The sequence below is a fragment of the Vibrio sp. S12_S33 genome (assembly GCF_963889785.1).
Lineage (GTDB): Bacteria > Pseudomonadota > Gammaproteobacteria > Enterobacterales > Vibrionaceae > Vibrio > Vibrio aestuarianus.
Map to the genome: position 1 here is coordinate 1 of NZ_CAWPQZ010000030.1, position 47,721 is coordinate 47,721.

The window sequence follows — 47,721 nt, forward strand, 5'->3', positions numbered from 1 at the left end:
GTACAACTGACGTAACTGGTGATATCTCTCTACCAGAAGGCGTAGAAATGGTAATGCCTGGTGACAACATCCAAATGGTTGTTGAGCTAATCTCTCCAATCGCGATGGACGAAGGTCTACGTTTCGCTATCCGCGAAGGTGGCCGTACAGTTGGTGCTGGTGTTGTTGCTAAAGTTATCGCTTAATTGCTGATTTAGCCGTTTAAATACGAATAGTATTTGACTAACGACTACCAAAAAGGGCATCATTTGATGCCCTTTTTCTGCGCTAAAATTGGTCATTGTCGATTTGTTGGTCGATAAAGCCAGTGCAAAGGATTTAAGATAGAGAAGTCTTTATCTTGATGAGTATGTATAGGTAACCTTTACCTGTGCTATGGATTTGCCCTGCAACAGCGGGGTTGTTGTCGTCTATATTAAGACTTGTAACAGGTTGGTTTATGAAAGCAAACAATGCTGAAACTCCTGATAGCTCAAGTGCAGCAGACACATTTAAGTGGATTGTCACTTTTGCTCTGTTAGCTGCCGCTGTTGTGGGTAATTACCTGTATGGTGAAATGTCTGTAGTGCTCCGTGCTGCAGGTGTGGTTGTGTTAATTATTGCAGCACTCGGTGTTGCAGCAACAACCACAAAAGGAAAAGCTGCGATTGTGTTTGCACGCGAATCTCGTATGGAAGTTCGCAAAGTGGTATGGCCTACACGCCAAGAAACCATGCAAACCACATTTATCGTTTTAGCTGTAAGTATCGTAATGGCTCTAGTACTGTGGGGCATTGACGGCATTATGGTTCGTCTTGTTGCATTTGTAACTGGGGTATAGAGGGTTTAATACATGAGTGAAGCTCCTAAAAAACGCTGGTATGTAGTTCAAGCCTTCTCTGGATTTGAAGGTCGCGTAGCTCAATCGCTTCGTGAGCATATTAAAATGCACGCGATGGAAGAGTTCTTCGGTGAAGTTCTTGTACCAACGGAAGAAGTCGTTGAAATGCGCGCTGGCCAACGCCGTAAGAGTGAGCGCAAGTTCTTTCCAGGTTATGTACTAGTCCAAATGCTGATGAATGATGAATCATGGCACTTAGTACGTAGCGTTCCTCGTGTAATGGGTTTCATTGGTGGAACCTCAGATCGTCCTGCACCAATCACTGATAAAGAAGCTGATGCTATTCTTAATCGTTTAGAGAAAGCAAGTGAAGCGCCTCGTCCTAAGACGATGTTTGAAGCGGGTGAGGTGGTTCGTGTTAACGAAGGTCCATTTGCTGATTTCAACGGAACAGTTGAAGAAGTGGATTACGAGAAGAGCCGCATTAAAGTATCGGTATCGATCTTTGGTCGTGCGACACCAGTAGAACTTGAGTTTGGTCAAGTTGATAAACTTGATTAAAAAAACACCTTTTAGGGTTGTTTAGGGTGTGAAATGTGATTATAATTTCGCGCCTTTTTACAGGTCTTTATGACAAAACCGGGGAGCTGATCGGTTGATTAGCGTCTGAACCCAAATTTAGGAAATATCATGGCTAAGAAAGTTGAAGCTTATATCAAGTTGCAAGTTGCAGCTGGTATGGCAAACCCAAGTCCACCAGTTGGTCCTGCTCTAGGTCAACACGGTGTTAACATCATGGAATTCTGTAAAGCGTTTAACGCGAAAACAGAATCAATGGAGAAAGGTCTACCTACTCCAGTTGTTATCACAGTATACAGCGATCGTTCTTTCACGTTCGTAACTAAGACTCCACCTGCTGCAGTTCTTCTTAAGAAAGCGGCTGGTCTTAAGTCTGGTTCTGGTCGTCCAAACACTGAAAAAGTGGGTACGATCACTGATGCTCAAATCCAAGAAATCGCAGAAACTAAAGCTGCAGATATGACTGGTGCTGACATTGAAGCGATGAAACGTTCTATTGCGGGTACTGCTCGTTCAATGGGCCTAGTGGTAGAGGGTTAAGATCATGGCAAAACTAACTAAGCGCATGCGCACTATTCGTGAAAAAGTAGACGCAACTAAAGAATACGAAATCAACGAAGCAGTAGCACTTCTTAAAGAACTAGCTACAGCTAAATTCGTTGAGTCTGTGGACGTTGCTGTAAACTTAGGTATCGATGCTCGTAAATCTGACCAAAACGTACGTGGTGCAACTGTACTACCTCATGGTACTGGTCGTGACATCCGCGTTGCAGTGTTCACTCAAGGTGCAAACGCTGAAGCTGCTAAAGAAGCAGGCGCAGATCTAGTGGGTATGGAAGATCTAGCTGAGCTAGTGAAAAAAGGCGAAATGAACTTCGACGTAGTGGTTGCTTCTCCAGATGCAATGCGCGTTGTTGGTCAACTAGGTACTATCCTAGGTCCACGCGGTCTAATGCCAAACCCTAAAGTTGGTACTGTAACTCCTAACGTTGCTGAAGCTGTTAAGAATGCTAAAGCTGGTCAGGTTCGTTACCGTAACGACAAAAACGGCATCATCCACACTACCATTGGTAAAGTGTCTTTCGATGCCAACCAACTACAAGAGAACTTAGAAGCTCTACTAGTTGCGCTTAAGAAAGCAAAACCGTCTTCAGCGAAAGGTACTTTCCTGAAGAAAGTTAGCATCTCTACTACAATGGGTGCTGGCGTTGCTGTTGATCAGAATACTCTGAACACTCAAGCATAATAATACATTTGATTAGGCGCAGAATTTGTGTATAATTCTGCGCCTAATATTTGTGGTTGGGGCTGAACTTTAGTTCTTAGAATTATGACCCAGTCTCCGTCCAAGACCGTAGGCGCTGTTTGTCTTTTTAGATAAATAACTTAATCGTACCTACGTAGATGGTGCCCGAACTGACAGAAAGCAGAATTTATTTTTAATAGATAATCTTTCTTCTGGGACTGCACCGAAATAACTCTCACTGTTGTGATAATAGTGAGTGGTGTAACGACAACCAGGAGTAAATCCAAGATGGCTTTAAACCTTCAAGACAAAAAAGCAATTGTTGCTGAAGTCAACGAAGCTGCCAGTGGTGCACTTTCTGCAGTTGTTGCTGACTCTCGTGGCGTTCAAGTAGGCGCGATGACTTCTCTACGTAAACAAGCTCGTGAAGCGGGTGTTTACATGAGAGTTGTTCGTAATACTCTAGCTCGTCGCGCAGTAGAAGGCACAGACTACGAATGTCTACAAGACGTATTCGTTGGTCCTACTTTGATTGCATTCTCTAACGAGCACCCAGGTGCTGCAGCGCGTCTTTTCAAAGATTTCGCTAAAGAGAACAAGAACTTTGAAATCAAAGCAGCTGCATTTGAAGGCGCAATTACTGACGCTGAACTACTAGCGACACTACCAACTTACGACGAAGCTATTGCACGCCTAATGATGTGCATGAAAGAAGCTTCTGCAGGCAAGCTGGTACGTACTATCGCTGCTATCCGCGATCAAAAAGAAGAAGCTGCGGCTTAAGCCTTGCTTTTTACTGGTTGCAAAATAAACTTATTGTTGACTTAAAAGAGAATTGTTATGTCTATTACTAACGAGCAAATCCTAGACGCAGTTGCAGAAATGTCTGTAATGCAAGTTGTTGAGCTTATCGAAGCTATGGAAGAAAAATTCGGTGTTTCTGCTGCAGCGGCAGTAGTTTCAGGCGGCGCAGCAGCAGCAGCTGTTGAAGAGCAAACTGAATTCGACGTAATCCTAACTGCTGCTGGCGCAAACAAAGTTGCTGTAATCAAAGCAGTACGTGGCGCGACTGGCCTAGGTCTTAAAGAAGCTAAAGGTCTTGTAGACTCAGCTCCTGCAGCGCTAAAAGAAGGCGTTGAGAAAGCTGAAGCTGAAGCTCTTAAAGCTCAGCTAGAAGAAGCAGGCGCTTCTGTTGAAATCAAGTAATTATTACTTGATTTCTTAGCCGTGAGGCTAATGGCTGGTGGTTTATTGACCACCGGCCTTTTTGCGCTGTAGGGTATAGGCGAATTTTCCCGCTGTTTAAACGCTTATATTCGTGCAAAAACACACACAACCATTTTTTAGGTTATGTGTTTACTACATTAAACAGCTGTTAGTCACTGTCCCATCACCTTTTATTTAATACTAGGCGGACAGTTTGGGTCACTTATCAGCGAGCTGAGGAACCCCATGGTTTACTCTTATACCGAGAAAAAGCGCATCCGTAAGGACTTTGGTACTCGTCCACAAGTGTTGGACATTCCATACCTGCTATCGATCCAGCTCGATTCGTTCGACAAGTTTATCGAACAGGATCCTGAAGGACAATACGGTCTTGAGGCTGCTTTTCGTTCTGTATTTCCTATTCAGAGCTATAACGGCAATTCTGAGCTGCAATACGTTAGCTATCGTCTTGGTGAGCCAGTTTTTGACGTTAAAGAATGTCAAATTCGTGGTGTAACTTATTCAAAACCACTACGCGTAAAATTACGTCTAGTGATCTTTGATAAAGACGCGCCAGCAGGTACTGTAAAAGATATTAAAGAACAAGAAGTCTACATGGGTGAAATTCCACTCATGACAGACAATGGTACCTTCGTAATTAATGGTACCGAGAGGGTTATCGTATCCCAGCTGCACCGAAGCCCAGGCGTATTCTTCGACAGCGATAAGGGTAAAACTCACTCATCAGGTAAAGTTCTTTATAACGCACGTGTTATTCCTTACCGTGGTTCATGGTTAGATTTTGAGTTCGATCCAAAAGATAACCTGTACGTACGTATCGACCGTCGTCGTAAATTACCTGCATCTATTATTCTTCGTGCACTTGGCAAATCGACAGAAGAAATCTTGGATCTATTCTTCGAGAAAGTGAACTTTGAAGTTAAAGACAAAACACTACTAATGGCGTTGGTTCCTGAACGTCTACGTGGTGAAACTGCGTCTTTTGACATTGAAGCAAATGGTACGGTTTACGTTGAGCAAGGTCGCCGTGTAACGGCTCGCCATATCCGCCAACTAGAAAAAGATGGTGTTGAGTTTATTGATGTACCTGTTGAGTACATCGTCGGCAAAGTTGCTTCTAAAGATTACATCAATGAAGCGACTGGCGAGATTATCGTTGCAGCAAACCAAGAAATTAGCTTGGAAGCATTAGCGAACCTTTCACAAGCGGGCTATAAGCAACTAGAAGTTCTATTTACGAACGATCTAGATCATGGTCCATTTATATCAGAGACGCTACGTATCGACAGCACTGTTGATCGTATCTCTGCGCTTGTAGAAATCTATCGCATGATGCGCCCTGGTGAGCCACCAACAAAAGAAGCAGCTGAATCGCTGTTTGAAAGCCTATTCTTCTCAGAAGAACGCTATGATCTATCAACGGTAGGTCGTATGAAGTTCAACAGCTCTATTGAGCGTGAAGATGCAGGTGAGCAAGGTACGCTTGACGAGACTGATATCATTGAAGTGATGAAGAAGTTGATCGCAATCCGTAACGGTATTGGCGAAGTGGACGATATCGACCACCTTGGCAACCGTCGTATCCGCTCTGTTGGTGAAATGGCTGAAAACCAATTCCGCGTAGGTCTTGTACGTGTTGAACGTGCAGTTAAAGAGCGCCTAAGCCTTGGCGATCTTGATGCTATCATGCCTCAAGATTTGATCAATGCTAAGCCTATTTCTGCGGCGGTTAAAGAATTCTTCGGTTCTTCACAGCTATCTCAGTTTATGGACCAGAACAACCCGCTTTCAGAAGTAACGCACAAGCGTCGTATTTCTGCATTGGGTCCTGGCGGTCTAACTCGTGAGCGTGCTGGCTTTGAGGTACGTGACGTACACGTAACTCACTACGGTCGTCTATGTCCGATCGAAACGCCAGAAGGTCCGAACATCGGTCTAATTAACTCACTATCTGCATTTGCACGTTGTAATGAGTACGGTTTCCTTGAGACGCCATACCGTCGTGTTGTTGATGGTGTTGTGACTGATGAAGTTGATTACTTATCAGCTATCCAAGAAGGTCAATTTGTTATCGCGCAGGCAAACGCTATTCTTACAGAAGAAGGTACGTTTGCAGATGAGCTGATCACAGCTCGTCAAAAAGGTGAATCTGGTCTTCACCCTCGTGAACATGTTGACTACATGGACGTTGCTACCAACCAAGTAGTATCTATCGCAGCTTCGCTTATCCCGTTCCTAGAACACGATGATGCGAACCGTGCATTGATGGGTGCGAACATGCAACGTCAAGCGGTTCCAACTTTACGCGCTGAGAAGCCGTTGGTTGGTACTGGTATCGAACGTAACGTAGCAGTTGACTCTGGTGTAACTGCGGTTGCTAAACGTGGCGGTATGGTGCAGTCAGTTGATGCATCTCGTATCGTTGTTAAAGTTAATGAAGATGAACTTGTACCTGGTGAAGCGGGTATCGACATCTACAACCTAACTAAATACACACGTTCGAACCAAAATACATGTATTAACCAACGCCCTACTGTGATGCCAGGTGAACCTGTTGCTCGCGGTGACGTACTTGCTGATGGTCCTTCAACAGACCTTGGTGAGCTAGCGCTTGGCCAAAACATGCGTATCGCATTCATGCCTTGGAATGGTTATAACTTCGAAGACTCGATCTTAGTATCTGAGCGCGTAGTTCAAGAAGACCGTTTCACGACAATTCACATTCAAGAACTATCTTGTGTGGCTCGTGATACTAAGCTGGGTTCTGAAGAGATCACAGCGGATATTCCAAACGTAGGTGAATCTGCTCTGTCTAAGTTAGATGAGTCAGGTATCGTTTACATTGGTGCTGAAGTTAAGGGTGGCGACATCCTAGTAGGTAAAGTAACTCCGAAAGGCGAAACTCAACTTACTCCAGAAGAGAAGCTACTACGTGCTATCTTCGGTGAAAAAGCCTCTGATGTTAAAGATACATCACTACGTGTACCAAACTCTGTTTCAGGTACCATCATTGACGTTCAAGTTTTCACTCGCGATGGCGTAGAGAAAGACAAGCGTGCGCTTGAAATTGAACACATGCAGCTAAAAGAAGCGAAGAAAGACCTTACTGAAGAGTTCCAAATCTTTGAAGGTGGTCTACTTGCTCGTGTGAAAGCTGTATTGCTAAACGGTGGTTACTCTGAAGCTAAGCTTGATTCGATCGATCGTAAGAAATGGCTAGAGCAAACGTTAGAAGACGACGAGCTACAATCTCAACTTGAACAGCTTGCTGAACAATGGGATGAGCTAAAAGCTGACTTCGATAAGAAGTTTGAAGCGAAACGTCGCAAAATCACTCAAGGTGATGATCTAGCGCCTGGCGTTCTGAAGATTGTTAAAGTTTACCTAGCGGTTAAACGTCGTATCCAGCCTGGTGATAAGATGGCAGGTCGTCACGGTAACAAGGGTGTAATCTCTAAGATCAACCCTGTTGAAGACATGCCTTACGATGAAAACGGTCAGCCGGTTGATATCGTACTAAACCCACTGGGTGTACCTTCACGTATGAACATCGGTCAGATCCTAGAAGTACACTTAGGTTTGGCTGCAAAAGGCATCGGTGACAAGATCAACCAAATGGTTAAGGAACAACAAGAGCTGGCTAAGTTCCGTGAGTTCCTACAGAAGGTTTATGATCTCGGTGATACTCGTCAGAAAGTTGATATTGCAACATTGTCTGATGATGAAGTTCGTACGCTAGTTGGCAACCTACGTGGTGGTTTACCAATTGCAACGCCAGTATTTGATGGTGCTTCAGAAGCATCAATCAAAGAACTATTGAGCCTCGGTGATCTACCAACTTCTGGTCAGCTTACCTTGTTTGATGGTCGTACTGGTGATGCGTTTGAGCGTCCTGTAACCGTTGGTTACATGTACATGCTTAAACTGAACCACCTTGTTGACGATAAGATGCACGCTCGTTCAACTGGTTCGTACAGCCTAGTAACTCAGCAACCACTTGGTGGTAAAGCTCAGTTCGGTGGTCAGCGTTTCGGTGAGATGGAAGTATGGGCACTAGAAGCATACGGTGCTGCTTACACGTTACAAGAAATGCTAACCGTTAAGTCAGATGACGTTAACGGTCGTACGAAGATGTATAAAAACATCGTCGATGGTGACCATAGCATGGAGCCTGGCATGCCAGAGTCTTTCAACGTATTGCTGAAAGAAATCCGCTCGCTAGGTATCAACATCGAGCTAGAAGACGAAGAGTAATCTTGACGGTAAACCCTCTGGATTATCCTGGTAGAAAGGCGCTCGCCGAGCGCCTTTTAACTCCTTACAGGAGCTGATTGTGAAAGACTTATTAAACTTTCTAAAAGCACAGCATAAGACCGAAGAATTTGATGCAATCAAAATCGGTCTATCTTCACCAGACATGATTCGTTCATGGTCTTTTGGTGAAGTTAAAAAACCTGAAACGATCAACTATCGTACGTTCAAGCCTGAACGTGATGGTCTTTTCTGTGCGCGTATCTTTGGTCCAGTAAAAGACTATGAATGTCTTTGTGGCAAATATAAGCGTTTGAAACACCGTGGTGTGATCTGTGAGAAGTGTGGCGTTGAAGTTACACAAACTAAAGTTCGTCGTGACCGTATGGGCCACATCGAGCTTGCATCACCAGTGGCTCACATCTGGTTCCTAAAATCGTTACCATCTCGTATCGGTTTACTAATGGATATCCCACTACGTGATATCGAACGTGTTCTTTACTTCGAAATGTATGTAGTAACTGAACCGGGTATGACAGATCTGGAAAAGAGTCAGATGCTTACTGAAGAAGAGTATCTAGACCGTCTAGAAGAGTGGGGCGACGAGTTTACTGCGAAAATGGGTGCAGAAGCGATCAAAGACCTTCTTGGTTCTATGGATCTTGCAGCCGAAGTAGAAATGATGCGTGAAGAGTTAGAAACGACTAACTCAGAAACTAAACGCAAAAAACTGACGAAGCGTCTGAAGCTTGTTGAAGCGTTTATCAGCTCAGGTAATAACCCTGAGTGGATGATCCTAACAGTGCTTCCGGTTCTTCCGCCAGATCTACGTCCTCTAGTACCGCTAGATGGCGGTCGCTTTGCGACATCTGATCTGAACGATCTATACCGTCGCGTGATCAACCGTAACAACCGTTTGAAGCGTCTTCTAGAGCTAGCAGCTCCGGACATCATCGTACGTAACGAGAAACGTATGCTGCAAGAGTCTGTTGATGCGCTACTAGATAACGGTCGTCGTGGTCGTGCGATCACCGGTTCTAACAAGCGTCCTCTGAAATCTCTTGCTGATATGATCAAGGGTAAACAAGGTCGTTTCCGTCAGAACCTACTAGGTAAGCGTGTAGACTACTCTGGCCGTTCTGTAATCACAGTAGGTCCAACACTACGTCTGCATCAGTGTGGTCTTCCTAAGAAGATGGCACTTGAGCTATTCAAACCATTTATTTACAGCAAGCTAGAAACTCGTGGCATGGCGACGACAATCAAAGCGGCTAAGAAAATGGTCGAGCGCGAAGAAGCGGTTGTTTGGGATATCCTAGACGAAGTGATCCGTGAGCACCCTGTACTGCTTAACCGTGCACCAACACTTCACCGTCTTGGTATCCAAGCGTTTGAACCAGTACTTATCGAAGGTAAAGCGATTCAGCTACACCCACTTGTGTGTGCGGCGTATAACGCGGACTTCGATGGTGACCAAATGGCGGTTCACGTGCCTCTAACTTTAGAAGCACAGCTTGAAGCTCGTACCCTAATGATGTCGACAAATAACATTCTGTCGCCAGCGTCAGGTGATCCGATCATCGTACCTTCTCAGGACGTTGTATTGGGTCTGTACTACATGACTCGCGAAATGATCAACGCGAAAGGTGAAGGTATGTACCTTGCTGGCCCTAAAGAGGCTGAAAAGGCATACCGTACTAAGACAGCGGCGCTACATGCACGCGTTAAAGTACGTATCACTGAAACTGTTGTTGATGAAGACGGTCACAGCACGACAGAAACTAAGATGGTCGATACGACTGTTGGTCGTGCAATGCTATGGCAAATCGTGCCTAAAGGCCTGCCTTATAGCATCGTGAACCAAAAGCTAGGCAAAAAGCAGATCTCTAACCTATTGAACGAAGCTTACCGTAAGCTTGGTTTGAAAGACACAGTCATATTTGCTGACCAAATTATGTATACCGGTTTTGCTTACGCTGCTCTTTCTGGTGTATCAGTTGGTATCGACGATATGGTTGTACCAGCGGCTAAATACACGGAAATTGCTGAAGCAGAAGAAGAAGTACGTGAAATCCAAGAGCAATTCCAATCAGGTCTTGTGACTGCGGGTGAGCGCTACAACAAAGTTATCGATATCTGGGCGTCTACCAACGACCGTGTTGCTAAAGCGATGATGGATAACCTATCTTCTGAAACAGTGATCAACCGTGACGGTGAAGAAGAGAAACAAGAGTCGTTTAACAGCATCTATATGATGGCTGACTCGGGCGCTCGTGGTTCTGCAGCACAGATTCGTCAGCTAGCGGGTATGCGTGGTCTGATGGCTCGTCCAGATGGCTCGATCATCGAAACGCCGATCACTGCGAACTTTAAAGAAGGTCTGAACGTACTACAGTACTTTATCTCAACGCACGGTGCTCGTAAGGGTCTTGCGGATACAGCACTTAAGACAGCGAACTCAGGTTACCTGACTCGTCGTCTAGTAGACGTAGCACAAGACGTTGTTGTAACTGAACATGACTGTGGCACTCATGAGGGTGTCGACATGATGCCTCATATCGAGGGTGGTGATGTTAAAGTAGCACTAACTGAACTTGCTCTAGGTCGTGTAGTTGCTGAAGATGTACTAAAACCTGGCACAGAAGAAGTTCTGATCCCACGTAATACTCTGATTGATGAGAAGTGGTGTCAGATCATGGAAGAGAACTCAGTTGACAGCATGCGCGTACGCTCAGTTGTTACTTGTGACTCTGACTTCGGTTGTTGTGCTCAGTGTTACGGTCGTGACCTAGCTCGTGGTCACCTAGTGAACCAAGGTGAAGCAGTTGGTGTTATCGCGGCTCAATCTATCGGTGAACCTGGTACACAGCTAACGATGCGTACGTTCCACATCGGTGGTGCAGCATCGACGGCAGCCGCAGAGAACAGCATTCAAGCTAAGAACAACGGTTCTGTTAAGCTTCACAACGCTAAGTTCGTAATTAACAAAGATAAGAAACTGGTTATCACGTCTCGTGCATCAGAATTGACTATCATTGACGAATTTGGTCGTACTAAAGAGAAGCACAAACTGCCTTACGGTTCTATCTTGAGCAAAGGTGATAACGATGCAGTTGAAGCTGGTCAAACAGTGGCTAACTGGGAAGCGCACACATTGCCAATCATCACTGAAGTGGCAGGTCGCATCCAATTCGTTGACATGATCGATGGTGTAACGGTTTCTCGCCAGACAGATGACCTTACAGGTCTATCTTCAAGTGAAGTAACTGAAGCGGCCGCTCGTCCAGCTGCAGGTAAAGATATGCGTCCAGCTATCAAACTTGTGGATGAGAAAGGTAACGATGTAATGATCCCTGGTACTGATATGCCAGCTCAATACTTCCTACCAGGTAAAGCGATCGTTAACATTGAAGATGGCAGTGAAGTAGGCATTGGTGACACACTAGCGCGTATTCCACAAAAATCTAGCGGTAACCGAGATATCACGGGTGGTCTACCTCGCGTAGCTGACTTGTTTGAAGCTCGTAAACCGAAAGAGCCTGCTATTCTTGCGGAACACACAGGTACTGTGTCATTCGGTAAAGAAACGAAAGGTAAACGTCGTCTCATCATCACTCGTGAGGGTGGCGAAGCTTATGAAGAAATGATTCCTAAGCACCGTCAGCTAAACGTGTTTGAAGGTGAGAAGATCGAACGTGGTGATGTTATCGCCGATGGTCCAGAGACTCCGCACGATATCCTACGTCTACGTGGTATTCATGCAGTTACTTCTTACATCGCCAACGAAGTTCAAGAAGTTTACCGTCTACAAGGCGTTAAGATTAACGATAAGCACATTGAGACTATCGTTCGTCAAATGCTGCGTAAGTGTACGATTACACACGCTGGTGACTCTGAGTTCCTAGTGGGTGAGCAAGTTGAATACTCAAACGTTAAGATTGCAAACCGTAACCTAGAAGCAGACGGCAAACAGCCAGCTCGTTTCGAGCGTGAGCTATTAGGTATTACGAAAGCATCGCTAGCGACTGAATCGTTCATCTCTGCTGCATCGTTCCAAGAGACAACTCGCGTGCTAACAGAAGCGGCAGTTTCTGGTAAGCGTGATGATCTTCGTGGTCTGAAAGAAAACGTAATTGTGGGTCGTCTGATTCCTGCAGGTACTGGTTTCGCATACCACCAAGAGCGTCAAGCTAAGCGTGCTGCTCAACTAGAAGGTCCGTCTGCTGAACAAGCAACTGATAATCTAGCAGCATTGCTAAACGCAGGCTTTTCTTCAGAAGAATAAGTAGTCTAACGAGCAATCGTAAAGCGTTATGATAAAGGCACCTTCGGGTGCCTTTTGAGTTTTTGCTAGATAGGTTGAGCCGAGAAAGTAAAAAGGCTTATCCGATTCGAATAAGCCTTGATGCTTGAAAGTAAGGTTGTGATTAAGCCCCTGGAGGAATAGCCAAACTATTGGCGATTAATTGAATCAAGTAATCTTCTACTTCAAACCTAGCTTCAATAATTTCACCAATTAATGACAGGTCACTATTGAAGTCATCTAGATCATCCTCATCACTTACTGCTGCATATTTGTCTGTAAAATTAAGTAAAGGTTCTGTCGTGAGAACGATTTTGCCATAGGTCTGATTAATCTCATCTGTCGCTTCAAAGCCAGTGGAACGCCATTTATCCATCACCATATCATATATTTTAAAATGACCTTCCGAGATGTAGTCTACCAGTTGTTGGCAAAATAATTGTAATTCTTTAGGGGAGGGAAGTTCTGTTACGTTTGTCTTGGCCGAACAGGGTTGTAGAGCGGCAAGTTTGCAGTATTCTACAATCAGTGTTTGACGAGTATCGATCCAATGATCAATTAACTCACTGGAACCGCCCCATTGTTCTTGTGTTCGTTTTAATTTTTTTAGCATGACCATGCCCTCATGATCTGGCCACAAAATGTGACCTTTTCCTTTGCGTAGGGTTGTGTCTTTATAGATACAACTTATTGTCCTTACAAGAATTTATAGAACTAAAATTGCAATGTTACAAATTCTGGTATGAATTTAGATTGCCAGTAAAATGGAACAACTGCAAGGAAAGAGGTATGAACATGTTACAAAAGAGTGATGTAAAATCTGCTTATTGGTGTGTTGTTTCAGGAAGTGATATCTGGACCATCAATGGTGAGCTTCCATTTGGTTGTGCTGCTGACTACTCGTTACCTCAAGAGAAAGCGATTGAGATAACGCGTTATAACGATCATCCAGTGATGTGGCTCAATGATGCAGACCTTGATACAGAAAATGAAATGACCTCATTACGGGAGCTTCTGCACCTAAATCAAGAGCTATTCTTTGCTGTGAGCAAAGCGATTCAGTACGGGCATATGAGCCAGACATTACGCTTTTGTCCGCAATGTGGCGGACGTAATTTTCTCAACCATAATCAACTGGCCATGCAGTGCGGAGAATGCCGTACTCTACATTATCCGCGCATTTTCCCTTGCATCATTGTTGCGGTGCGCAAGCAAGATCAAATACTACTCGCGCAGCACCCAAGGCATAAAAGCGGAATGTATACCGTGATTGCTGGCTTTCTTGAAGTTGGTGAAACATTAGAACAGTGTGTGGCACGTGAAGTGTTCGAAGAAACTGGCATCAAAGTGAAAAACATTCGCTACTTTGGTAGCCAGCCTTGGGCATTCCCTTCTAGCATGATGATGGGATTTGTTGCTGAATATCAGTCTGGTACTATCAAGCCAGATTACACAGAATTGAGTGATGCGTGTTGGTTTGGTGTCGATAAAATGCCACAGCTTGCCCCAGCAGGTACGATTGCTAGAGCTTTAATTGAGCATACTGTTGCAGAAATAAAGGAACGATATCCTATTGAAAAGAAAAAAAACCCTCCGATGAAGGAGGGGGTAAGTAAGATGTCGTTATGAGATGCTGAGTACTTAATACCCAGTTTATTATTGTAGTTTTCGCTAGCGAGCAAATTTTTAACATTGTTACATGTTGCTTGCAAATTAAGCATTGATTTAAAAGTTAATAACTTGATCTAGGTTGCAAAGCACACAGCTTTTGCCTGTTATTCGATGTTAGAATAGCGCCCACAAAAAATAATAAGCCTTAAATTGGAAAACGGAATGACTGAATTAAAAAATGACCGCTATTTGCGTGCACTGCTAAAACAACCTGTCGATTGCACACCCGTATGGATGATGCGCCAAGCCGGTCGTTATCTGCCAGAATACCGTGCAACTCGTTCGCAAGCTGGTGACTTTATGTCTTTGTGTAAAAACGCAGAGCTTGCCTCTGAGGTGACATTACAACCACTGCGTCGTTTCCCACTGGATGCCGCTATTCTGTTTTCTGATATTCTAACAATCCCAGATGCGATGGGATTGGGGTTGTACTTTGAAGCAGGTGAAGGTCCTAAATTTGAATGCCCAATTACTTGTAAAGCTGATGTGGATAAAATTGGTTTGCCTGACCCTGAAGGTGAACTGCAATATGTGATGAATGCGGTGCGCCAGATCCGTAAAGATCTGCAAGGCGAAGTGCCATTAATTGGTTTTTCTGGTAGCCCATGGACGCTAGCTACCTATATGGTTGAAGGCGGTAGCTCGAAAGCGTTTACTAAAATCAAGAAAATGATGTATGCCGAGCCACAAACGCTGCACCTTTTACTCGATAAGCTAGCGGACAGTGTTATTGAGTACCTTAACGCACAAATTAAAGCCGGTGCTCAATCAGTAATGGTTTTTGATACCTGGGGTGGTGTACTTACCCCCCGTGACTACAACCTCTTTTCACTGCAGTACATGCATAAAATCGTCGATGGATTGATTCGTGAAAATGATGGGCGTCGTGTGCCGGTAACTTTATTTACAAAGAATGGCGGTATGTGGTTAGAGCAAATCGCAGCGACTGGCTGTGATGCAGTTGGTCTCGATTGGACAATCAATATCGCTGATGCGAAATCTCGTGTCGGTGATAAAGTTGCTTTACAAGGTAATATGGATCCATCAATACTTTACGCGCAACCTGAACGAATTCGTCAAGAAGTGGCAACGATTCTAGAAGGTTTTGGTGAGGGGGGGGCTGGTCACGTATTCAACCTTGGGCATGGAATTCACCTTGATGTACCACCAGAAAATGCCGGCGTATTTGTTGAAGCCGTGCATGAGTTGTCGAAGCCATATCATAAGTAATTGGCATTAAAGTACCTTATATTGGTAAGGTACTTTTCCTATTCTAATATAGGTAGGAATAATCAATGAGCTCAAAGCTAATGAGGCAAGATGAAGACAAAAGATAGGATCGTGTATGCGGCATTAGAGCTGTTTAACGAACATGGTGAAAGAACCATTACCACTAATCATATCGCAGCTCACATCGAGATTAGCCCCGGTAATTTGTATTACCACTTCCGTAACAAACAAGAAATTGTTCGTGAAATCTTTGCGTTATATTCCGCTGAACTACTTGAACGTTTTACACCGATTCAAGGGCAACGAGAAAGCTTGACCCTGCTTAAGCATTATCTTGATTCGATCTTTACCTTAATGTGGAAATATCGTTTCTTCTATGCCAATTTGCCGGAAATTCTTCAGCGCGATGAAGTGCTACATAAAGAATATATTCAAGTGCAAGAAAAGTTGCAAAGTAACCTGATTGACATTATGCGAGCATTCGTTGACTTAAAACTGCTGGCGGTGGTTGAGGATGAAATGAAGCCGTTAGTCACGACGCTACATATGATTGCTTCAAGTTGGCTTAGTTATCAATCGGCAATGTCTTCTAAAACACACATTACTGAGCAAGTCATTCACCAAGGCATGCTGCAAATGATTGCAGTGGTTAAGCCCAAGGCAACAGAGCAAGGAATAGAACAGCTTCTGTTGTTAGAAGACGGCGTTCGTGCAATGAATGCACAATGAGTGATTAGTTATAACCTTTGAGTATTGTTATTAACCAATTGAAACTGCTAGTTTCTCGGCTATTCAATTACGAAGAGTTCTCCTTGATATGCACTATGACATCTTTAATGGTGATGCTGATGGCATCATCTCTCTTCTTCAAATCAGGCTTGCTCAGCCACGTACAACAACGTTGATTACTGGTGTCAAACGCGATATTCAATTACTTGAAGGCTTGGATTTTCAAGCGAGAGATAGCCTCACGGTGTTGGATCTTTCTCTCAATAAAAATCGTACCGCTTTACAGCGAGCTCTTGATATGGGGGTGACAGTATTCTATGCCGATCATCACCAAGCCGATGATATTCCTGTTAGCCGCCTGCTTGATGCTCATATTGATTTAGATCCAGACACTTGCACTGCATTAATTGTCGATAAATGGCTCGGTGGGCAATTCCATGAGTGGGCAATAACCGCCGCTTATGGTGACAATTTGCTAGTGAAGGCCGATAAGCTAGCTATAAAAGCCGGGCTGAGCATTAATCAAGCAGAGCAACTCAAGGAATTAGGGACGTTAATCAATTATAACGGCTATGGAGAATCGGTTGATCAGCTGCATTATCATCCAGCAAATTTGTATCAAGCATTATTGGTCTATCCGTCTCCATTTGATGTTATTGCAGACCTCAATTCTCCCTTTTATCATCTGCAACAGGCCTACGAACAAGATATGCAGGCCGCTCAGTCATTAACGCCAATTCATCACAGTCAATGGTTAAGTGTGTTTGAATTACCTGACGACGCGGCTTCGCATCGAGTCTGCGGTGTGTTTGGAAATTGGCTTGCTAACCAAACTCCCGGTTCAGCGCATGCCGTTTTAACCCAAAACCAAAATGGCAGTTATACGGTGTCATTACGCGCCCCTTTAGAGAATAAACAAGGGGCTGGCGGTTTGTGCAGTGCCTTTGCCACGGGTGGGGGAAGGGAAGCTGCTGCCGGAATTAATGCGCTCGATAAATCTCAGTTAGCTGAATTTATTGATACTGTGGAAGTGTATTACCGTAAATAGACCGGGGTGGTTCGCTTATCGAGTTAGCCAACTTTTCGGATTTTCTGCTTTACTGTTACGTCGAATTTCAAAATAAAGAGAAGGTTGTGACTGCCCACCGGTATCGCCAGCTAAGGCAATCGTTTCTCCGGCAATGACCTTGTCCCCCTCTTTTTTCAGTAGGCTTTGGTTAAATCCATACAAGGTCATGTCACCTTTACCATGGTCGAGTAATACAACCAGACCATAGCCACGTAGATATTCTGCAAACACGACAGTTCCAGAATAAACGGCTTTTACTGACTGACCGTAATTGGCGTCGATCACGATCCCTTTCCAATCAATTTGTCCGCTTTGGCGTGTACCAAAACTGTGTAAAATTTTCCCTTTCAATGGCCAAGGTAATTTGCCTTTTTGCTTAGCCAGACCATCCATTAATACCGCGTTACGCTTTGCGGCTTTGGCGATTTCTGCTTGTAAGCGGGTTTCATTGCGTTGTAGCTCAGCCAAATAGACTTTGTCACCAGAAATACTTTTTTGAATTTTATTAACGGTTTGGCGTCGTTGAGATTGTGTTTTAGCTAATGTATCACGCTTCTTCGTTTGTTGTTCAAGCAGCGAGGCAATTTGGTCACGTTCAAGCTGTAATTGTCGGTCACTTTCGTTCAACTCGACTTGCGTGCTTTCTAGTTCTTGAATTGTCTTGGTGCGCGCTTTGGCAAGGTGTTGATAATACTGGCTTATTCTATCTTCTTCTATGCCATTGTTGAGTATGTTTGCCGTGGCTGTTGCTCGTTGGGTGGCGTAGTAAGTTTTGATGAGTTGGGCGAGTTTCTCTGTTTGTTCAGCTTTCTGAGTTTCTAGCAGCTTAATTTTTTCTCTAAGTTTATCAATATTGGCATTGGCAATCGTCAATTGCGTTTTGGTGGCTTTGATTTCATTTTCTAAGCTCGAGATACCTAGCTCTTGAGTTTTCAATGAATTTTGTAGGGCATCAAGCTCTTTTTGCTGCTTAGTGAGTGTTTTCTGCTGACGAGAAATTTCTCCCTTCACGCCGTTTAATTCTTGTTGTGTTGCTGCGTAAATATGAGTGCTTGAGATACAACCGATCCCTATAACCAGTGTCAGGCTTATTTTTTGCCATAGAGCAGAAGTCTTGATTGGTTGCGGTGTCGGCTTATTTTTCATCAGCTTTTCAAGTTTATATCTACAAATAAGTAAACCAGTATACTCAAAGCGATAGGAGAGTCGAAATTTGAATGTCAAAACTTGCAATCAAATCTGATCTTTAGACGAAAAAAAGCCTCGGCGGATATCGTCGAGGCTTAAGTTGATTGCGTTTTTAGCTACAGACCTAGAATGACCCGTTCGCGAACGCTCAGTTTGTCAGTTACTTATATAGAACTTCACCTGACATTTCGGCAGGAATTTCCATATCAGTTAAAGCTAGCATTGTTGGAGCTAGGTCAGAAAGTTTACCACCTTCTTTTAGCTCAAGATCTTTGCTACCCACGTAAATAAGTGGTACTGGCAGGTTGGTATGCGCCGTGTGTACACCGCCAGTTTCTGGGTTTACCATCATCTCTGCGTTGCCGTGGTCAGCCGTGATCAGTAGTTGGCCATCCACTTCTTTAATGGCTTCAACTACCTTGCCAATGCATTCATCTAATGCTTCACACGCTTTTACTGCTGCATCGTAAACGCCAGTATGGCCAACCATATCGCCATTCGGGTAGTTACAGATGATGGCGTCATATTTACCAGATTTGATCGCAGCAACGAGCTTTTCAGTTAGCTCTGGTGCGCTCATTTCTGGTTGTAGGTCATAAGTTGCAACTTTTGGAGAGGCAACTAGTTGACGCTCTTCACCGGCGAATTCGCTCTCAACACCACCGTTGAAGAAGAAGGTAACGTGCGCGTATTTTTCGGTCTCAGAAATACGAAGCTGCGTTTTACCTGCTTTTGATAGCCACTCACCGTAAGTGTTTTCTAGTGATGCTGGTGGGAAAGCGCAAGCTAGAGGAATATCGGCTGCGTATTGAGTTAGCATCACAAAATCAACGGCTGGGAATTTAACACGTTCAAAACCGTCAAAATCAGGTACGAATGCACGAGTAATTTCACGTGCACGGTCAGCACGGTAGTTCATAAAGATAACGGCATCGCCATCTTCAATTGCTGCTGATTGTTGATCTTCAGTTTTGATTTCAGTCGCTTTAACGAATTCATCGTTTTCTTCACGAGCATAAGCGGCTTCAAGTCCTGCCACTGCAGAATCAAAAGTGTACTCGGCTTTAGCTTCAACCAACAGGTCGTATGATTTCTGTACACGATCCCAGTTGTTATCACGGTCCATGGCATAGTAGCGGCCGATCAGTGATGCAATGCGACCTTTGCCAAGTTTCGCGAAAAGCTCTTGGAAACGTTGTAATGAACCTTCAGCACTGCGTGGCGGTGTATCACGGCCATCTAAGAAGCAGTGTAGGTAGATTTTTTCAGCGCCACGAGCGGCTGCCATTTCAATCGCTGCGTAGATGTGGTCTTCATGAGAGTGAACGCCACCAGGAGACATCAAACCTAATAAGTGAACGGCTTTACCTGCTTTGATCGCTTTATCCATCGCTGCGACTAAAGCTTCAGTTTGTTGGAACTCACCATCAGCGATCGATTTAGTGATGCGAGTGAGGTCTTGGTAGACAATGCGACCAGCACCAATGTTGGTGTGACCCACTTCTGAGTTACCCATTTGGCCATCTGGTAGACCTACGTCCATGCCTGAAGCTGAAATAAGTGTATTTGGGTTGTTCGCGATTAAGCTATCCATGACTGGAGTCTTCGCGTTGTTGATTGCGTTGTTTGCGTTATCTTCACGGTAACCCCAACCGTCAAGAATTACTAAAGCCATTGGCTTCTTAGCTGACATAGTTATGACCTCGTCAAATTCAAAGTAATTTAAAACAGAAATTAGCGTAATTTTACTACACTTTGAAGCGATTGCAGCAGGTTAAGATCAATGATTCTCCCTATCAATGCCAATAAAGGTAGCCTATTGATCAACATTTTTAAGCCAATAGAACGGGTTACAATGGTTTAATAGACCAGAATTCCCGTACCTAAGACGGCAATTAAAGCGCCACACCAAGCGAAGCGGTTTGGTCTTTGTTTGGTATACAACCATAAAATTGGCAGTAACATGATTGGAGTTGTAGAAGATAGTAGCGCTACCATGCCGACATTTCCTTCGCGTAAGGCATAGAGTATTAAAGTCATTCCTACTGCCATTGCAAGAAAACCGTTAATGACCGTGATAGTAAATATGCGCAGGTTAATGGTTTGGGTTGCTCGTGCCAATTTAGCCCCAGTAAATAGAAATAAACAGTGGGCTGTAAATGCGGTTATCATCCTGATTGCAGAGGCGGAAACAGGGTCAATGCCGGTTTGCATCACTGGCTTGGCAATGATGCCGCCTAAAGCTTGGCACAACGCGGCGATAAGACCAAGGCTGATACCAATCCAAATGCGGCCGTTAATGGCTTCTAATGCGTTATGATTTTGTCCACGACGACCAAAAAATATGGCGGTGAGTACGCCAGAAAAGACCAAGGAAGCACCGAGTAATTCAGCACTGCTCATACTTTCGCTGAATAAAAAATAACCGAGAATAGCAGAGAATACCGCATGGCAAGAAAATAGCAGCCCCGCTTGCCTAGGACCCATGCGATTTAAGCAGGCGAATAATGCTGTGTCGCCAATGAAAATCCCAATTAATCCAGAAAGCATCATTGGTGTGATCATATCGCTATTGACTGTTGCCCAGCCCCCCGTTGCGAATGCCATGTTGATTAAGATTACCGAGGTGCAGCCCATTCGCCAGCGACTATAAGCAAAGGTACCTAAATGTTTGGCGGGTATTACCGACATGAGACTGGCAATAGCCCAAAGAAATGCGACAGCAAGAGCGAGCCACTCGTAACCCATGATGACATCCTTGTGGGGGGTAAGGGGCTCTCAATATGCCTTAATGAGTGGAGAAAACAAAGATAATTTGTTGGCTGCCTCTAACGCTCCATTTCATAAGGCAGCCTGGTGGCGATTACACTTTAAAGCGGCTGATCTCGTGGCGCATAGCTTCGGTTGAGCGGTGCATATCACTGGTACTTTGACTGCTTTGTTGAGTCTGACTGGCGAGATCATCAGATGCATCTTTAATGCCTTGAGTATTACGGCTGATGTCTTCACTAACCGCGCGTTGCTCTTCAGCTGCGCTAGCGATTTGTAGTGCCATATCATTAATTTCAGTAATTGCTTGAGTGATTCTAACCAAGCTATCGTGTGCTTGTTCTGCGTATTCGACACTGTTATCGGCCAGTTTAGTACTGGCTTCCATGTTTTCTACCGCATGTTGAGTGTTACTTTGCAGTGTCTCAATCATGGTGCGGATCTCTTCGGTTGAACCATGCGTGCGTTGACTAAGTACTCGTACTTCATCGGCAACGACTGCGAACCCGCGTCCTTGCTCACCAGCGCGTGCCGCTTCAATCGCTGCGTTTAAGGCCAATAGGTTGGTTTGCTCAGCAATACCTTGGATGGTGGAAAGGATTTGGTTAATGCTTTGTGCATTGCTTTCTAGTTCACGGATCACTTTGGCAGCACTATCGACTTGATTAGCCAAACTCGTAATTGAGTCTCTGTTCTTTTTAATTACCGCTTGCCCATCATCACAAGCGCTTGCGGATGCTTGAGATGCGCTGGCCGTTAATTCTGCATGGCTCGCGACTTCAGCCGCTGTTGCGGACATTTCATGGATAGCTGTCGCGATTTGGTTAACGTCATTTTGTTGATGTTCTACACGTTGCGATGCTTGAGTGGAAAGATCATTTGCATTTTGTGCTTGTGCCGAAAGCTGGTGGCTATGCTCAACAATGCCCTTTAACATTCCCTGCATTTGACTCAAGAAGAGGTTTACTTTTTCTGCTAGTTCGCCAATTTCATCCATACGACGAATGTCTATTCTCTGAGTTAAGTCTCCTTCACCTTGAGCAAGTTGCGCTAATGCCCCCGAAAGCTCTTGAAGAGGTTTCAGCAGGCGAGTTACGACCCAGGTGCTGATACTGGCGATGACGATATAAAGAATCAAAGAGGCGATTGCGGTAAAGGTTATCTGTTCTGATACAGACGCATAAGCGAGAGATTTATCAACCACAATCCCTAGTGACCAATCGGTATTTGGGATACGTGACACGTAGATCAGTTTATCGCCTTGCTGTGGCCAACTAATTGTTGCCACTTGGTTTTCTTGAACCAGTGTCGCCATTTGTTGCGAGCTCAGTTGGCCGTTTAAATCGGTAAGTGGTTTCTGACTTAGAGCTTCATCTTTGTAAGCGACAATATTATTTTTACCATCGACCAGAAAAGCAAAACCTTGGTTATCGAGTTTTACGCTTAATACTTCTTTGATGATGTTGGTGACGGTCAAATCAGCAGCAAGTACCCCTTGTTTTTGACCATGGAAAGCTTTAGCAAAGCTCACGACGATACTGCCATCAAAGTCTTGGTAGGGTTCAGTAATGATAAGCCCTTGCTGGGACATGGCATCTTTATACCAAGGACGAGTTCTTGGGTCGTAATCGGCTGGCCAGTCTTCGGTTTTGTCACCATAGGCGATGGAACCATCGCTAAAACCGGCATAAACCGAAAGAAAATCACCGCCTTTTTTAGTTACCAAGAGTTCTTTATCAGCATTATCACTGTTTGCAAGTGAAGGCTCATTGGCGAGCATCATATCACTGCGAATACCTAGCCAATCACTGATGTAGCGACTGGTAGCAATACTGACATTCTCCATTTCACTATTAATTGCGTGAGTGGTTTCTTGCTGGAGTTGGTTGACTGAAATAAAGGCTTGTACACCACTAACAATGGCAATAATGATCGCAATAGCGACCTGAATTTTAAATTTGATGGTGTGTCTCATGAGTGATGTCCTTTGAACGATATGATCAAGGTTTCGTCAATATCGCAAATCATAAATTTGGTTAATTTGCTGTAGTTTTATCAATTACCAGTTGAATGGTTATTCATGTTAGCAATTTGACAGAAATATAAATAAGTCATTTGGAAAAATCCTACAATATTACACGATAGATTAATCTGATCTTGCTCGATTATTCGTCAGCAGATTGTGGTTGGAAATTTCAATTGCGTGACCTGCGTTCAATTGTGCAAGCCACGCATTTAGATGGTTAGGTTAGTAACAGAGCGGCAGTGTAGACAATACATAGCCCTACGATGCCAATAATGACACCCGTTTTCGCCATGTCTTTACTTTCAATCAAGCCTGTAGAGTAAGCTAACGAATTGGGTGGGGTTGATACTGGCAGGATCATACCGAGTGATGCTGAAAAGGCGACCACAACTAACAGGCCTTGTATACCGCCGACACTTGCAAGGCTTTCCATCGATACTGCAATTGCCGCTGCAATGGGCATTAATAAGTTCGCGGTTGCAGTATTAGACATAAAATTCGCCATTATCCAACACACTAATGATAGCGTGATAACCACAGAAACGGGCGATAGTGCGCTATAGTCAATTGCGTGAGCTAACGCTGAAGCGAGCCCTGTTTTATCCAAGCCAATACCAATAGCGATACCACCGGCGACTAACCATAATACGTCCCAATTGATCTGTTTTAATTCCTCCTTGCCCATAATACCGGTGAGTGTAAAAACTGCCAAAGGAATGATAGAGACAACATACGTATTCATTCCATGCAATGAGGTTGTCATCCAAAGGACAATGGTGGTGGAGAATGTTATATAAACTACGATCGCTTGCCAGCTTTTTTGGAATTTACCATTCAGTTTTAAGCTCATCTGTTTTTCAGAAGAAGGGAATAGTTTCTGCAGTAAGAACCACGCTAAAGTCAGCTGAATCATCACAAAGGGAAGGCCCATCATCATCCAAGAAAGGAAGTCGATGCTGTTTTCGCCAGTGAGATATTGCAAAGCAATAGCATTGGGTGGTGTACCTATTGGTGTTGCAATGCCACCGGTATTGGCTGCAATTGGGATACACAATACCAAGGCTTTAATTCCCAAATCACCTTTAGGAGCCGAGGCCACAATAGGCCCGAGTAATGCTAGCATCATGACCGTGGTGGCGGTGTTAGACATGAACATCGAGAATACTGCAGTAATTAGCATTAACCCTAACATAATAAACCGAGGTTGACTGCCAAAAGGTTTGAGTAATACACGCGCTAAGTTGCTATCAAGATCATATTTGGAGGCGGCAATCGCCAGAGCGAAACCACCCATAAATAAAATAATAATTGGCGATGAGAAAGCACTGAAAATATCGGTGTATTTCATCAGTTCACCTAAATCATGCCCTGCTGGTGGTGCACGAAATAGATGTAGTCCTTTGTCGGATATCATGATCAATTCAAGAGCGATGATCAAAATTGACGTCGCAAAGACGGGTACGGGTTCAAGTACCCATAGCAAGGCTGCTAGTAAAAAAATCGCCAATAGCCTGTGTTGAATTAAAGTGAGGTTATCAATAGGAATTGAATCGATAGGCATAAATAATACGCCAAGCGGTAGCAAAAAGCAGATTGCTAGCTTTATCAGTATTCCCGGATTGATATTTGGCATGCTTACGTCACCTTGCTTTGTTTACTTGAGGTGACTATCGTAAATGATATGTGAATTAAGGTCTTAGATGCGGATTGAAGTTTTGGGTTTTATGTTTGGAATGTGTGATTGATTTGTGTTTAGTCAATAAATTTGAGAGAAAATGAGCTCATATGTTAAGCAATGAGCTCATTGTTTGATATTAGTTTTGATGTGCGTACGGAGTACCCATAACTGTTGGTTCGCCGTGCTGCATTGAATCATCAAAGCGTACTTTATCTTTAGCGAACAAGTTGATCACGGTAGAGCCTAGTTTAAAGCGGCCCATTTCCTGACCTTTCTTCAGCATAACCGCCTTATTACCTTGTGCTGGGTAGTCCCAACGATAAACAGTGTTACCACGTGGTGGAGTGATCGTGCCAGCCCAAACCAGTTCGATGCTTCCCACAATGGTTGCACCAACAAGCACTTGTGCCATTGGACCAAACTCAGTGTCAAAGATACACACCACTCGTTCATTGCGAGCAAACAAGTTTGGAACGTTTTCTGCGGTTAGTGGGTTCACCGAGAAAAGATCACCAGGCACATAAATCATCTGGCGCAATACACCATCGCATGGCATATGTACGCGGTGATAGTCTCGTGGTGATAGGTAAAGTGTTGCAAATTCACCTTCATCAAATTCTTGTGCTAGCCTTTCATCACCGCCAAGTAAGGCCACTGCGGTAAAATCATGGCCTTTTGCTTGAATCAGTTTACCGTCATTAATTGGGCCAAATTGGCTTACGCAAGCATCAGCAGGATGAGTAATAACAGCTTCACTTTCGGCAATAGGGCGAACTCCCTCTTTCAACTCGCGCACAAAAAATTCATTGAATGATTTGAAATGGCTAGGTTCAGAGTGCAAAGCCTCATCCATATTGACGTTATACTGCTTAATAAACCAACGAATGACTGCTGTGGTCAGACCGCCAGCTTTGGCTGATGCGAGCCACCCCATCAGGCGTGTTAAGCCGTGTTGTGGGATCCAGTATTGCAGTCCAACTTTAATTTTATCCATTGTTTAATATTCCAATGTTAACTGTATGTTCTTCACTTTGGGCGCGAGATGTTACTGAAAAATAGGCGCGATGTCAGTAGTTACTCATGATCATAGATCGATTATTCAAACGAAAAAATGAAACAAAATTTGCGTTTGAATTTTAGCTCAAGGCTATAAATCTGCTTTTTTATTCCGCGAATATTGACGGTTGGCTTTGTTTTCTAACATGCTCTCAAGAATTCGATGATAGTTTTCAAAACGTATTGCACTGATATCGCCTTTCTCAACCGCTTCACGTAATAAACAACCAGGGTCATCACCGTGTTTACAGTCTCTAAATTTGCAGCCACCTAAAAATGGACGAAATTCGACAAAAGCTTCAGTAATTTCTTCGGCTTCTAAGTGCCATAGACCGAATTCACGTACTCCTGGTGAGTCAATCAGATCACCACCAGTAGGAATGTGGTACAAGCGAGCGGCTGTGGTGGTATGTTGGCCAAGGCCGGAGTTTTGAGAAACTTCACCTTCTTCGATTTCATTTTCCAAATCAGGCATTAAGGCATTCACTAAACTGGATTTACCCACACCAGATTGCCCGACGAAAATGTTGATACGTCCACTCAACTCAGCCTCTAGCTCTACAATACCTTCGCCTGTTACTTTACTGACCAGTAGAACTTTGTAGCCGATACGTTCGTATTCACGTAACCATTCTTGGTATTGGGTGCGTTGCTCATCGCTCAGTAAATCGATTTTATTGAGTACAACCAAAGGCGCGATTTTTACGGTTTCTGAGGCAATCAAATAACGGTCAATAATATTGAGTGATAACTCGGGTAAGACTGAAGAGACGATCACCATTTGGTCAATATTGGCCGCTACTGGCTTCAAACCGTCATAGTAATCGGGACGTGTCAACACCGACTTGCGTGGCTCTACTGCTTCAACAACGCCAGAAATACCCGCCATTGATTCAAGCCCTGGTCGCCAAATAACACGGTCACCAGACACTAGGGTTTCAATGCCGCGGCGCAGGTTGCAGCGCTGTACCGTTTGCGTTTCGAGATCTTCAATGTCTGCATGTTGGCCAAAACGAGTAATGACTAACCCTGTCTTGGCAGTACCCAGCATGGCTTCATCCCACTGAATAGTGTCTTCTTTTTGCAGTCGTTTACTCTGATTATTACGAACGCGTCGTACTTGACCTTTCGTCAGCTTCTTTTTCTTTGCCACGATTATCTACTTAAATGATTGTCATACGTTTGACCCACATCGAGATTTCACTCGAAACCATACGCTTTGAATCCTATGTCCAAAAGTATCTTGAGGATCTGAATTTGGGTATAGTACCTTTTTTATCTGCAAACCAATATAGGCAACGTATTTATGTCCTTTAGCGATCAGAACTTAATTTGGGTTGATCTTGAGATGACAGGCTTAGATCCTGAAACTCATAAAATTATCGAAATTGCTACCATTGTGACTGATAGCGAATTAAACATTCTAGCTGAGGGACCTGTACTGGCCGTCCATCAACCTGAAGATGAATTAGCGAAAATGGATGACTGGTGTACAACAACCCATACCAATAGTGGTCTGGTTGAGCGAGTTCGCCATGATTCTGTGTCACAACAAGAAGCGGTTGAACAGACGATCGCCTTCTTAGAACAATGGGTGCCTAAAGGGAAATCCCCTATTTGCGGTAATAGCATAGGTCAAGATCGACGCTTTCTTTACAAATACATGCCGGCGTTAGAAGAATATTTCCATTATCGATATGTCGATGTCAGCACACTAAAAGAGCTGACTCGTCGCTGGAAACCAGAGGTTTTGGATGGTTTTTCCAAGCAAGGGAGTCACCTAGCTCTGGATGATATTCGAGAGTCGATCGCGGAACTTAAATATTACCGTCAAACAATATTCAGCATTTGATCAGTAAAGCGTGAAATTTAGATGATGGCGTGTTAATCGATTCCAAAGATTAACACGCCATATTTGCGTGCTTTTTCAGCAAACTGATAAAAAATGACTTTTTTTATCAGGAAGGACTTGCATCACAAAAAAATGCTCTTATAATTCGCAGCCCTGAACAGCGGAAACGTTGTCAATGCGACACTAGCTCAGTTGGTAGAGCGCAACCTTGCCAAGGTTGAGGTCACGAGTTCGAACCTCGTGTGTCGCTCCAGCTTCTTTTGTTAGAAAGCTTAAAGCGCTCATCATGCTTTGAATGATGAAATACGGACGCGGGGTGGAGCAGCTTGGTAGCTCGTCGGGCTCATAACCCGAAGGTCGTTGGTTCAAATCCAGCCCCCGCAACCAATTTCGATTAAGTGCAACAGCGTTTAATCATGCGACACTAGCTCAGTTGGTAGAGCGCAACCTTGCCAAGGTTGAGGTCACGAGTTCGAACCTCGTGTGTCGCTCCAAATTCTTTTCGAAGAAAAGAATAGCGCCGCACAACCTAGTTAAGGTTGAGGTCACGCCTTTTTTATAAAGAAAGTGAACCTCGTGTGTCGCTCCAGCTTCTTTTGTTAGAAAGCTTAAAGCGCTCATCATGCTTTGAATGATGAAATACGGACGCGGGGTGGAGCAGCTTGGTAGCTCGTCGGGCTCATAACCCGAAGGTCGTTGGTTCAAATCCAGCCCCCGCAACCAATTTCGATTAAGTGCAATAGCGTTTAATTATGCGACACTAGCTCAGTTGGTAGAGCGCAACCTTGCCAAGGTTGAGGTCACGAGTTCGAACCTCGTGTGTCGCTCCAAATTCTTTTCGAAGAAAAGAATAGCGCCGCACAACCTAGCTAAGGTTGAGGACACGCCTTTTGCATAAAGAAAATGAATCTCGTGTGTCGCTGTCGCTCTAACTTCCTTCAGACTAGCCTCTGAACTTGGACTAAATATGGTCTGTGCTCTTTCTTTAATGCTGTGAAGCATCACCCCAAAAAAATATCAATAATCTGCAGTCATTGCGGATTTATTTTCGTCTTAACAACTTCAGTATTGCACTTTAATACACAGTGAAAATCAATGAAACCTAGTGATTCAAGGGTACTTATGATTTTTCATTAACAGACTTATCCACAAAAAATAATTGTGGATAACTTGGTGAGTAACGTGTTTTTTTATGATAATACGAAGTGAAAAGGAAAGATCTTTCTATAATATTTTAATTCATTCAAGTATTAGGATTTTCGTCAACTGGTTGATTTTTATTGGATTTTATTATTTTCTCTAGGATGGGTGTGCTCATTAATAGGATCGTTAATGAATGAATCTTTGATCCTTATCATTTATTGAAGATGTGACTAACTTTCCTCGATTATAGAAAACAGCGTTGTGTTTAAATTTTTGTCCACATAGCTATATTTTGAGATGCATATCAAAGTAATATCAATCGTAGTAAATAACGGTTCATCCCAGCTGGTTAAAATGCTCGATAATTGCGTTGGAATTTTTGATTGTAGAATAACTACTTATCGAAAAATTCTGCTTTGTTCTCAAGCCTTTTTCCTGCGCTATTTCTGATCACTTATTTACCGTAATTGGTATAAATACCGATCAGCTATGCAAACGTTTAGCGTTCATGCATCACGTGGTAGCCCTTTCTCGATAATTCTTATTAGCCGCTGATGTTTGAGATTGGATTGCTCTAGGGCGCTAGAGCGTTTCTGTTCTTGTTCTTCGATTGCCCACAGAATATGCTCATCTAACAGTTCTGAAATTCCCATCCTAGTTTTTAATGCTGTCAAAATGTGTTCGGAATAAGGTGCGTTACCTAAGGCTATCGCGATGTTACGCTGCCATTGTTGGTGGCCAATTCTACGAATCGCTGAACCTTCCATATTGCGTAAGAATTTATCTTCACTCCATGCAAACAACTCGATTAAATCTGGCTCATTGAACACATTGCGACGATGGAAATCACTTGTTTTAGTCAGTTCTGAAAACCGGTTCCAAGGGCATACTAACTGACAATCATCGCAACCATAAATGCGGTTGCCCATCGCCCGGCGAAATTGGTGAGGAATAATACCATCATACTCAATGGTTAAATAAGAGATACATCTGCGCGCATCTACCACACCAGCTTCCACAATTGCTTGTGTTGGGCATGATGTTATACAAGCGCTGCATTTACCGCATTGGTCTGTACTTGGTGTATCAATCGGCAGGGGTAGGTCAATTAATAACTCGCCAAGGAAAAACCAAGAGCCACTGTCTTTATCTAAAATTAGTGAATGTTTACCTGTCCAACCAAGGCCTGCTTTTTGGGCAAGTGGCCGTTCAAGTATTGGGGCTGAGTCAACAAAGGGCCGATAACCTAATGCGCCAACTTCTTGTTCAATTTTTTCACCTAGCTTTTTTAACTGGTTACGGACCAATTTATGATAATCACGACCAAGCGCATAACGGCTGATATAGGCATGGTTGGGATTATTCAGGTTGCTGGCAAAGCTAGCTTCTGGAGGGAGATAGTTCATGCGCGCGCTGATAACACGCACAGTTCCCGGAAGTAGTTCATTAGGCCTTGCTCGCATCATACCGTGACGAGCCATCCAGTCCATTTCACCGTGATAGCCAGCATCTAACCATTTTTGCAGCGTCGATTCATGTTCGCTAAGATCAACATCGCAGATCCCCACTTTCTCGAAGCCAAGTTCACGTGCCCACATTTTTATATTGTCTGCCAGTGCTTGGTAATTCATGATCAACGTGTTCATCGAAAAGGGGGCAGGATCTTAACGGATCATGGATAAAGGATCTAGGGAATGATCGTCAGTTTTGTCGATTAAACTGACTTTTGGGTAGAGTTTTTTCCTTTTATTTACAGAAGAGATCTTGTCTCTCAATTTCAACCCAGTTTACTATTCGAGTTCTTTTGATTTTTATATAGTCAACTATCGATACTAGAGAGCTTGTAATTCATGACCACGAAGATCTTTACCTTAAAAGACGAACAGCAAACGGTAAAATTAGGCGCAGCGCTAGCGACACTGTGTTCCGAGCAGACAACTATCTATTTGCATGGCGATCTTGGTGCAGGAAAAACAACATTCAGCCGTGGTTTTATTCGTCAATTAGGGCATGTCGGTAACGTCAAAAGCCCCACTTATACACTTGTTGAACCTTATCAACTGGCGAATTGGCAAGTTTATCACTTTGATCTTTACCGTTTAGCTGACCCTGAAGAGCTTGAATTCATGGGGATCCGAGATTACTTCACCAATGATGCTATTTGTCTTGTTGAATGGCCGGAGAAGGGGTATGGCTTACTGCCGACATCGGACTTGGACATTGAATTACGCTACGATGGTGAACAACGACAAGCGATGTTAACCGCTAATAGCCATTATGGAACGGCATTACTTAGCCAATTGGAGTTATGTTGAGCGTTAATTTATTTCGAACTTTTGTTATATCGCTTGCCTGCTGCAGCGGGTGGTTATTCACATCAACTGCTTGGGCGAATGCTTTAGAAGGAGTACGTGTTTGGCCTTCTCCTGATGAAACTCGGGTGGTTATCGATCTTAAAAACGAAGCAGATTACAGTTACTTCACACTTAGTAGTCCTGAGCGGTTGGTTGTGGATTTAAAAAAAACGACACTCAGTACTAAATTACCTTTACAGGTTTCCGATAGCCCGATTCTTAAACAGATCCGCAGTAGTTCTCCCCCAGAAAAAGGCACCTATCGTTTGGTTTTCGAACTTAAGCGTAAGGTTAATCCGCAACCTTTCAAACTTTCACCGACGCCCGGTGGTCAATATGGGCATCGTTTAGTGGTTGATTTACCCCATGACGAGCAGGGTGAAAAAGCGTCGGCAAAACCAGCTAGCAACACTCAGGTTAGTCGTGATGCTTCACAGTTATTAGGTACAGCCGATATTGTAGTGGCGATCGATGCTGGGCATGGTGGCGAAGACCCTGGTTCAATTGGTCCTACTCGTAAATATGAAAAAAATGCCACGCTGAGTATTTCTAAAAAAATTGCCGATCAAATTAATGCCGTACCGGGAATGAAAGCTGTTCTGACTCGTGGTGGTGATTACTTTGTCAACCTCAACAAACGTTCAGAAATCGCGCGGCGTAATAAAGCGCATCTTTTAGTGTCAGTCCATGCCGATGCTTTCCATACGCCACAACCAAGAGGCGGTTCGGTATTTGTATTGAATACTAAGCGTGCGAATAGCGAAATTGCTCGCTGGGTCGAAAACCACGAAGAGCAATCGGAATTGCTTGGTGGAGCAGGACAAGTGTTGGCAAAAAATAATAGCGATCGTAATGTCAGCCAAACTTTACTGGATTTACAATTTAGTCATTCGCAAAAAGAAGGCTACAAAGTGGCGACTCACCTACTCAAAGAGATGGGGAAAGTGGCTCACTTACATAAAAAGGAGCCAGTAAACGCAAGTTTGGCGGTATTGAAATCACCTGATATTCCATCAGTTTTGGTGGAAACTGGTTTTATCTCGAACCCAACAGAAGAAAAGCTATTATTCCAACGTAGCCATCAAGATAAGCTAGCCGGTGCATTGGCAAAAGCTATCGTGCAATATTTTGAAGATAACCCACCAGAAGGTACTCTATTTGCTAACCGTGGCAAAGCGCAAAAGCATAAAGTCCAACGCGGTGAATCTTTATCTGTGATTGCCAAGAAATACGGCACTTCAACGCAAGCTTTAATGACAGCAAATAACCTCAAAAGCGCGAGTTTAGCCATTGGGCAAGTATTGAGTATTCCCGGGTCTGCTACACCAATATCAGTGCCGGTGGCGAATAGCCCTGTTGAGACAGAAACCATTACTCATGTGGTTAAATCTGGTGATTACTTAGGAAAGATAGCCGCTAATTACAAAGTGAGTGTTGAAGAGATAAAACGAGAAAATAAACTGCGTTCTGACACATTAAAGCTAGGGCAAAAACTGAAAATAACGGTGAGCTTAAAAGACAAACCACTTCGCAAGCACAAAGTGCAAAAAGGGGAGTTTTTGAGCAAAATTGCTAACCAATATCAAGTATCGATTAGCAGTATTCGCCAAGCCAATCAATTGCGATCAGATCAACTGGCGATTGGTCAAGTGCTGATCATTCCCAATAAGTAGATAATCATTATGGTAATTAAAATTCTACCGGCTCGTCTCGCTAACCAAATTGCTGCTGGTGAGGTGGTAGAACGACCGGCCTCAGTGGTAAAAGAGTTGGTAGAAAATAGCCTCGATTCTGGTGCTACCCGTATCGATGTCGATATCGAGAAAGGTGGCGCTAAGTTGATTCGTGTTCGTGATAACGGCACTGGGATTGATAAAGAGGAATTGGCATTAGCATTAAGTCGCCATGCCACCTCTAAAATCCATACCCTAGATGATTTAGAGGCGATTGTCAGTTTAGGTTTTCGTGGCGAAGCACTGGCCAGTATTAGCTCGGTTTCTCGGCTAACCTTAACCTCTCGTCCGGCGACACAAGAACAAGCGTGGGCAGCGCACAGTGAAGGACGAGATATGGCGGTGAAACTTGAACCTACCGCGCATCCGATCGGTACATCAGTCGAAGTGTTAGACCTATTTTTCAATACACCAGCTCGGCGTAAATTTCTTCGCACCGAAAAAACAGAATTTACACATATTGATGAACTGCTAAAACGTATCGCTTTGAGTCGTTTTGATGTGACAATCAATGTACGCCATAACGGTAAAATGGTACGACAGTACCGCGCCGCTAAAACTACATCTCAGGAAGAAAAAAGAATTGCTGCGGTGTGTGGTAATGCCTTTGTGCGTCACATGCTGAGGATTGAACTTGAACATCAAGGGCTAAGGTTACACGGTTGGATAACAACCCCAGAAGGAGCTCGTCAGCAGAGTGACTTACAGTATTGTTATGTGAATGGTCGTATGATGCGTGATAAATTGATTAATCACGCCATCAGACAAAGCTATGAGACCAGCTTAAAAGCGGATCAATTTGCAACTTATGTACTGTTTATCGAGTTAGATCCGCATCAAGTTGATGTCAATGTGCACCCTGCAAAGCATGAGGTGCGTTTTCATCAAGCTCGTCTAGTTCATGATTTTATTTACCAAGCATTAAGTAGCGCGCTTGCTGAAAGCAAACATATCACAGAGCCTGAAGTTAACCAGTCAGCCTTTCATCACCCCAGTGTTGAGCTAGCAAACAAAGGCGCTGAAAATAGAGAAATAGAAAAGAGTGACACTGACCTAGATGCGCAGATAGGGCGGGCAGTGGATAAAGTCCCTGCATATCCCCGTAAGGCCGATAGTAACTATGCAGAGGTAGCGGCTACAGCCATACATTCTATTCAAGAAGTTCCTAAACGTAGTGAGTGGCAGCAAACAGCTACCCAAAGTACGTTTCGTGCGAATTATGACCGTTCGCAACAGCCGTCACCTTCTAAAGTGGAAGTGAAGGCATACCAAGAGCTGATGAAAACCGTTCAGCCTGCAACAGCAGTGACAATTCCAACAAAGGTGCCTGAAACTCTTAATCAACCACTAAAATTAGAGCAACTAGGTAAGGCGATTTCTGTTATTCAAGGCCAATACTTGCTGATGGGGTCTAAACAAGGTGTAGTGTTACTTTCTCTTATCAAAGGGGCATGGCTTAAAACTAGAGGGCAACTTAATACTGCCGCTGGAGAGTTAAAAAGCCAACCACTGCTAGTGCCACTGTCACTGAAATTGTCTGAACCAGAACGTAAAACACTGGCACAGTGTCAACCTGTACTCCGTGAGTTGGGAATCGAGTTAAAAGAACGCAATGCGCAAAACATGATGGTGATGGGAGTCCCTCAGCCACTTCGACAGCAAAATCTGCAACACTTAATTCCAGATCTGTTATCTTACGCCTCCTTAAATTTGAATGAATCTGGCGGGCAAATAAAAGCGGATATTTTAGCCGATTGGCTTGCCCAGCAGACAACTGAAGTAAAAAGTGACTACACTTTATCGGAAGCGATTCAAATGATTTCGGAATTGGAACAGCTTTGGCAGGGCAAACTACCTTTACACGATACTCGTTTTGTTCAGCCGGTTGATTTTTCCACCACGATTGCTGCGTTGTTAGCATAAATAATTAAAGTAATGATGAATCAGACACTACCACTTGCTCTATTTTTGATGGGGCCAACCGCATCGGGTAAAACTGAAGTTGCTATCCGTTTGCGTCAGAAATACCCAGTTGAAATTATCAGTGTCGATTCGGCTCTGATCTATAAGAGTATGAATATTGGTACGGCGAAGCCCGATGAGCGTGAACTTGCACTCGCTCCTCATCGCTTGATTGATATTCTCGACCCTAGCGAAGCTTATTCGGCGGCTGATTTTCGTCGTGACGCTCTACAAGCCATGCATGACATTACCGCACAAGGAAAAATTCCTCTATTGGTCGGAGGAACTATGTTGTATTACAAAGCTCTACTAGAGGGGTTGTCGCCACTTCCGGCTGCAAACCCAGAAATACGACAACAGATTGAACAAGAAGCAGCAGCACATGGCTGGAGTTTTTTGCACGATCAGCTGAAAGAGATTGATCCTGTTTCAGCTGACAGAATTCACCCCAATGATCCACAAAGATTGTCGCGGGCATTGGAAGTTTATCGAATTTCAGGTAAAACTCTTACTGAGCTAACTCAAACCAAAGGTGAAAGCCTGCCATTTCGAGTTAAGCAGTTTGCAATAGCTCCCAAGGAAAGGGCTGAACTCCACCGTCGGATCGAACTCAGGTTTGAAAAAATGATCGAAGCTGGATTTGAAGATGAGATGAGAGCGCTCTACGCTCGAAAAGATCTTCATCCAGATTTGCCATCCATTCGCTGTGTTGGCTACCGACAAATGTGGGACTATTTGGATGGGAATTGTACATTGGATGAAGCGGTATTTCGTGGAATCTGTGCAACCCGTCAATTGGCCAAGCGTCAGATCACCTGGTTACGCAGCTGGGATGATTTAACTTGGTTAGATAGCGAAAACATTGATCATGCAGTAGAAACTCTCTCAAATGCGATAGCATCTGACTGAATTAGCTGTGTATAATGTGATCGCTTTTGCGTGATGTACCCTGTAAAGGATCCGTTACTTGAATTTGGACGTATTCATCTCCATAACAAGTAATCACGGGGTTTTTATTCGTTTAGCTCAGATGCAAAGGCCGCACAAATAATGCAGTGCACCACTAGCTAAATAACTACAACAAAATTCAAATAAGGAAAATAAAATGGCTAAGGGGCAATCTCTACAAGACCCATTCTTAAATGCACTACGTCGTGAGCGCATTCCCGTTTCGATCTATCTTGTGAACGGTATTAAACTTCAAGGTCAGATTGAATCATTCGATCAATTCGTGATCCTACTAAAAAATACAGTTAATCAGATGGTATACAAGCACGCAATTTCTACGGTTGTTCCTGCACGTGCAGTGAGCCACCATACCGCGGAACCGCGTACTGGATCTGATCGACCATCAGACAAATCAGAAGATTAATCCTCTGATTAGCATCGTTTATTTACAAAGGAGTTGGTTGCTTGTTTGACCGTTACGAAGCCGGTGAGCGAGCCGTACTTGTTCATATCAACTTCACGCATAAGGGTGAATGGGAAGATCTTAGCGAATGTGAAATGCTAGTTTCTTCTGCTGGAGTGTCGACACTGCAAGTGATTACTGGCAGTCGTCAAACTCCACACCCTAAATATTATGTCGGTGAAGGCAAAGCCCAAGAAATTGCCCAAGCAGTGCAGGCAACTGAAGCTGATGTGGTGATCTTTAACCATGCCCTTTCTCCAGCTCAAGAACGTAACTTAGAACATTTGTGCCAATGTCGAGTGATTGATCGTACTGGTCTTATCCTCGATATTTTTGCTCAACGCGCTCGAACCCATGAAGGTAAGTTGCAAGTTGAACTGGCGCAGTTACGTCACCTTTCAACTCGATTAATTCGAGGCTGGACGCACCTTGAGCGCCAAAAAGGTGGGATAGGTTTGCGTGGTCCAGGCGAAACCCAGTTAGAAACCGACAGACGATTATTGCGTGAGCGCATTAAAGCGATATTACGTCGCTTAGAAAAAGTCGCAAAGCAGAGAGAACAAGGACGCCGAGCTCGAAATCGAGCTGAAATTCCCACAATTTCCCTGGTGGGTTACACCAATGCGGGTAAATCGACCTTATTTAATCGAATTACCGAAGCGGGTGTATACGCAGCAGATCAACTGTTTGCAACGTTAGACCCAACACTGCGTAAAATTGATTTAGCCGATGTGGGTACCGCTATTTTGGCGGATACGGTAGGGTTTATTCGTCATCTACCGCATGATTTAGTTGCAGCGTTCAAAGCCACGTTACAAGAAACTCAAGAAGCTGACATTTTGTTACATGTTGTTGATGCCAGTGATGAGCGTTTTCGTGAGAATATCAAAGCTGTTTATGATGTCTTAGAAGAGATTGATGCCCATGAGGTGCCAACTCTTGTCGTTATGAACAAAATCGACAATCTAGAAGGCCAACAACCTCGAATTGAAAGAGATGATGAGGGGATTCCTCGAACAGTATGGGTATCGGCAATGGATGGTCAAGGTATTGACCTGCTTTTCGAAGCACTGACGGAGCGACTAGCCAGTCAGGTGATTCAATATCAACTGTGTATTCCACCACTGCATCAAGGACGCATTCGTAGTACATTTTCACAAATGAAATGTATTCAGCAAGAAGAATATGACCCAGAAGGCAACTTAGTGATTCATATTCGAATGCAGCAAGTCGATTGGTCTAGACTAGAAAAAAGAGAAGAAGCAGTTTTGCGTGACTTTATAGTTACTTAAAGGACTGCTACAGTATAACGTCATATCAAATGATGGAGCTTTCTAATGGCGTGGAATGAGCCTGGTAATAACAACGGCAACAATGGCCGCGATAATGACCCTTGGGGTAATAATAATCGTGGTGACAAAAACTCCGGTGGCCGTGATCAAGGACCACCAGATTTGGACGAAGTTTTTAATAAACTGAGCCAAAAACTGGGTGGAAAGTTTGGTAAGAAAGGTGGTAAAGGCCCTTCGTTCTCTGGTGGTAGTGCAATTGGCTTTGGTGTCATTGCTGCTATTGCGGTGGCGGTATGGTTCTTTTCCGGTTTCTATACTATTGGTGAAGCCGAACGTGGTGTAGTGCTGCGTTTAGGTAAGTATGATCGCATCGTTGATCCTGGTCTAAACTGGCGTCCTCGTTTTATTGATGAAGTGTCAGCGGTTAACGTTGAAGCTATTCGATCGTTACGTGCATCTGGCCTTATGCTGACCAAAGATGAAAACGTGGTGACAGTAGGAATGGATGTTCAATATCGCGTTTCTGATCCATACAAGTACTTGTATCGTGTTACGAATGCTGACGATAGCCTACGCCAAGCAACTGACTCTGCGCTACGTGCTGTCGTGGGTGACTCATTGATGGATAGTATTTTGACCAGTGGTCGTCAACAAATTCGTCAAAGCACTCAAGAGACATTGAATCAAATCATCGACAGCTATGATATGGGCTTGATGATTGTTGATGTCAACTTCCAATCTGCACGTCCGCCAGAGCAAGTAAAAGATGCATTTGATGATGCGATTGCTGCACGAGAAGATGAAGAGCGTTTCATCCGTGAAGCTGAAGCGTATAAAAATGAAATTCTGCCGAAAGCAACCGGCCGAGCTGAGCGTTTGAAGAAAGAAGCTCAAGGTTACACTGAGCGCACAATCAATGAAGCATTAGGTCAGGTGGCTCAATTTGAGAAACTGTTGCCTGAATATAATGCAGCTCCAGAGGTTACTCGTAATCGCCTCTACCTCGATACGATGGAAGAAGTGTATTCTAATACCTCTAAAGTGCTGATTGATTCTGAATCTAGCGGTAATCTGTTGTACTTGCCGATTGATAAATTAGCCGGTCAGGAAAAATCAGAGACCAAACGTCAAATGAAATCATCATCAGCGTATGATCAGATCGAACTTGAGTCTCAGCGTACCGATACGGCAGCTGACACTGATGCTCAGTCTCGTTCAACTAGCACACGTCAAGGGAGATACTAATAATGCGTAAGTTAATGATCCCTGTATTGGTGATTGCACTTGTTCTGATGCGGATGTCACTATTTGTCATCCCTGAAGGCGAGCGTGGAATCGTGGTTCGTTTTGGTCGAGTATTGAAAGACAATAACGAAATTGCCCGTATCTACGAGCCTGGCTTGCATTTTAAAATGCCACTATTTGACCGTGTGAAAACATTAGACGCACGTATTCAAACTATGGATGGCCGTTCTGACCGCTTTGTCACGTCTGAGAAAAAAGACGTGATCATTGATACCTACGTAAAATGGCGTATCGAAGATTTCGGTCAATACTACTTGGCAACAGGTGGCGGTAATGCACTAACAGCAGAAGCACTGCTTGAGCGTAAAGTGACGGATATTCTTCGTTCTGAAATCGGTTCGCGTGAAATTAAACAAATCGTTTCAGGTCCTCGTAATAAAGATGTGTTGCCTGACAGTACCGATGCGGAAGTGGTGACGACTGAAGCGGCTAAGCAAGCGTTGGAAATTGATGGTCAGCGTGACCAGATTATGGAAGACGTACTGACTGACACTCGCGAAAGCGCTATGAAAGATTTGGGTGTTGAAGTGGTTGACTTCCGTATGAAGAAAATCAACTTACCTGATGAGATCAGTGAGTCTATCTACCGTCGTATGCGTGCTGAACGTGAATCGGTTGCTCGTAAACACCGCTCTCAAGGTCGTGAGAAAGCTGAAATCATTCGTGCCCAAGCTGAGCTTGAAGTGGCGACAATTTTAGCTGAAGCGGATAAAACTGCACGTGTAACACGTGGTGATGCCGATGCAAAATCAGCGAAGATTTACTCTGATGCTTACAGCAAAGATCCTGAATTTTACGGTTTCCTACGTTCTTTGAGAGCGTATGAAAAATCATTCAGTGAGAAAAGCGATATCCTAGTGTTGGATCCTAAGAGTGATTTCTTCAAATACATGAATAACACCAGTGGTGTTGCAGCTAAATAATCGTTAGTTGTTTAATCAAAGGCTCCTTCTCGGAGCCTTTGTTGTTTATTGGGATAATATTTCACTGTTCGATAGAGATAATACTATGTCTAATTCAATTTGGTTTGCGGTAGGTTTGGTGCTAATTGTGGAAGGTCTTGGACCGCTAATCGCCCCCAACGGTTGGCGTAAAATGGTTGCAGAGCTTAGCCAGCAGCCCAATAACCAATTGCGTAGAATCGGTGGCTGTTTGGTGGTGGCAGGCGGAATAATAGCTTATTACTTTGCCAGCTAGAGATCAGTAGTGAGGAGGAGGTGTCTCTTCTGAGGCATCGGCCAAATTAGAGGTATCCATATTCTTCACTTTACCCACCATGTATTTCATTTGATCTTGCATTTTAGTGATCAACATTTGCTGTTGTGTCAGAGCATCATTGAGTTCATTGATGGTTTGTTCTTGAAAAGCCAGTTGGCATTCTAAGTCATTAACACGCTGTTCTAATTGTTGCATATTTTTATCGTTCATCACTTATCATTAATCGTTTAATTTCCATGCTTGAGCAATACCTGCTGATGTACCAGTAATGACTCGCTGCTGGTGGTCAAAGGCCGCATCATACACTACAGCTCGTGGTGGACGGGCATCTTTTAACGGTTCAACCTCGAATCCTTGCTGCTTTTTACCGTTTTTAGCATCCCAAATAGCTACTTGGCTAGAGGGTGAACCAGTCACTAACAAGGAGCCGTCATCGGAAAAACGCGCGGTTGTGAAAATCAGTTGTCTGGAAAAGCTGCTCAATTGCGCTATTTTTTTACCAGAAGTTAGATCCCAAATAACGGATTGATTACCACCATCGGAAGTAAATGCCATCAAACCATCTCGTTGCAGAGCAACTCGGTTGACGCGTTGTTCGTGTTCAAAAGAACGCAAGATCTGCCCAGTTTTGGTATCCCAAAGATAAGCGAAATAATCATTGCCACCAGTGAGAGCAAAGCGACCATTGGGAGATAGGGCGACAGAATTGACTTTTTCTCTATGAGCAAGGAACTCTAGGCGGCGACCGCTGACTAAGTCCACATAAATAGCTTTACCATTGGATAAACCAAGTAGTACTTGTTCGCCATCATTTGATATATCAATACTTCGAATGAGGCCGTCAGAGATGGACCATAAGCCCTGTGCTTGTGTCCAACCTAAGTCCCATACCGCAAAATTAATTTGGCTTGCGGTGACGGCGAAACGGCCATTATCGGAGATGCGAATGTGTGAGACAGTATTTGCTTGAGGGTCTTGAGGCCCTAGGTCTGCGAGCATTTTATCTTGTTTAAGATCCCACAAAACCAATTGTTTTTGTTTGGAGTAGATAAGCGCAAAACGACCATCACGGCTGAGGCCGAAGCTGGTCGATCCATTCGGTTCTAGTTCCCAGCGTTGCACGTCGTTGTTAGAGAAAAAACAACCATTTAACATCAATATGACAATGCAGCATAGGATTAAATGAGAAATTATCCGCATGACGTCTAATTATCCGCTTTGAGTGTAAAGACAATCGATCAACATACCGTTATATTGGTACAACTCTGTTTTGTGCACCAGTCTTTCTCTGAGATTTGTGCACAATAACAAAAGGTTTGCCTACAAATTGGAGAAATAAATGAAATCATTGTTTAAAGTGTCACTGCTTGCGGCAACCGTAATGCTAGCAGTTGGCTGCCAGAAAGATGAAGCACCAAAAACTGAAGCAGCACCAGCGGCAGAACAAGTGCAAGCTGAAACCGGAAAAACGGTTCACTTTAAAACTGAAGATGACAAAGCAGCTTACGCAATTGGTGTTTCTTTTGCTAATTACTTGAGTACAAGCATTGAGAAACCAAGTGAAATTGGCATCAATCTTGATAAAGATTTTGTACTTAAAGGTATTGAGCACGTTTTTGCGGGTAACGCAGAGCTAAGTGAAGAAGAAACTCGTGCGGCTTTAGAAGCGCTTGATAAGCGTGTTGCAGAAACGATGAAAGCTCAAGCTACTGAAAAAGCTGCAGCTGCAAAAACTGCAGGAGACGACTTCCGTGCTGAATTTGAAAAGCAAGAAGGCGTGAAGAAAACAGAGTCAGGTTTACTTTATCAAGTAATGACACCAGCCACAGGTGAATTACCTAAAGAGACCGATACTGTTCAAGTACACTACAAAGGCACTCTTACTGACGGCACACAGTTTGACAGCTCTTACGACCGTGGCGAACCAGCTACATTCCCGCTAAATCGCGTTATTCCAGGTTGGACTGAAGGCGTACAGTTAATGCCAGTGGGTTCTAAGTATAAGTTTGTTATTCCACCAGAGCTTGCCTATGGCGAACAAGACACACCAACCATTCCTGCTAATTCAACACTCGTATTTGAAGTTGAATTACTGAAAATTGATAACGGTGACGAAGCAGCAAAATAATTGCTTTTCAACGTCATTATTACGCTAAGGGCCTGAATTTATCAGGCCCTTTTCTTTGAACCGCATACTCTGATTAATTGTTTTAAATCACTTGCTCAAGACTTAACTAGGTTTAAAATTAAAATTTTCTGATAAACTTACATCAATTTGTTGATTTTTCGCACTAAGGCTAGATAACAGTGACAATGACAGAAACTCTAAATGCGGAGATGTTGCTTGAAATGGAATCCGTACATGTGATGCCATTTAGTGAGCACGATAAAATTATACTTCGCTCCTATGAAGCCGTCGTGGATGGTATTGCTAGTTTGATTGGCCCTTTCTGTGAGATCGTGCTGCACTCATTGGAAGATCTCAATACATCAGCTATCAAAATCGCTAACGGTGAGAATACAGGGCGTCAAGTTGGTTCACCTATCACCGATCTAGCACTGCGTATGCTAAAAGACATTGAAGGTTCAGAGCGCAACTTCTCTCGATCTTACTTTACTCGTGCCAAAGGTGGCGTGTTGATGAAGTCCATTACAGTGGCAATCCGTAATGGTGATAATCGAGTTATTGGTTTGTTATGTATTAACGTCAACTTAGACGCGCCATTTTCTCAGGTTCTGCAATCTTTCATGCCAACACAAGAAGCGCAAGAAGCGGCGTCTTCAGTGAACTTTGCCAGCGATGTTGAAGAGCTGGTGGATCAAACTGTTGAGCGCACGATTGAAGATATCAATGCAGACAAGTCGGTATCTAACAACACCAAAAACCGTCAGATCGTGATGGAGTTGTATGACAAAGGTATTTTTGATATCAAAGATGCCATCAACCGTGTTGCTGAACGACTGAATATTTCCAAGCATACAGTGTACCTCTACATTCGCCAGCGTAAGACTGGAGAAGAATTGTAGTGAGCCAAACGTTGACTTATACGCTACTAGTCAATGGGGCGGTTTATGGCTCTCAGTCAGCGCGCAGTGCTTATCGCTTTGCTTGTGCTGTGATAGAAAAAGGCCACACCCTATCGAGCGTCTTTTTTTATCAAGACGGTGTGCTTAATGGTTCGTCGATTACTGCTCCAGCTAACGATGAGTTTGATTTAGTCAAAGCTTGGCAACAGCTTGTGCTAGAGCATAACGTTAAATTAGAAACTTGCGTGGCGGCGGCGCTCCGCCGTGGCATTATCAGTGATAGCGAAGCGCAACAACATCAACTTGCTACGCATAATTTAGCAGATAACTTTGAGCAAGCTGGTTTAGGGAGTTTGGCCGAAGCATTACTGACACAAAATAGAGTGGTACAGTTTTGAAAAAATTAGGTTTTGTTTTTCAATCGGCTCCTCATTCAACTTCGGCAGGAAGAGAAGGCTTAGATGCTGTACTCGCTGCATCAGCGTACAGTGATGATATTGCCCTTTTTTTTGTTGGTTCAGGCGTTACTCAACTTATCGCCAGTCAATCACCAGAACAGGTATTGAGCCGCGACTATATCAGCGCATTTAAATTACTCGACCTATACGATATTGAACAAATCTACCTTTGCCAGCAAAGTATTGATGAATTTGGCTTAGGGGCCGCTGATTGGGTGATCGATGCTCAAAAGATATCTCCCCAGCAAATCGCACAATTATTGGCACAGTGTGATCAAGTGTTAACCTTCTAAGGAGAGCCAATGCTTCATATCGTAAAAGACGCATCTAAAATGACATTAGTACAGCGATATTCTACCGATGAAGATGAGATACTTTTGATTGAAGATGCTGTATACATGTCTAACCCAAACGCTATGCATTTTGGGCAAATTATCGATCTAACGAAGGTTTATGTCCTTTCCGAGGATCTCGCAGCGCGCGGTGTGGAAGATCTCAGCTCGCCTCATATGATGAAAGTCAATTTTTCTGGCTTTGTTGATTTAACCGTTAAACATGATAAATCAATAACTTGGTAATGTTTTTCTGTTGATTTTATATCTAAAAAATCAACAGCCTTTTTTAGTGGTTAAAAAAGATCTGTATATTTCTTGACACACCTCTCACTGCTGCATAGAATTTTGCGTCCCTATTTGTACTAAGTACGTAGGGACTAGATTTTTCACAAAGCTTACTTTAAGTAAATTCAGGAGCTAGTTAATGGCAACTATTAACCAGTTGGTACGCAAGCCTCGTGCAAAGCAAGTTGTTAAAAGCAACGTGCCAGCACTAGAAGCGTGCCCACAAAAACGTGGTGTATGTACTCGTGTTTACACTACTACACCTAAAAAACCTAACTCAGCACTTCGTAAAGTTTGTCGTGTACGTTTGACAAACGGCTTCGAAGTAACATCGTACATCGGCGGTGAAGGCCACAACCTTCAAGAGCACTCAGTTGTTCTAATCCGCGGTGGTCGTGTAAAAGACCTTCCGGGTGTTCGTTACCACACAGTTCGTGGTGCACTTGACTGTGCAGGCGTTAACGACCGTAAACAAGCTCGTTCTAAGTACGGTGTGAAACGTCCTAAGTCTTAATGGATTTCCGTTAAGTAAGGCCAAACACTAAATTATTTAATTTTTGAAGAAACTGAAAAGTTTTGGATAACCTGAAAAAGACAACGGAGAATATCCATGCCACGTCGTCGCGTTATTGGTCAGCGTAAGATCCTTCCAGATCCAAAGTTCAAGTCTGAACTGCTGGCAAAATTCGTTAACATTCTTATGGTTGACGGTAAAAAATCTACTGCAGAAAAAATTGTTTACACTGCACTAGACACTATGGCTGAGAAATCTGGTAAAGATCACTTAGCTGTATTTGAAGAAGCTCTTGAAAACGTACGTCCAGCGGTAGAAGTTAAATCTCGCCGTGTGGGTGGTTCAACTTACCAAGTACCTGTAGAAGTACGTCCGGTTCGCCGTAACGCACTTGCTATGCGTTGGGTAGTTGATGCTGCGCGTAAGCGTGGTGAAAAATCTATGGCTGCTCGCCTAGCTGCTGAAATGCTAGATGCGTCAGAAAACAAAGGTTCTGCTGTTAAGAAACGTGAAGACGTTCACCGCATGGCAGAAGCGAACAAAGCATTCGCTCATTACCGCTGGTAATACCTTTAGTGCTGCGAGTTTCTCTCGCAGCACATCTTTATACTCTAAGGGATACCTTAGTAAGAGGATACAATCGTGGCTCGTAAAACTCCTATTGAGCGCTACCGTAACATCGGTATCTGTGCTCACGTAGATGCAGGTAAAACAACCACTACTGAACGTATTCTGTTCTACACTGGCCTTTCTCACAAAATCGGCGAAGTTCACGATGGTGCTGCAACCATGGACTGGATGGCGCAGGAGCAAGAGCGTGGTATTACTATCACATCTGCTGCTACAACAACCTTCTGGCGTGGTATGGAAGCACAGTTCCAAGATCATCGCGTAAACATCATTGATACCCCAGGACACGTTGACTTTACAATCGAAGTAGAGCGTTCACTTCGTGTGCTTGATGGTGCAGTGGTTGTATTCTGTGGCTCATCTGGTGTTGAACCTCAGTCTGAAACTGTATGGCGTCAAGCTGATAAATACGGTGTTCCTCGCATGGTGTTCGTTAATAAAATGGACCGTGCTGGCGCAGACTTTTTACGTGTTGTAGACCAAATTAAAAATCGTCTTGGTGCGACTCCTGTTCCAATCCAATTGAATATTGGTGCAGAAGAAGAGTTCAGAGGTGTCATCGACCTTATCAAGATGAAAGCAATCAACTGGAATGAAGCCGATCAAGGCATGACGTTTACATACGAAGACATTCCGGCTGACATGCAAGAACTTGCTGAAGAATGGCACAATAACCTTGTAGAAGCAGCGGCTGAAGCAAGTGAAGAGTTAATGGATAAATACCTTGAAGAAGGTGAGTTGACGGAAGCGGAAATTAAACAAGCATTACGTACTCGTACCATTAATAATGAAATTGTATTAGCTACGTGTGGCAGTGCCTTTAAAAATAAAGGTGTTCAAGCCGTACTTGATGCAGTAATCGAATATTTGCCTTCGCCAATTGATGTTCCAGCAATTAAAGGTCTTGATGACAATGAAAATGAAGTTGAGCGTCATGCTGACGACAACGAACCATTTGCAGCGTTAGCCTTTAAAATTGCGACAGACCCATTTGTTGGTACACTAACGTTTATGCGTGTTTATTCTGGAGTCGTAAACTCAGGCGATGCCGTTTACAACTCTGTGAAGCAAAAGCGTGAGCGTTTTGGTCGTATCGTTCAAATGCACGCCAATAAGCGTGAAGAAATTAAAGAAGTTCGCGCTGGCGATATCGCTGCAGCGATTGGCCTTAAAGATGTCACTACTGGTGATACTTTGTGTGATCAAGACCATAAAGTGGTACTTGAGCGCATGGAATTCCCAGAGCCTGTAATTCAAATTGCGGTAGAGCCTCGCTCTCAAGCAGACCAAGAAAAAATGGGTATTGCGCTAGGTAAACTGGCTGCAGAAGATCCATCGTTCCGTGTTGAAACCGACAAGGAAACGGGTCAAACATTGATTTCAGGTATGGGTGAGCTTCACCTAGACATCATCGTTGATCGCATGAAGCGTGAATTCAGTGTTGATTGCAACGTCGGTAAGCCACAAGTGGCGTATCGCGAAACTATCCGTGGTAAAGCGGAAGTTGAAGGCAAGTTCGTTCGTCAATCTGGTGGTCGTGGTCAATATGGTCACGTTTGGCTTAAGATTGAACCTGCGGAACTCGGTGAAGGCTTTGTCTTTGTCGACGAAATCGTTGGTGGTGTGGTTCCTAAGGAATACATCAGCTCGGTTGCGAAAGGTATCGAAGAGCAAATGAACAACGGTGTGTTAGCTGGCTATCCTATTATGGATGTCAAAGCGACATTATTCGATGGTTCATATCATGATGTCGACTCAAACGAGATGGCGTTTAAAATTGCTGGGTCGATGGCGTTCAAGAAAGGTGCTTTAGAAGCGCAACCTGTTCTTCTTGAACCAATGATGAAAGTTGAAGTAACCACTCCTGAAGATTGGATGGGTGATGTTGTTGGCGACTTAAACCGTCGTCGCGGCATGATTGAAGGTATGGATGAAGGTCATGCTGGCCTAAAAATTATCCATGCTAAAGTCCCTCTATCTGAAATGTTTGGTTACGCAACAGACTTACGTTCTGCCACTCAGGGCCGTGCTTCTTACTCTATGGAGTTTGCTGAGTACGCTGATGTGCCGAAGAATGTTGCAGAAGCAATTATTGCAGAGCGCACTTAACAGTTATTTGTTTAATAACGAATCTATTGCGCTGACGAGAGTTGGCGCATAAAATAGCAATTTCTGGCGCGTCTTGAGCTATATGTGACTCAAGGCGAATCATAACTAGGAAGGAACACGATCGTGTCTAAAGCAAAATTTGAACGTACGAAACCGCACGTAAACGTTGGTACTATCGGCCACGTTGACCACGGTAAAACAACTCTAACTGCTGCTATCTGTACTACACTTGCAAAAGTGTACGGTGGTGT

General features: G+C 43.8%; 42 protein-coding genes, 5 tRNA genes and 1 pseudogene. 37 read left to right on the plus strand and 11 right to left on the minus strand.

The features are described from left to right. The 9 genes and pseudogenes from tuf to rpoC all read left to right on the plus strand — a co-directional run. Positions 1-185: pseudogene (tuf, locus tag AACW06_RS13390) on the plus strand (elongation factor Tu); the annotation flags it as partial. A gap of 254 nt (positions 186-439) precedes the next feature. Then, positions 440-820: a preprotein translocase subunit SecE gene (gene secE / locus AACW06_RS13395; RefSeq protein ID WP_192075450.1), complete on the plus strand. Its 381-nt coding sequence runs from the start codon at positions 440-442 to the stop codon at positions 818-820. 12 nt (positions 821-832) lie between these two features. Next, positions 833-1,381, plus strand: coding sequence for a transcription termination/antitermination protein NusG (gene nusG, locus AACW06_RS13400; protein WP_013857954.1), 549 nt, complete (start codon positions 833-835; stop codon positions 1,379-1,381). A 129-nt stretch (positions 1,382-1,510) separates the two neighbouring features. Next, the gene (gene rplK / locus AACW06_RS13405) at positions 1,511-1,939 is read left to right on the plus strand and encodes a 50S ribosomal protein L11 (protein WP_053309808.1); all 429 of its coding nucleotides are present in this window, start codon (positions 1,511-1,513) and stop codon (positions 1,937-1,939) included. Between the two features lie 4 nt (positions 1,940-1,943). Then, on the plus strand, positions 1,944-2,645 hold the full coding sequence (rplA, locus tag AACW06_RS13410) for a 50S ribosomal protein L1 (protein ID WP_053309809.1): 702 nt from the start codon (positions 1,944-1,946) through the stop codon (positions 2,643-2,645). A 288-nt stretch (positions 2,646-2,933) separates the two neighbouring features. After that, positions 2,934-3,428 (plus strand): 50S ribosomal protein L10, encoded by a 495-nt coding sequence (gene rplJ / locus AACW06_RS13415; protein ID WP_053309810.1) that lies wholly within the window; start codon positions 2,934-2,936, stop codon positions 3,426-3,428. A 57-nt stretch (positions 3,429-3,485) separates the two neighbouring features. Next, entirely contained in the window at positions 3,486-3,851 is a 366-nt protein-coding gene (rplL, locus tag AACW06_RS13420) for a 50S ribosomal protein L7/L12 (RefSeq protein WP_192075451.1), read from the plus strand. Between the two features lie 246 nt (positions 3,852-4,097). Then, positions 4,098-8,126 carry a DNA-directed RNA polymerase subunit beta gene (rpoB, locus tag AACW06_RS13425; protein WP_168523628.1) on the plus strand — a complete coding sequence of 1,343 codons (4,029 nt, stop codon included), beginning with the start codon at positions 4,098-4,100 and terminating at the stop codon, positions 8,124-8,126. 79 nt (positions 8,127-8,205) lie between these two features. After that, entirely contained in the window at positions 8,206-12,408 is a 4,203-nt protein-coding gene (rpoC, locus tag AACW06_RS13430) for a DNA-directed RNA polymerase subunit beta' (protein ID WP_192075452.1), read from the plus strand. Between the two features lie 142 nt (positions 12,409-12,550). Here rpoC and rsd read toward each other — a convergent pair whose 3' ends face one another. Continuing rightward, a complete protein-coding gene (gene rsd / locus AACW06_RS13435; protein WP_192075476.1) occupies positions 12,551-13,045 on the minus strand; it encodes a sigma D regulator in 495 nt (164 codons plus the stop codon). Positions 13,046-13,221: 176 nt separating this feature from the next. Between rsd and nudC the strand changes: the two genes are divergently transcribed. From nudC to AACW06_RS13455, 4 genes are all read left to right on the plus strand, one after another. Continuing rightward, positions 13,222-14,055, plus strand: coding sequence for an NAD(+) diphosphatase (gene nudC, locus AACW06_RS13440; protein WP_192075477.1), 834 nt, complete (start codon positions 13,222-13,224; stop codon positions 14,053-14,055). Between the two features lie 204 nt (positions 14,056-14,259). Beyond that, positions 14,260-15,327: a uroporphyrinogen decarboxylase gene (gene hemE, locus AACW06_RS13445; RefSeq protein WP_192075453.1), complete on the plus strand. Its 1,068-nt coding sequence runs from the start codon at positions 14,260-14,262 to the stop codon at positions 15,325-15,327. A gap of 90 nt (positions 15,328-15,417) precedes the next feature. Beyond that, positions 15,418-16,056 (plus strand): TetR/AcrR family transcriptional regulator, encoded by a 639-nt coding sequence (locus AACW06_RS13450; RefSeq protein WP_192075454.1) that lies wholly within the window; start codon positions 15,418-15,420, stop codon positions 16,054-16,056. Between the two features lie 88 nt (positions 16,057-16,144). Next, on the plus strand, positions 16,145-17,104 hold the full coding sequence (locus AACW06_RS13455; RefSeq protein WP_192075455.1) for a DHH family phosphoesterase: 960 nt from the start codon (positions 16,145-16,147) through the stop codon (positions 17,102-17,104). A gap of 15 nt (positions 17,105-17,119) precedes the next feature. Here AACW06_RS13455 and AACW06_RS13460 read toward each other — a convergent pair whose 3' ends face one another. The 7 genes from AACW06_RS13460 to rsgA form a co-directional block, all read right to left on the minus strand. Next, positions 17,120-18,271 (minus strand): murein hydrolase activator EnvC family protein, encoded by a 1,152-nt coding sequence (locus tag AACW06_RS13460; RefSeq protein WP_192075456.1) that lies wholly within the window; start codon positions 18,269-18,271, stop codon positions 17,120-17,122. Between the two features lie 202 nt (positions 18,272-18,473). Next, a complete protein-coding gene (gpmM, locus tag AACW06_RS13465) occupies positions 18,474-20,006 on the minus strand; it encodes a 2,3-bisphosphoglycerate-independent phosphoglycerate mutase (RefSeq protein WP_192075457.1) in 1,533 nt (510 codons plus the stop codon). 167 nt (positions 20,007-20,173) lie between these two features. Further along, entirely contained in the window at positions 20,174-21,061 is an 888-nt protein-coding gene (locus AACW06_RS13470; RefSeq protein WP_192075458.1) for a DMT family transporter, read from the minus strand. A gap of 115 nt (positions 21,062-21,176) precedes the next feature. Continuing rightward, on the minus strand, positions 21,177-23,057 hold the full coding sequence (locus tag AACW06_RS13475) for a methyl-accepting chemotaxis protein (protein ID WP_192075459.1): 1,881 nt from the start codon (positions 23,055-23,057) through the stop codon (positions 21,177-21,179). A gap of 268 nt (positions 23,058-23,325) precedes the next feature. Next, positions 23,326-24,741: an SLC13 family permease gene (locus tag AACW06_RS13480; protein WP_192075460.1), complete on the minus strand. Its 1,416-nt coding sequence runs from the start codon at positions 24,739-24,741 to the stop codon at positions 23,326-23,328. 181 nt (positions 24,742-24,922) lie between these two features. Then, on the minus strand, positions 24,923-25,780 hold the full coding sequence (gene asd / locus AACW06_RS13485) for an archaetidylserine decarboxylase (protein WP_192075461.1): 858 nt from the start codon (positions 25,778-25,780) through the stop codon (positions 24,923-24,925). Between the two features lie 153 nt (positions 25,781-25,933). Beyond that, entirely contained in the window at positions 25,934-26,995 is a 1,062-nt protein-coding gene (gene rsgA / locus AACW06_RS13490) for a small ribosomal subunit biogenesis GTPase RsgA (RefSeq protein ID WP_053309824.1), read from the minus strand. A 153-nt stretch (positions 26,996-27,148) separates the two neighbouring features. On the opposite strand from rsgA, the gene orn reads away from it, so the two are divergent. The 6 genes from orn to AACW06_RS13520 all read left to right on the plus strand — a co-directional run bounded on the left by orn (position 27,149) and on the right by AACW06_RS13520 (position 28,524). Further along, the gene (gene orn / locus AACW06_RS13495) at positions 27,149-27,694 is read left to right on the plus strand and encodes an oligoribonuclease (RefSeq protein WP_192075462.1); all 546 of its coding nucleotides are present in this window, start codon (positions 27,149-27,151) and stop codon (positions 27,692-27,694) included. 177 nt (positions 27,695-27,871) lie between these two features. Beyond that, a tRNA-Gly gene (locus tag AACW06_RS13500) sits at positions 27,872-27,947 on the plus strand. Positions 27,948-28,004: 57 nt separating this feature from the next. Then, positions 28,005-28,081, plus strand: a tRNA-Met gene (locus AACW06_RS13505). A gap of 31 nt (positions 28,082-28,112) precedes the next feature. Then, positions 28,113-28,188: transfer RNA gene (locus tag AACW06_RS13510), tRNA-Gly, on the plus strand. A gap of 152 nt (positions 28,189-28,340) precedes the next feature. After that, positions 28,341-28,417, plus strand: a tRNA-Met gene (locus tag AACW06_RS13515). 31 nt (positions 28,418-28,448) lie between these two features. Continuing rightward, a tRNA-Gly gene (locus AACW06_RS13520) sits at positions 28,449-28,524 on the plus strand. Between the two features lie 819 nt (positions 28,525-29,343). On the opposite strand, the gene queG is transcribed toward AACW06_RS13520, so the two are convergent. Further along, a complete protein-coding gene (queG, locus tag AACW06_RS13525) occupies positions 29,344-30,468 on the minus strand; it encodes a tRNA epoxyqueuosine(34) reductase QueG (RefSeq protein WP_192075463.1) in 1,125 nt (374 codons plus the stop codon). 219 nt (positions 30,469-30,687) lie between these two features. On the opposite strand from queG, the gene tsaE reads away from it, so the two are divergent. The 9 genes from tsaE to AACW06_RS13570 all read left to right on the plus strand — a co-directional run bounded on the left by tsaE (position 30,688) and on the right by AACW06_RS13570 (position 40,091). Continuing rightward, entirely contained in the window at positions 30,688-31,152 is a 465-nt protein-coding gene (gene tsaE, locus AACW06_RS13530) for a tRNA (adenosine(37)-N6)-threonylcarbamoyltransferase complex ATPase subunit type 1 TsaE (protein ID WP_192075464.1), read from the plus strand. Next, a complete protein-coding gene (locus AACW06_RS13535) occupies positions 31,146-32,864 on the plus strand; it encodes a LysM peptidoglycan-binding domain-containing protein (protein WP_192075465.1) in 1,719 nt (572 codons plus the stop codon). Before tsaE ends, AACW06_RS13535 begins: the two co-directional genes overlap by 7 nt. 9 nt (positions 32,865-32,873) lie before the next feature. After that, positions 32,874-34,847, plus strand: coding sequence for a DNA mismatch repair endonuclease MutL (mutL, locus tag AACW06_RS13540; protein ID WP_192075466.1), 1,974 nt, complete (start codon positions 32,874-32,876; stop codon positions 34,845-34,847). Positions 34,848-34,862: 15 nt separating this feature from the next. Then, positions 34,863-35,795, plus strand: coding sequence for a tRNA (adenosine(37)-N6)-dimethylallyltransferase MiaA (gene miaA / locus AACW06_RS13545; protein ID WP_168524081.1), 933 nt, complete (start codon positions 34,863-34,865; stop codon positions 35,793-35,795). Between the two features lie 196 nt (positions 35,796-35,991). Then, a complete protein-coding gene (gene hfq, locus AACW06_RS13550; RefSeq protein ID WP_053309830.1) occupies positions 35,992-36,258 on the plus strand; it encodes an RNA chaperone Hfq in 267 nt (88 codons plus the stop codon). Positions 36,259-36,299: 41 nt separating this feature from the next. Beyond that, complete coding sequence (gene hflX / locus AACW06_RS13555) at positions 36,300-37,589, plus strand: ribosome rescue GTPase HflX (RefSeq protein ID WP_192075467.1); 1,290 nt, start codon at positions 36,300-36,302, stop codon at positions 37,587-37,589. Positions 37,590-37,634: 45 nt separating this feature from the next. After that, positions 37,635-38,834, plus strand: coding sequence for an FtsH protease activity modulator HflK (gene hflK, locus AACW06_RS13560; protein ID WP_192075468.1), 1,200 nt, complete (start codon positions 37,635-37,637; stop codon positions 38,832-38,834). Between the two features lie 2 nt (positions 38,835-38,836). Continuing rightward, positions 38,837-39,817, plus strand: coding sequence for a protease modulator HflC (hflC, locus tag AACW06_RS13565; protein WP_192075469.1), 981 nt, complete (start codon positions 38,837-38,839; stop codon positions 39,815-39,817). An 85-nt stretch (positions 39,818-39,902) separates the two neighbouring features. Then, positions 39,903-40,091, plus strand: coding sequence for a DUF2065 domain-containing protein (locus AACW06_RS13570; protein ID WP_053309834.1), 189 nt, complete (start codon positions 39,903-39,905; stop codon positions 40,089-40,091). Positions 40,092-40,094: 3 nt separating this feature from the next. On the opposite strand, the gene AACW06_RS13575 is transcribed toward AACW06_RS13570, so the two are convergent. Further along, a complete protein-coding gene (locus AACW06_RS13575) occupies positions 40,095-40,322 on the minus strand; it encodes a SlyX family protein (protein ID WP_053309835.1) in 228 nt (75 codons plus the stop codon). Positions 40,323-40,331: 9 nt separating this feature from the next. Further along, a complete protein-coding gene (locus tag AACW06_RS13580; protein ID WP_192075470.1) occupies positions 40,332-41,312 on the minus strand; it encodes a WD40 repeat domain-containing protein in 981 nt (326 codons plus the stop codon). A gap of 139 nt (positions 41,313-41,451) precedes the next feature. Between AACW06_RS13580 and fkpA the strand changes: the two genes are divergently transcribed. The 9 genes from fkpA to AACW06_RS13625 all read left to right on the plus strand — a co-directional run. Then, positions 41,452-42,240, plus strand: coding sequence for an FKBP-type peptidyl-prolyl cis-trans isomerase (gene fkpA, locus AACW06_RS13585; protein ID WP_192075471.1), 789 nt, complete (start codon positions 41,452-41,454; stop codon positions 42,238-42,240). A 179-nt stretch (positions 42,241-42,419) separates the two neighbouring features. Next, on the plus strand, positions 42,420-43,139 hold the full coding sequence (locus tag AACW06_RS13590; protein WP_192075472.1) for a PAS domain-containing protein: 720 nt from the start codon (positions 42,420-42,422) through the stop codon (positions 43,137-43,139). Next, complete coding sequence (tusD, locus tag AACW06_RS13595) at positions 43,139-43,537, plus strand: sulfurtransferase complex subunit TusD (protein WP_443263472.1); 399 nt, start codon at positions 43,139-43,141, stop codon at positions 43,535-43,537. Before AACW06_RS13590 ends, tusD begins: the two co-directional genes overlap by 1 nt. Next, positions 43,534-43,890: a sulfurtransferase complex subunit TusC gene (gene tusC / locus AACW06_RS13600; RefSeq protein WP_192075473.1), complete on the plus strand. Its 357-nt coding sequence runs from the start codon at positions 43,534-43,536 to the stop codon at positions 43,888-43,890. The genes tusD and tusC overlap by 4 nt, the downstream gene beginning before the upstream one ends. A 9-nt stretch (positions 43,891-43,899) precedes the next feature. Next, a complete protein-coding gene (gene tusB / locus AACW06_RS13605; RefSeq protein ID WP_192075474.1) occupies positions 43,900-44,175 on the plus strand; it encodes a sulfurtransferase complex subunit TusB in 276 nt (91 codons plus the stop codon). A 181-nt stretch (positions 44,176-44,356) separates the two neighbouring features. Further along, a complete protein-coding gene (rpsL, locus tag AACW06_RS13610) occupies positions 44,357-44,731 on the plus strand; it encodes a 30S ribosomal protein S12 (protein WP_005595139.1) in 375 nt (124 codons plus the stop codon). A 96-nt stretch (positions 44,732-44,827) separates the two neighbouring features. Then, on the plus strand, positions 44,828-45,298 hold the full coding sequence (gene rpsG, locus AACW06_RS13615; protein WP_053309842.1) for a 30S ribosomal protein S7: 471 nt from the start codon (positions 44,828-44,830) through the stop codon (positions 45,296-45,298). Between the two features lie 75 nt (positions 45,299-45,373). Further along, on the plus strand, positions 45,374-47,470 hold the full coding sequence (fusA, locus tag AACW06_RS13620; protein WP_192075475.1) for an elongation factor G: 2,097 nt from the start codon (positions 45,374-45,376) through the stop codon (positions 47,468-47,470). A gap of 123 nt (positions 47,471-47,593) precedes the next feature. Continuing rightward, a partial coding sequence (locus tag AACW06_RS13625) for a GTP-binding protein (RefSeq protein WP_238336750.1) occupies positions 47,594-47,721 on the plus strand: 128 nt, incomplete at its 3' end.

Coding starts and splice junctions, on each gene's coding strand:
- secE (WP_192075450.1), top strand. CDS start 440: ATGAAAGCAAACAATGCTGAAACTCCTGATAGCTCAAGTGCAGCAGAC.
- nusG (WP_013857954.1), top strand. CDS start 833: ATGAGTGAAGCTCCTAAAAAACGCTGGTATGTAGTTCAAGCCTTCTCT.
- rplK (WP_053309808.1), top strand. CDS start 1,511: ATGGCTAAGAAAGTTGAAGCTTATATCAAGTTGCAAGTTGCAGCTGGT.
- rplA (WP_053309809.1), top strand. CDS start 1,944: ATGGCAAAACTAACTAAGCGCATGCGCACTATTCGTGAAAAAGTAGAC.
- rplJ (WP_053309810.1), top strand. CDS start 2,934: ATGGCTTTAAACCTTCAAGACAAAAAAGCAATTGTTGCTGAAGTCAAC.
- rplL (WP_192075451.1), top strand. CDS start 3,486: ATGTCTATTACTAACGAGCAAATCCTAGACGCAGTTGCAGAAATGTCT.
- rpoB (WP_168523628.1), top strand. CDS start 4,098: ATGGTTTACTCTTATACCGAGAAAAAGCGCATCCGTAAGGACTTTGGT.
- rsd (WP_192075476.1), bottom strand. CDS start 13,045: ATGGTCATGCTAAAAAAATTAAAACGAACACAAGAACAATGGGGCGGT.
- nudC (WP_192075477.1), top strand. CDS start 13,222: ATGTTACAAAAGAGTGATGTAAAATCTGCTTATTGGTGTGTTGTTTCA.
- hemE (WP_192075453.1), top strand. CDS start 14,260: ATGACTGAATTAAAAAATGACCGCTATTTGCGTGCACTGCTAAAACAA.
- AACW06_RS13450 (WP_192075454.1), top strand. CDS start 15,418: ATGAAGACAAAAGATAGGATCGTGTATGCGGCATTAGAGCTGTTTAAC.
- AACW06_RS13455 (WP_192075455.1), top strand. CDS start 16,145: ATGCACTATGACATCTTTAATGGTGATGCTGATGGCATCATCTCTCTT.
- AACW06_RS13460 (WP_192075456.1), bottom strand. CDS start 18,271: ATGAAAAATAAGCCGACACCGCAACCAATCAAGACTTCTGCTCTATGG.
- gpmM (WP_192075457.1), bottom strand. CDS start 20,006: ATGTCAGCTAAGAAGCCAATGGCTTTAGTAATTCTTGACGGTTGGGGT.
- AACW06_RS13470 (WP_192075458.1), bottom strand. CDS start 21,061: ATGGGTTACGAGTGGCTCGCTCTTGCTGTCGCATTTCTTTGGGCTATT.
- AACW06_RS13475 (WP_192075459.1), bottom strand. CDS start 23,057: ATGAGACACACCATCAAATTTAAAATTCAGGTCGCTATTGCGATCATT.
- AACW06_RS13480 (WP_192075460.1), bottom strand. CDS start 24,741: ATGCCAAATATCAATCCGGGAATACTGATAAAGCTAGCAATCTGCTTT.
- asd (WP_192075461.1), bottom strand. CDS start 25,780: ATGGATAAAATTAAAGTTGGACTGCAATACTGGATCCCACAACACGGC.
- orn (WP_192075462.1), top strand. CDS start 27,149: ATGTCCTTTAGCGATCAGAACTTAATTTGGGTTGATCTTGAGATGACA.
- queG (WP_192075463.1), bottom strand. CDS start 30,468: ATGAATTACCAAGCACTGGCAGACAATATAAAAATGTGGGCACGTGAA.
- tsaE (WP_192075464.1), top strand. CDS start 30,688: ATGACCACGAAGATCTTTACCTTAAAAGACGAACAGCAAACGGTAAAA.
- AACW06_RS13535 (WP_192075465.1), top strand. CDS start 31,146: ATGTTGAGCGTTAATTTATTTCGAACTTTTGTTATATCGCTTGCCTGC.
- mutL (WP_192075466.1), top strand. CDS start 32,874: ATGGTAATTAAAATTCTACCGGCTCGTCTCGCTAACCAAATTGCTGCT.
- miaA (WP_168524081.1), top strand. CDS start 34,863: ATGAATCAGACACTACCACTTGCTCTATTTTTGATGGGGCCAACCGCA.
- hfq (WP_053309830.1), top strand. CDS start 35,992: ATGGCTAAGGGGCAATCTCTACAAGACCCATTCTTAAATGCACTACGT.
- hflK (WP_192075468.1), top strand. CDS start 37,635: ATGGCGTGGAATGAGCCTGGTAATAACAACGGCAACAATGGCCGCGAT.
- hflC (WP_192075469.1), top strand. CDS start 38,837: ATGCGTAAGTTAATGATCCCTGTATTGGTGATTGCACTTGTTCTGATG.
- AACW06_RS13570 (WP_053309834.1), top strand. CDS start 39,903: ATGTCTAATTCAATTTGGTTTGCGGTAGGTTTGGTGCTAATTGTGGAA.
- AACW06_RS13575 (WP_053309835.1), bottom strand. CDS start 40,322: ATGAACGATAAAAATATGCAACAATTAGAACAGCGTGTTAATGACTTA.
- AACW06_RS13580 (WP_192075470.1), bottom strand. CDS start 41,312: ATGCGGATAATTTCTCATTTAATCCTATGCTGCATTGTCATATTGATG.
- fkpA (WP_192075471.1), top strand. CDS start 41,452: ATGAAATCATTGTTTAAAGTGTCACTGCTTGCGGCAACCGTAATGCTA.
- tusB (WP_192075474.1), top strand. CDS start 43,900: ATGCTTCATATCGTAAAAGACGCATCTAAAATGACATTAGTACAGCGA.
- rpsL (WP_005595139.1), top strand. CDS start 44,357: ATGGCAACTATTAACCAGTTGGTACGCAAGCCTCGTGCAAAGCAAGTT.
- rpsG (WP_053309842.1), top strand. CDS start 44,828: ATGCCACGTCGTCGCGTTATTGGTCAGCGTAAGATCCTTCCAGATCCA.